This window comes from Candidatus Avelusimicrobium sp. (assembly GCF_050873505.1).
Classification (GTDB): domain Bacteria; phylum Elusimicrobiota; class Elusimicrobia; order Elusimicrobiales; family Elusimicrobiaceae; genus Avelusimicrobium.
The window spans coordinates 113846-170311 of record NZ_JBNMIY010000003.1; the positions used below are offsets into that span (position 1 = coordinate 113846).

Below are 56466 nucleotides of genomic sequence, written 5' to 3' on the forward strand. Positions count from 1 at the left end.
GCCCCGGGTTTTTGCCCGGGGCTTTTTCTGTGTGCTTAAAAACTTATTTGCCCAGCAACGCCAGGAGCACACCTGCCGCCACTGCACTGCCGATTACGCCGGCCACGTTCGGGCCCATTGCGTGCATCAGCAGATAGTTGGTTTTATCGTATTCCAAACCGACTTTGTTGGAAACGCGGGCCGCCATCGGCACGGCAGAAACGCCTGCGGAACCAATAAGCGGGTTGATTTTGGTTTTGCTGAAACAGTTCATCAGTTTCGCCAACAATACGCCCGAAGCCGTGGCTACGGAGAAGGCGATAATACCCAACACCAAAATACCCAAGGTTTCCGTGGTAAGGAATTTATCCGATTGCAGTTTGGAACCTACGGACAAGCCCAGCAAAATGGTAACGATGTTGCAGAATTCGTTTTGCAAGGTTTTGGATAAGCGTTCCGCTACGCCGGATTCCTTTACCAAGTTGCCGAAGGTCAGCGCACCGATAAGCGGAGCGGCCGAGGGCAACAACAGCGCACACATCAAAAGAATTACGATAGGGAACAGGATTTTTTCCCGTTTAGACACCGGGCGCAACTGTTCCATACGGATCGTGCGTTCTTCCTTGGTGGTCAGCAGTTTCATAATGGGCGGTTGGATAATCGGCACTAACGCCATATACGAATACGCCGCCACGGCAATAGCACCCAGCAAATCGGGCGCCAAGCGCGTGGTAAGGTAAATGGACGTCGGGCCGTCCGCCCCACCGATAATACCGATAGAGGCCGCTTCTTTAAGGCCGAAGGCAAACAGTTGGCTGTCGCCGATGTGGATGTAACTTAACGCCACCGCGCCGATAAGCGTGGCGAAGATACCAAACTGCGCCGCGCCACCCAAGAGAGCCATTTTCGGGTTAGCAATTAACGGGCCGAAGTCCGTCATTGCGCCTACCGCCATAAAGATAAACAGCGGGAAGAGCCCGGAATTAATACCGAAGTTGAACACAATACCCAAGAACCCGGCAGGCCCGGCGATGGCTTCGCCGGGGGGCATAGGAATATTGGCCAACAGACCGCCGAAGGCAATCGGGACGAGCAAAAGCGGTTCAAACTGCTTTTTAATCCCCAGCCACAGCAGGAAGCAGCAGACGGCAATCATCGTCAGTTGCTGCCAGGAGATAGCGTAAATCCCCGTGGTTTGCCAAACTTGGTTTAATGCTTGCAAGATATCCATAGGGTAGCCTCTTATTTAATATCGGCCAATTTGTGGCCGGTCTGCACCTGGTCGCCTTGTTTTACAGCCAAGTGGATGACGCCGGCGGCCGGAGCGGAAACCGGGGTTTCCATCTTCATTGCTTCCAGCACCAAGATTTCTTGGCCTTCGCTCACACGGTCGCCGTCTTTTACGGACAAGCGCAACACCGCGCCCGGAAGCGGAGATTTCACTTCCGCGCCCGCACCGGTAGAAGCGGCTTTGGCAGGCGCCTTGGCATCGCTGGCGGCGGTGGAAACCGCATAGCGTTTGCCGTTTACTACGGCGTCGTTACCGTCAAAGACGACTTCATAGGCCTGACCGTTTACGGTTACCTTTACCGCACCGTCTTCTTTGGCGGCGGCAGGCTTTACGTCTTTGGCCCAGCGGATACCGTTCACTTTTGCTTCACCCTTCAAATACATAATACCTTTGTCGGCGCAGGTGGCCACGATAAAGACATTTTCTTCCGTAACGGGCAAGCCCGCTTCTTTCAGTTTGGCTTCCGCCACCTTTAACCCTTTCTTGGGGTCCGCGTCGTTGATTTCAAGCGGCGTTTTGGTGGTGGGTTGCAAGCCCAACTGTTCGCTGGCTTCCTTTACTACGGCCGGATCGGGTTCTACCGGGGTTTTGCCGAAGTAGCCCAAAACCATTTTGCCGTAGCCTGGGGTAATCTTCTTCCAGGGGCCGAACATTACATTGCTGTAAGCCTGTTGGAAATAGAACTGGGAAACGGGGGTAACGGACGTGCCGAAACCGCCCAATTTTACGCATTCGCCCATCGCTTTTACCACTTCGGGGAATTTGTCAAAGGTGCCGTTGTCGCGCATCATTTGGGTATTGGCCGTCAATGCGCCGCCGGGCAGCGGGGAGAACGGAATAATCGGGTTGACCTTGGTGGCTTCGGGCGGCAAGAAGTATTTGCTCATACAATCTTGGAACACATTTTCGGCCTCGCGGATTTTCTGCGGGTCAATGTCCAAGGTGTAATCGGTGCCGCGCAGGGCGTGCCACATCGTTAAAATATCGGGCTGGCAGGTACCGCCGGAAACGGGCTGCATAGAGAGGTCCAACTGGTCCGCGCCCGCGTGGATGGCTTCCAAGCAGCAGGCAATGGCGTTGCCCGCGGTTTCGTGCGTGTGGAACGCAATCTTGGTGCCTTGGGGCAGGAGTTTGCGGGCCATAGCAATCGTTTTGCCGACGGTTGCCGGGGTGGACGTGCCGGAAGCGTCTTTAAAGCAGACGGAGTCAAACGGAACGCCGGAATCCAAAATTTGGCGGAGGATTTTTTCGTAAAATTCTTCGGTGTGGATTTTGCCCGTATGGTCCCAACCCGGAGCCAAGGACATCATCGTTACGGTAACTTCGTGTTTGAGGCCCGCATTGTGGATACATTTACCGGAGTAAATGAGGTTGTTTACATCGTTTAACGCATCAAAGTTGCGGATGGTGGTGGTGCCGTGTTTTTTGAACAATTTGGCGTGGGCGTTAATAACGTCGGAGGATTGGCTTTCCAAGCCTACCACGTTTACGCCGCGGGCCAAGGTTTGCAGGTTAGCATCCGGTCCGGCCACTTTGCGGAAGGAGTCCATCATATCAAAGGCGTTTTCGTTGCAGTAAAAGAACAACGCCTGAAAGCGCGCCCCGCCGCCGAATTCCATATGGTTAATGCCGGCGTGTTTGGCGGCTTCCACCGCGGGCAAGAAGTCCTTGGTCAGTACGCGCGCCCCATAGACGGACTGAAAGCCGTCGCGGAACGCGGTGAGCATAAAGTTTACTTTTTTCATAATAAGTCCCCTAAATTATTTAGTTTGAAATCTCTTTGCGGCGGCAATGGCCACAGCGATTAAAGCATTATCGGCCGCAGCGGCTGCGGTTTGCGGAAAATACTTTTCCATTTGTTGCACCAACCAGCCCAGCATTTTCACAATGCCGACCAGCAGGGTGAGAAACGCCAAAACAATCAACATACCGATAACGGTAATATTGACGGATTGCATTAACAGATTGTCTGCACTCATACAATAAGGTCTCCTATATATATTTCTTCCGGGCCTTGGGCGGTGTTTAAAAGGAGCGTTCCGCGGGGGGACACGCCTTTTACCGTTCCGCTGACGGGCGCTGCGCCGTTTTTAACGGATATTTGTTTACCAATGTACGGAAATCGTTCTTCGTAGGCTTGGCGGATTACAGCGAATCCGCTTTGCGCTACGGCGGGGTAGTCCCGCCAAAAAAGCGTTAATACTTTTTGCAAAAAATCTTGTTTGGTGATGTTTATGCCGAGTTCCTTTAAGGATATGGCGGGCTGGCCGACGTGTGCTAGATTTTCCTGCGCGACGTTGACGCCTACGCCGATAACCACCCCCGCAATGCCGGAAGAGGTTACCACGGCTTCGCTTAAAATGCCGCAGAGTTTTTTCCCTTCGGCAAGCACGTCGTTAGGCCATTTGAGCCAAGCCTTGGCGCCCAGTTGTTCGGCGGCGGTGCAAACGCATACCGCCATCAGTTGCGTGAAATTAGGTAAAAAATCGGTTTGTTGCGGTTTTACCAATACGGAAAAATACAGCCCGCCGTTTTGGGAAATCCATTTGCGGTCAAAGCGGCCGCGTCCGGCGGTTTGTCTGTCGGCGCAAACGACGGTTCCGTCCGCCAGGTGCGGGCAATTATTTTTTAAATAGGTATTGGTGGAATCAATTTCGTCAAAATGGATAATTTGCGCCATACCTAATTGTAACAAATTTACGAGGGGTGAAAGTTTGCAATTTACGGAGCGTTTTCTCCGCGTGCTTGGCCGGGTCGCAGGGGGCGTCATCCCGGAAGGTCTGGCGGCCCGCTAGGGGGCGGCCCGCAGGGTTCCGGGATCTCGTTGTTTGCCTTTGCCGTCATTCCCGAGTGTTGGCCGGCGCGGAGCGTTCGGGAATCTGTTGTTGGGTGTTGCTGTTGCCGTCACCCTGAATTTATTTCAGGGTCCAGCCGAGCCTTGACTCTCTTTCGCTGGATTCTGAAACAAGTTCAGAATGACGGCGAAAAATATTTCTTGGGTCGTTCGTTGTTGCTTTTCCGTCGTTCTCTGTAAAGGGGTTGTTTCGTTTTTTTTTTTTGTTAAAATTTTGATAAATTGCGGTGGACATACCCGGATGTATCCGCCGTATAAAAATGCGTATAAAAGGCCGTTTTGCTCAAATATAAAGGCCTTAACAAGGAGAAAAAAATGAAAGAGTTTATTACTTTTGCCGTGCGGCTACTTGCACTAGTGGCGTCATTCCCGAGAGTTGTAGTCGGGAATCTGTCGTTATTTAAAAAAGGCAACGACAACAACGGATCCCCGACTAAATTCCTCGGGGATGACAACAACAACATTGCTAGGGAAGGCCGTGCGGCAAATACTTTTCACACGGCTACCGCAGGGTTCACGCTTATTGAACTCTTGGTAGTTGTCCTCATCATTGGCATTTTGTCTGCGGTGGCCGTACCGCAATATCAAGTGGCTGTGCTGAAAAGCCGTTATGCACAAAGCCAGATTTTGGCTGATGCTTTTTTCCGAGCAGAAGAACTGTATTTTTTAGCCAACGGAACATATACTCTTGATTTTACGGACTTGGATATTGATTACCCAGTAGGGTGGAGTCTATCCGAGAGTAAAAAAGCAGTACGAGGAAATGAACAAGAGTGTGTGTTAAATGACGGAACAGGACACGGGAAGTCTTTGACTGTATATTGTCATTCTTTGCGAAATACACTCTTATATTATCCTGTTTCTAATGATTTACGTTTATGTGGGGCCGGGGACGCTATATCAACCAAGGTATGCAAAAGTTTAGGAGGCATTTATAGTCATAGTGTCAGTAATGACCGTATAGATTACTATAAACTTCCATAGGTTTATAAATAGGCAACCCCGCGGAAAAACTTATGCCGCGGGGTAAATTTTTCTTTTTAATTAAAATATTTTGGGTGGTTTGGCGCGGGCGGCGGCAAACAAAAGCGCGTCCGTCATACTGGACGGATTGGCAATGTTTTGCCCCGAAATGTCAAAGGCCGTGCCGTGGGTGGGGGAAACCCGCAGGAATTTAAGCCCCGCCGTAATATGTACAATCGGCTTTTTTGCGGCCAGTTTTAGGCCCAGCAGGGCTTGGTCGTGATACATACACAAAAGCCCGTCGTATTTCCCAGCCGCGTGGGCCAACCATAAGGCGTCTGCGGGCAGGGGCCCGTCGGCCTTTATTCTGTGGCGGCGCAGGGCTTTTACTGCGGGCAAAATTATCTCGTTTTCCTCAGTTCCGAATTTGCCGTTGTCGCTTGCGTGCGGGTTTAAGGCGCACACGGCGATATGGGGGCTTTTTATACCCAGTTGCTTTAAGGCGCGGTTAAAGTGTATGGCAGACTCTACAATGCGCTCTTTTGTCAGCAAGCGGGGCAAGTCCGCAATAGCAAAATGCTCCGTTACGAGCCCGCAGCGCAGGTTCCCGCTGACAAACATCATTAGTCCTTCTTTGCCTGCGCGCTCGCGCAGCAGTTCGGTATGCCCCGTGTAGGGCACGCCGTACAGAGCCCAACTTTGTTTGTTGATGGGGGCCGTAACCAGCGGACTTTTGGTTTTAAGGGCCAGTTTAATGCCTAGTTCCACCGCCTTGTAGGAAGTTTCCCCACCCGCAAAGGACGGAACGGGTTTATCCGGCAGGGGGGCGGAAGCGTCAATAGCAATCAAGCGGGCCAATTTATCCGAAAAACCCGCACGCACCAGCGAGGTGGGTTCCCCGATGACTACCGGGAGACACGCGCGCTGTACGAGCGGGTTCTTTAAAGATTTTACTGTTACCTCCGGGCCAATCCCCAACGGGTCCCCGGCGGTAATCAAAACTATGGGCTTCATACCGTATTCCAAAATAAAGTTTCGGGAAAAAGCAGCAAGTTGCCCTTTTATTTTATAACTATCTGTATGGCTTTGCCAAGAATTATTTTTTAACTTCGGCCTTTTTGGCTTCGGCTTGCTTGGCGGCTTCTTCTTTTAAAAGCGCGTCCGATTCAAAGGTTTTCGTAACCTTTACGTCGGCTTTGTCGTACAATTCTTCAATGTATTTGCCCATAGCGGCTTGTACGCGCTGTTGGGCCAAATACTGGGCCAAATCGCGCGAGATATCTTCGTACGAAATGGAGCGTTCGGCCCGTTTTTCTTTAATTTTAATAATGTGGATGCCGACTTCGCTTTTAATCGGGTCGCTTACTTTACCGACGGCCAAGGTAAAGGCTTTGTCGTCAATGGCCTTGGGGGCGATGCCTTTAATCAAAATCATATCGCCGCCGCTGGCGAGGGCGTTTTTGTCCTCGGTGTATTTTTTAACGGCCACGGAAAAGTCCATACCGCCGTCCAATTCTTTTTTAATTTGTTTGGCCAAGGCTTCTTTTTTGGCGATTTCCTCGGGTTTCATATCCTTGGTGGTGGCCAAATAAATGTGCCCGATACGCACTTGTTCGCCGGTGAGTTGTTTTAATTTGGCGGCAATGGCTTGCGCTTCTTTGAGTTTTACGGGGTCTTCTTTTTCAAGCGCTTTGATTTTTTTGGTGTTGTTCTTCATTACCGCTTCCACGTTAGCATAGAGGGCTTTTGCGTCGGCCTCTTCCACGGGGGTAACGGTGGCTTGGAGTTTCTGCTCCATTAATTTGCGCACGGCAATATCTTTGGAAAGTTTATTTTTGTACGCCTTTAAACTCATCCCTTGCTTTTTAAGCGCTTCGGTAAAGCGTTTGTCTGCGCCTTTGGCATCCTGCTTGCCGGTGGTTTCGTCCACCATAAAGCGGGCTTTAATTTCATTTAATCCGGCATCCAGTTCGGAATCCTTTACCTGAATTTTGGCTTCCTCGGCGGCCTGGTACAACAGTTCCTTGGAAATCAGTTCCTTTAACACCTCGCGGCCCAAAATATCTTGGGCGTAGGGCTGTTTTAAAAAGTCCGGCGCGGCGGCCTTGTATTGCTCCACAACGCCTTCCAAGTAATTGTCATACTCCGAAGCCAGCACGGGCCGGCCGTTTACCGTGGCGACGGAAGATTCCATCACCTTGGCTTGTAAATTCATCCCCAACACCGCCAGTAATGCGGCGAGAAATAACTTATTCGCTTTTTTCATAGATTACAACCTCGTATTTATTTTTTAAAGAGTCTAGCACGTCGTCCGTTTTTTTGTTTTTCAGCACTTCCCGTATGCGCGGTTCGGCGTCTTTTTTGGACAGGCGGCGTTCCCCTGTTTTCATTATTATATGAAATCCCTGCGCCGTTTTGAAGAAGCCCTGCGGTTTTCCGGCGGGCGAGTTGGCCGCAATGACGGCGATATTATCCAGGTATTCCCCCGGCATAAAGGAAAACTGCTTTAAGGCGTCGGGCGCAATGCTGTATTGCCGCTCCATTTCCTTCCAGCGCGAGGGGGAAGACTTTAAGGTGCGCAAAACTTGGTCGGCGGTTTGGGCGTTATCCACGATAATTTGCTTAATCGTCATTTCGTAGGGATACTTTTTAAAGTAATCATCCACCTCGCCGTCGCTGACGGAAAGGGCGCCCTCTTCCTCTAATTTGTGGTACCAAAGGCGTTCTAATGTGTCGGCGGCAAATTCATTATAAATTTGGTCCAGTTGCGCGCGTTTGTCAGCCAGCAGGGAGCGGTATTCGTCCGAATCTGCTATCCCCGTGGCGCGGGCATCAGCGGCGATTAGTTTTTCGCGCGTGATGATTTGCACCAAATTTTGGCGGCCCAGCGGAGTTTTGGCAAACTCCCTGTCCTCGGCGGACAGGAGCGGCAGGCGGTCGTTAATGTCCTGCTCGGTAATGGTTTGCTTGCCAATACGGGCGGCGGGCAGGTTTTGCACGGGTGCGGAATCCTTATGGCACCCCGCTAGCACGAGCGGCAGTAAGAGTAAAAACGGATATTTCATATTCATATACTATATCATTTTTCCTGTCGTAAAATGGTTTCAAAAAACGCAAGCGTTTGCTGGGTAAAGAGTAACGAGTCCTTGCCCGCAGGGGCGATAATGCGCACACCGTCGCCGTTTTTGGATTTTACAAATTCTATGTTCCCCGGGCCAAAGCGGTTAAAGAGTTCCCCCGGGAAAGCAGGCGGCATTTTAAAACGGTGTGTGAACAGCATTTCCAAGGCGCCGTCCACCCAGTCTATATGATAGATTTCCAACTTGCCCGCACGGTTGGAGAGCAAAAAGAGTTTGGTTAAGTTTTCCACTTCGGGCGGAACCGGGCCGCACAAGTCCTGCAAGCGGGCCAAAAGCGTTTTAGTTTTGGCTTCGTCCGCGCCCATCAGTTCCTTATAATATTTTAGGCGTTCGGCGTCATCCGGCAGGTAATCGGGCGGAATATAGGCGGGCAGGGGCAAATTAACCTTGGCTTGCAGGTTGCGCTCCACGCGCTCGCCCTTTAATTTTTTGACCTCGGCGGCCACTAAATCGCAATACAAACTAAGGCCTACTTCGTTTACATATCCGTGCTGTTTTACGCCCAATAATTCGCCCGCGCCGCGGATTTCCATATCGCGTAAGGCCAAGCGGAACCCGCTGCCCAGGTCGCTAAATTCCATTAATGCGGCCAAGCGTTGGCGGGCTTCTTCGGTCGGGTCCTTTTCCTCTTTGGGCTTCCAATACACGGCGGCTAAATCGGTAAAGTTGTCCTCTTTTTCGGCGGGTTTTTTAAGCAGCCAATCCGGGTGGAACAAATAGCAGTAGGCTTTTGTACTGCCGCGCCCGATACGCCCGCGCAACTGGTACAACTGCGCCAGGCCAAAGTTTTGGGCGTTTTCCACAATCAGCGTATTGGCGTTGGTAATGTCTATACCCGATTCAATAATGGTAGAGGCCAGCAGAATATCGTATTTACCCTTGTTAAAGTCCCACAAGGTTTGTTCCAGTTCTTTTTCGTTCATTTGGCCGTGCGCCATACAAATACGCGCCTGCGGAACGAGTTTTTTGAGGAACAGATAGCGCGATTCCATACTTTGCACGCTGTTATAAACGTAGTAAATCTGCCCGCCGCGGGCGAGTTCCTGCGTAATGGCCGCCGCGGCCAAATCGTTATTCCAGGCGGTTACTACGGTTTTAATCGGAGTGCGGCCCCGGGGCGGCGTATCAATAAGGGAAATGTCGCGCAGGGAAGCGAGCGATTGGTTTAGGGTGCGCGGAATCGGGGTGGCGCTTAACATCAAGGAGTGAACGCCTGCGCTCATTGCGCGGATTTTTTCCTTTTGTTTTACGCCAAAACGGTGTTCCTCGTCAATAATCACAAGGCCTAATTGCTTAAAGCGGATGTCCTTGCTCATCAGGCGGTGCGTGCCGATGATAATATCGCACACGCCGTTTTTTAATTCTTCTATGACGGCCTTTTGCTCCTTGGCGGTTTGGAAGCGGCAGAGCATCCGCACCACTACCGGGAAGCCTGCCAAGCGTTTGGAAAAAGTTTTATAGTGCTGGTCCGCCAAAATGGTCGTAGGAACCAACACCATTACTTGCTTGCCCGATAAAGCCACCTTTAAGGCGGCGCGCATAGCAACTTCGGTTTTTCCAAAGCCCACATCGCCTACTAATACGCGGTCCATTGGTTTGGAAAGGTCCAAATCGTGCAAGGTTTCGCGAATAGCCTGCTCTTGCCCCGGCGTTAAAACATAGGGAAACGAGTCGGCAAATTCCTGCTCAATGCGTGCGTCGCCCGAAATTTCGGGCGCAGGGGTGGCTTGGCGCAGGGCTTCCAGTTTCAAAATTTCCTTGGCGGCCTTTTGCGCTTCTTCTTTTACGCGGCTTTTTACGTCCTTCCACGTTGCCCCGCCCAATACGGACAGCGTCGGCCGTTTGCCCCCGGCGCCAATATATTTTTGCACCTTTTTAAAGTCGTACATCGGCACATACAGGCGGCTTCCGCGGCGGTATTCAATAATCAGGCAGTCGGTGGGGTTTTCCTCTTTATCCATTACTTCCAACCCCAAGTACCGCCCGATGCCGTGCTCTTGGTGGACGACGTAATCGCCCGCCTGTAACTCTTTAAAGCGCACGCGTTTGGCGCCCTCAATATCAAAATGTTTAATTACGCGCGCGGCGTTATAGCGGCGGTTTAAAATTTCGTTGGAGGTAATCAGCGCAAAACGCTCCTGCGGACTGCAAAAGCCTTGGGTTAAAGGGGAAATTTTAAAGGCGGCCTTTTTTAAGTGTTCGTAATCGGCGGCCAGTTCGCCCATACGGTCTAATTCACCGCGGTTTAAACAGCAAATGGTTACCACAAGGTTATGGGCCTGTAAGTCGGCAACTTCCTTATCCAATAGGTCCATATTGGCGTTAAAGGATACATTGGCTTTTAGGCCAAAATTCACGCCGTCCGCCGACGGAAGCAAAGTAGTAACGGCGCAGTTGGGATAATCCGCCAAGTCAAACTCTTTATCCGGCTCGTCAAAAATAAACGAAAACCCGGGCAAGTAGTCCGCCAAGGTGGCGGGCGTGCTTTCAAATTTTAAAGGGATAATATCGGCCTGGTCGGTGTGTTCCTTGGTGTTTTGCGTGTCCAGGTCATAGGCGCTGATCATTTCCACGCGGTTGCCCGCAAAATACAGGCGCAAGGGCTCGGGGCGGTTTAAACAAAAAATATCTACTACGCTTCCGCGCGCGGCGTATTGGCCGGGGGCTTCGGCGTATTCTTCCCGCCCGTAGCCGGAATTTTCCAAGCGGTCCAATAATTCTTGGCGGCGCAAGGTGTCGCCCCGGCGGACGGTAAATAAGCGGCTTTTAAAGTCCTGCGGGGTTGGAAGCGGGGCGGAAAGAGCCTCGTAATTGGTGCTTAACAGCCGCGGGCCGTTTGTGGGAGTAATCAGCGCAAAAAGCGCGTTCATCCGCCCGGTATCGGTTTCCGGCAGGGATAAAGTTTCGGCACCGCGCGGGGCAAATTCCTTGGCGGCGTTGTCAAAATCGTCCGTATCGTGTGCGGTAATAAATACCGCACTTTTGTTGTGGTTTAGATACGTTTGGCACGCAAAATACGCCTTGGCGGCCCCATTGGGCAGGCCGTAGTAGCGGGTGAAAGACGTTTTAGTTGCGTGGCTCATAAATACTGCCTCAAACCGCTAGAAACTTTGCGGTTCGGTGCCGGATATAAAGGCTTCCAAAAATTTGTTCCGTTCGCTGGGCATAGCCAGTTTGCCGGTAATGGGGTTTACATATGCAAAGGAAATTCCTTCCGGCACGGCGAAATCGTCGTTGGGTTCATCCTTTAAAATTTCCTGCATAATTTCGGTCCACCAGCGGGCCGTGGTGCTGCCTGTAAAGCGTGCCCCGTTTTCGTGCGAAGTATCGTCATCGTACCCCATCCAAGCGGCGGCGGCGGTGTGCGGGGTCATCCCTACGAACCACATATCGCGGTGGCTCTGTGTGGTACCCGTTTTGCCCGCAATGTTGCGGCCCAAGCGCGACGCGTACGCCCCGCTTCCGCGCTGGACGACGCCCTTCATCATATTGATAAGCAGGTAAGAGTTTTGCGGGGAGAAGGCGGCTTCCTCTATCGGAATGTGCTGTTCCAAAACGCGCCCGTTGGCGTCCTCCACGCGTTCAATATAGTAGTTGTCGGTGTGGATACCACCGTTAGCAAAGGTGGTTAAGGCGGCCAAATGTTCATCCATCGCCAGCACGCTTACGCCCAAGGCCAAGGCCGGAACGCGCGGTAAGGGGGCGGTAATGCCCGCCTTTCTCGCCACGCGGACCACTTCGCCCACGCCGATAGCGTCAATCAAATTGACGGCTACGAGGTTTTTGGATTTTTCCAACGCCTTGCGCAAGGTAATCCACCCCTCGTTGCGCTCGCCATAGTTTTTGGGAACCCAGACGTTAAAATCCTTGCTGGCGATAAAGGATTGCTTGGCTAAATCCAAGGAATACAAATCGGAGTTTTCGTTAAAGGTGCGCCAATTGCGCCCGTCGTAATAGAACATTGTGGGCAAGTCCTTTACCAAGGTGGCGGGCGTGTAACCCTTTTGCAGGGCGGCCATCCATACATACGGCTTAAAAGAGGAACCCGGCTGGCGTTTGGCCTGTGTGGCGCGGTTAAATTTGCTTTCGTCAAAACCGCGTCCGCCAATCATTACGCGCACCGCACCGGTTTTAACGTCGCGCACCATAAAGGCCCCTTGCAGACGGGGGTAGTTTTCCTTGGGCGTTTGGGTATCGGTTTCTTCCTCGGTGTTTGCCGTATCGGCTTCGGCATCATTGGGGTCAATTTCAATGCCTAACCCTTTGGCTACCTGCTCGTCGTACTCTTGGAGTTTTTTGTTCATTATTTGCTCGGCCAAGGCCTGCTCTTTAATGTCAATGGTGGTGTAAATGTTTAAACCCGCCTTCCACAGTACATCCATCCCGTATTTGGGTTCCAAAATGCGGCGGATGTGCTCAATAAAATATTGGCCGGGTTGGGCTTCTTCCTGCGTTTGCTTTTCGGGCAGGGGTTCTGTCTTGGCCTTTTCCAACTCTTCCTTGGAAATGTAATTTTGCTGTTGCATTACGTCCAGCACCAAGTTGCGGCGCTGGCGGGCCAGGTCCGGGTTGGCAAAGGGATTATAGCGCCCCGGGGCAGGGATTAAACCCACAATCAGGGCGGCCTCGCCGGTGGTCAGTTCGGAAAGTTCTTTATTAAAATATTTTTTGGCGGCGGCCTTTACCCCGTAGGAACCGCTACCCAAATAAATTTCGTTTAAATATAATTGCAAAATTTCCCGCTTGCTGAACTGGTGCTCAATTTGAATAGCCAAAATAACCTCGCGGATTTTGCGGATGAGTTTCTTTTCCTGCGTTAAAAAGACTCCGCGCGAAAGTTGCTGGGTAAGCGTAGAGGCCCCCTGCTTGGCGCGGCCGGAAACGAGGTCATATAACCCCGCGCGGAAGATACCGCGGATTGAAATGCCGGGGTGAGAAAAGAATTCCCGGTCCTCCATAGCCACGACGGCGTTTTGCAGGTCCACCGGGATATCTTCCAGCGGCACCATACTGCGCTTTTCAATGGAAAATTCGTGAATTAGATTGTTGTTGCGGTCAAAAACCTTGGTGGTAACGGCCGGGGTGTATTCCTCCATTTCATACACAGGCGGCAGACCGGAAAAAATGTAGCGCATCAATACCGCACAAACAATAATAAACACAAATAGCCCCGCTAATGCGGAGAAAAGGAATAATTTAGAAAAAATCAATTTTTTTAAGCGTTTAGACATATACAAAATTATATCAAATCTAAGTGCTTTTCTCCTTATTACGCGCGCAGGAACCCTATTTATAGAAAAATACGCAAAATATAGTAGAATATCATATAGGGTGTATTAGAGGCCGTCTATGACAAAGAAAACGATTTCCAAAGAAACACAAAAGCCGTCGCGCTTTTGTTTCCAATGCAAGCAACTGGCGGGCGCGGTTACCACGCGGGAAACCGCTTATTGCGCCAAAGATTTGGAAACGATAAAAAAACACGGGGTGGAAGGGTACGACGCCGTAGTGCTGATTGATGTAAAAACGCGCCAAATTACGGCTATTAGTAATGTGTTGGACTGTTCTACCGAGGATGTGCGTGGCGTGCCGCTCCATTTGCAGGCTTTGGAGCAGGCCTTAAAGGGGACTGTGTATCACTATGAGTGGGGATTTGAAAAGGACGGAACCCATTTCTTCTACCAAACCACGTTAATCCCCTTGCGCGGGGAAGACGGCTCTGTGGCCACCGTGCTGGCGCTCACGCGGGACATTACCCACTGGGCCAGAAGTTACCACGAACCCGATATGCTTAAAGAAGGGGCCGCCCCGCGGACCTTTGCACAAATTTTACTGGCCGAGCGGGAAGCCGAAAAAAGGGAAATTTCCAAATCCCTGCACGATGAAATCGGCTCTTCGGCGGTTATTTTAACGGCTCTTTTAAGTTTGGTCAAAGCCAGCGTAAAAGAGGGCGATACCAAGCAGGCCTTGGTGGAAATAGCCAAATTGGATAAGCAGATTAAAGACAGTATTGAGCGTGTAAAAAATATTGTGGTGTCGCTCCGTCCGCCCAGTTTGGAAAACGACGGCGCCTTGGGGGGCTCGGTGCGGGAACTATTGGATAACATCAGCCAAATGCTGCATATCCCGTACAAATTTGATTATAAGTCCGAAGGCGACTCTACCGGAGTGGCCGACAACGTAAAGATTTTGCTCTATCGTATCGTGCAAGAAGCCTTAACCAATATCGCCAAATATGCACAGGCCAAAAGTATTTATGTGCTCTTGGAACGGGACGAATTTACGGCCCATTTGATTGTGCAGGACGACGGCGTCGGCTTTAAGCCGATGAAGGGAGGCTCCATCCGCCAAGTGGGTTTGCGCGCAATGAAGGACAGCGTGCGGCTGTTGGGCGGGTCTATTTCTATAAAAAGCGCACCGGGCAAGGGAACGCGTATTGAAGTATCGTGCCCGTGCGTGGTTTACGGGGGGAACAAATGAGTATAAAAATTGTATTGGCGGATGACCACGCCATTGTACGCCAAGGCGTTCGCGCCGTGCTGGAAAAATTAGGCAAAAATATGGAAGTGGTGGCCGAAATTGCCAACGGGAAGGATTTGGTGGAATATGCCGAAAAGACTCCGGCAGATGTGTATGTGGTGGATATTTCTATGCCGCTTTTAAACGGGATAGAGGCCACGGAACGCATCGTAAAGCGCGACCCCGAAGCCAAGGTGGTTATGCTGAGTATGTATGACGACCGGGTGTCGGTGGAAAAATCGCTCAAAGCCGGGGCAAAGGGTTTTATCGTTAAGGTTTCCACCGCCGACGAAATTGTAGATGCGATTGAAGAAGTCGCCGCCGGACGCTTTTATCTGTGCAGTAAAGTGTCCAAATACATTGTGCAAGGGTTCTTGGGCAAAACCTCGGCCCGCAAGCGCGATGCCACGGGGCTGACCCCAAAAGAAAAAGAGGTCCTGCAACTGATTGCCGAAGGTTACAGCAGCAAACAGATTGCCAAAACCTTTAATCTTTCGTTAAATACAATTCACGTGCACCGTAACAATATTATGAAGAAACTCGGCATCCACAAACAGGCCGAACTGGTGCGCTTTGCCTTGAAGGAAGGCATTGCCCAATTATAAAGGATTATTATGCGTATTATTGCCGGAACTGCCCGCGGGCGCAGAATTTTTTCCGTATCTAAAAATTTGCCCGTAAAACCTATTTCGGACCGTATCAAACAGTCCCTTTTTGATATTTTGCGCCCCCGCATTACGGGGGCTATGATGCTGGATTTGTTCGCCGGAACGGGGAACGTGTCTTTGGAAGCGCTTTCCCGCGGGGCGATGCGTACGGTAATGCTGGACAGAGAGCCCGCCTGTATTAAAAACATCCACCGCAACTTGGAGCATTTGGGCTTTTCGGACCGCGCCAAGGTGATCCGCGGGGATGTGTTAAAACCGCTTGATTTTTTGTTGGCGTATAGCGACAATGAGGGCTATGATATTATTTTTATGGGCCCGCCGTACCGCGATATCAATAATAAAATGTTGGCACTGTCTGAGCCTGCGTTAAAAAACGTGGCCGACGCCAAGTTGCTTGCCAAAAACGGTATTATCGTTTTGCAAACGCACAAGACTGAAGAGTTTGCCGTGCCGGATACGCTGGAAATTTACCGCGTGGAAAAATACGGCGATACCTTGGTGCATTTCTTGCGTGCCAAGACGCAAAAGGACGAACCCGCCAATGTATAGCGACGTATATGAATTAAACTATTCCAAAATCAAAACGTATTTGGAATGTCCCGTTTTGTATAAGTACAAATACATTGAGGGCAAGCGCGAAGGGCTAGTGCCCGCTTCTTCGTTGGGCGTGTCTATCCACCGCGCGCTGGAAGCGTACCACAAGGAAAGCAACGACCCCTCGGAACTGTTGTCTTATTACGACGATTGCTGGCTGGGCGCCGGATATTCCAGCGCGGGCGAGCAAATGGAGTGGTATTTAAAGGGCAAAAAGATGTTGGAAACCTACGCCCAGGCGGAATACGAGCGCAAAACCACCGTGGACAGCACCGAGCGGGAATTTATCTTTCAGGAAGGGCAATGGACCCTGCGCGGCAAGATTGACCGCATAGACAAACTGCCAGACGGCTCTTGGGAAGTAATTGACTACAAAACCGGCACGGATGTGGACCTTTCTCTGCCGGTAACCGATTCCCTGCAAATGGGCATTTACGCCGTAGGCGCCCAGCGTGCCTGGAATATGAAGAAGGGTAAATGCACTTTTTATTTTGTGGCGTTTAACAAACAGATGAGCGCGCCGTTTGAAGCGTTTGACGAAAAGAAAATTTTGGAGACCTTTATTAACATCGGCAAAAAAATTGAAGTGGCGGATTTTGAGCCTAATTTGGAGCATTGCGCCGCGTGTCCGTTTAACAACCGTTGTGAATTTTCCACGGTTAAACCCGCCGGACAACAATAATTTATGAAAGACCTGATTAAAAAAGCAAAACGTATTGTATTTAAATTCGGTACCAACGCATTAAGCACCGACAACGGCGATTTGGCGTTGTCCCGCCTGTATTCTTTTATGGAAGATATTGCCGCCTTGCGCGCCCAAGGCAAAGAGGTTATGATTGTTACCTCCGGGGCCGTGGGGATGGGCAAACGCCGTTTGGGGCTGACGAGTGCGCCGGATGTGGTGTCCTTAAAGCAGGCCTGCGCGGCGGTGGGGCAGATTAGCCTAATGAAATTTTACGAGGACGGTTTTAAACAGTTGGGCGTGGTGGCCGCACAAGTATTGCTTACCGAGGACGATTTTTCCCACAGAAGCCGCTATTTAAGTTTGCGCGATACCTTAAATCGTTTGCTGGAACTGGGCTGTATCCCGGTCATTAACCAGAACGATACCGTTTCCACCAATGAATTGCGCGGCTATAAGGAAAAGGGCGTTAATGTGTGTTTTAGTGATAACGATAAACTTTCCGCCCTTGTCGCCAGCGGGATGGATGCAGATTTGCTGTGCGTAATGAGCGATGTGGAAGGTTTATACAACGGCGACCCGCGCAAGGATAAAAACGCCAAATTAATTGATGTTGTAAAAGGTGTTACGCCAGAGATAGAAGCCTTGGGCTTTTGCGCCTCTTCGCGTGGCCGCGGCGGGATGAAAACCAAACTGGAAGCCGCCAAGGTGGTTACGCGCTCGGGCGCGGCAATGGTTATTGCCTACGGTAAAAAGCCGGGGGCGGTATCCTCGTTGTTTGGACCTAATTTTAAGGGCACGCTCTTTTTGCCCGTAGAAAATTTACCTGGTAAAAAATTGTGGTTGGCCTACGCTACCAATGTGGCGGGCGGGCTTACCGTAAATGCCGGGGCCAAAAAGGCAATGTGCGAAAAGGGTTCTTCCTTGCTCCCTGCCGGGATTACGGCTGTGGCGGGCGAGTTTGAAGCCGGGGACGCTATTTCCATTTTGGACGAAGCCGGGCAGGAATTTGCACGCGGGCTTGTGAATTATTCGTCCAAAGAGTGCCAAAAAATAGCGGGTTGCCGTTCGGAAGAAATCGCCAAGAAAATCGGCTATAAAAACTATGACGAAGCCGTCCACCGCGACAACATTGTTTTACTGTGAGGATTTGTATGAACGTATCTGAAATTGCCGCTAAGGCCAAAGAAGCCTCGTATGTATTGGCCGCTTTGCCGCCCGAAGCCAAGGACCGCGCCTTAAACGCTATGGCGTGCGCCTTGCGCGTACACGCGGACGAAATTTTGCAGGCCAACCAATTAGATTTGCAGGCCACCAAAGAAGCCGTAGAAGCCGGGAAAATGAAGCCGGCTCTCTACGAACGCTTAAAACTGACGCGCGACAAACTGGAAACGGTTATCCGCGGGGTGGAAGAAATGGTGGAACTGCCGGACCCGGTCGGGCAAGTATTGTCTGCCACGGAACTGGACGAGGGGTTAAACCTGTATAAAATTTCTTGCCCGATTGGCTTAATCGGGGTGATTTTTGAAGCGCGCCCCGACGTGGTGCCGCAAATTGCGGCGCTTACCGCCAAGTCGGGTAATGCCGTTGTATTAAAAGGCGGAAAAGAAGCCCAGCACACCAACGACGCGCTTGCCAAAGTGCTTCAAAACGCCTTATCCACCGTGCCCGGTTATCCGCCTTATGCGCTTAATTTAATTCACTCCCGCGAAGAATCGGCGCAAATGCTGGCGCTGGATAAATATTTTGACTTAATTATTCCCCGCGGGGGCAATTCGTTACTTGCCTATGTAAAGGCCAACACCAAAATTCCGGTATTGGGGCACGCGGACGGCGTATGCCATATTTATGTGGCGCGCTCGGCGGACCTGCAAATGACCAAGCAAATTTGCACCGACGCCAAAACGCAGTATCCTTCGGCCTGCAATTCGGTGGAAACCCTGTTGCTTGACGAAGCGTGGCCCGAACCCTTTAAAAAGGATTTGCTGGAACATTTGGTAAAACACGGAGTGGAACTGTTCGGCGGGGAAGATATCGCCAAACTGGCCCCGGTGTCCGGCCCGGTAGCGGACTGGCATACCGAATACGGGGAGAAAAAACTGTCTGTGAAACAGGTTAAAAATATTTTAGAGGCTGTGGAACACATCAACCGCTATGGCTCGCACCATACCGATTGTATTTTAACCGCCAATCACGACGAAGTCCAAGTGTTTATGGATTTAGTAGATTCGGCGGGTGTGTATCACAATGCTTCTACCCGCTTTGCGGACGGCTACCGCTACGGCTTTGGTGCCGAGGTAGGCATTAGCACGGGCAAAACGCACGCGCGCGGCCCGGTGGGGCTTGTAGGCCTGACGATTTACAAATATAAGTTATACGGAAACGGGCAGATTGTGGCTGATTATGTCGGTCCCAACGCAAAACCGTTTACGCATAGAAAATTAGGGAGCAAATAATGAAATTAGGTTTTATCGGTGCCGGAGAAATGGGCGGAGCCATTATTAAAGGACTTTTAAAGCACGGGTGGCCCAAAGAGGATATTATCGCTTCTGTGCATACGGAAACCTCGGCCGCTAAACTGCGCGGCGAACTGGGGATTGAAGCGGGCACGGACAATTTGCGCGTAATCCACGATGCAAACTGGCTGTTTATTGCCGTTAAACCCGCGCAAGTACCGTCTGTATTGGAGCAAATTGTGGCAAGTGGCGTAAACGCCAAGCCGCTTATTTGTATGGCCTTGGGGTGGAGCGTGGAAAAAATCCAGCAGGTATTGCCCAACTGGCCCGTTATCCGCATTATGCCTAATACGCCCTTGTCGTTAGGCGAGGGGGTAACGCTCTTTCACTTTGCGGCGGAAACCCCTAAACGCACCCGCCGCGAGGTAATGGGACTTTTTGACGGGCTTGGAAAAACCTTTGAGGTGTCTTTGCCTGTGTTTGACGCGGCGACGGCGGTGTCCGGCTCGGGCCCGGCGTTTGTGTATTATTTTATTGACGCCTTGGCACAGGCGGGCGCGGCCTACGGGTTGCCTAAGGATCAGGCGGCGGCGCTATCGTTGCAGACAGTTATCGGCGCGGCCAAAATGTTGGAGAGCACGGGGCTTTCTGCGGCGGAACTCGCCCAAAAGGTGGCTACCCCCGGCGGTTGCACAGCGGCGGGTATGGACGTTATGGCCGCTTCGGACTTAAAGAAAATTTTGGCTGATACCATTGGCGCAACGGTGGATAAAGCCAAAGCCTTTGCCAAATAAGTTTATTTTCGCAGAGAAAAGCGGAGCAAAACTATTAAAGTTTTGCTCCGCTTTTTTGATGTTTTTTTAAAGGGGTTGTTTCGTTTTTTTTTTTTGTTAAAATTTTGATAAATCGCGGTGGTCGTACCCGGATGTATCCGCTGTATAAAAACGCGTATAAAAGGCTGTTTCGCTCAAATATAAAGGCCTTGAAGGGAGAAAAAATGAAAGAATTTACTTCTGTTTTGTTATTGTTGTTTCCGTCATCCCCGAGGAATTTAGTCGGGGATCCGTTGTTATCAAAAAAGAAACACGACAGATTTCCGACTACAACACTCGGGAATGACATCATTAGTGCAAGTGGTCGCACGGCAACAAGTGGTTTTACCTTGATTGAACTCCTAGTTGTCGTGCTCATTATTGGCATTTTGGCGGCGGTGGCACTTCCGCAGTACGAAACGTCGGTGGCAAAAAGTCGTTTGGTGCAATTAAAAATATTGGTAAAATCGCTTAAAGATGCGGAAGAACTTTATTATATGGCTAATGGATCTTATACGCAGAATTTTGAAGATTTGGATATTTCCCTGCCAGGTAATCAGGTTTCTAATAGTAAGGAACTTTGGTCTATTACCAATAAAGTAACTTGTAGTTTGGGGTCAGTACCTCGCAGTTTGCATTGCATAGGTGGGCACAGTGCTTGGGAAATGTGGTTAGATCAAACCGAAAATGCACCCCAAACCTTATGCTATGCTTATGACGACGATAAAGCCGCCCAAAAAGCGTGTGTAAGTGAGGGCGGAACACATAAAACATCTATTGGCGGAGAAAATTTCTTTTATATAATTGAGCCTTAAACTGCGCTATTTCCAAAAGTAAAACGCTATAATTACCAAGCCTAAAATCAGCCTGTAATAAACAAACACATTAAAACTGTGCGTTTTGATATATTTCATCAACCAGCCGATAACGAGTAAGGCCCCTAAAAATGCGCTGACAAAGCCCCATAAAAGCGGCATATTAAAATCTGCCGGGGTCAAATGGCGCAATTCTAGTAAAGTTGCCCCTCCAATAATCGGGGTGGATAACAAAAAGGAAATCCGGGCGCTGGTGCTTCGGGATAAGCCCAGCAGGAGTGCCGCCGTAATGGTAATGCCACTGCGTGATACGCCGGGCATAAGTGCCAGGGCTTGTGCACAACCGATAATCATTAGCGTACTAAATAAAATGGGCGTGTCGGGGTTTTTGCGTCCCTTTTTGTCCGCCCAGCCGAGTAGGCACGCAAATACCATTAAGCAAACGGCTATCATTAGCGGGTTTCTAAATGTATTTTCCGCCAAATCGTTAAGGAAATATCCGGCAACGGCGGCAGGCACCGTGGCGGCCGCCAAATACCACAGTTTGCGCCCCTCTGGCGTGGTGGGATGAGTTAGTCCGTCTTTAATCAGTACAAACCAATCCTTGGCAAAGTACAAAAGTACGGCGAGCAGCGTGGCCGCGTGGAGCATTACGTCAAACGCGAGCCCCTGATATTCCATCCCGCGAAAATACGGCAACAGGGCCAAATGGGCCGAACTGGAAATGGGCAAAAATTCCCCTAACGCTTGTAACACGCCGAGTAAAACCGCATCAAAAATCGTCATCGGTTACTCTCCAAAGTAGGTTAATTGGGGGCGGTGCGGATTAGCAAAATCCAGCACGGCAAAGGAACCCGGCGCAAAGTGGTGAACCTCTTTGCAAAATAGGTGCAGTACATACGCCACATTGGGGTTGTGGCCGACGGCAATCACCGTATCGTACTCCTGCATTTGTTCGGCTAAAAATTCGCATACTTCGCGGTCGGCGTGCAAGCCGTTTAAAAGCGTTTCCTTGGAAAGTTGCCCTCCCAAGGTCTGCTTTAAAATTTCAGCCGTTTGCTTCGCGCGCAAAAGTGGGCTTGTCAAAATAATTTGCGGTACAATTCCGCGCTCTTTTAGGGCCTGTGCGGTTTTAGCGGCCTTTTGTTTGCCCTCGTTAGAAAGAGGGCGTTCTGCGTCCGTATTTACACGGGCTTCCAAGCCGGATAAGGCGTTGGCGTGGCGTACAAGAATAAGTGTTTTCATATTTGCTTCCAAAAATGTAAGATAAAATAATATCTCTATTTTACAATTTTATGAAACTCTTTTACGCCCATTACCCTTCGTTAGAAAATGCCTTCGTCCGTTACGTCCGCAGTGAACGCACGGACGCGTTGGCTCCGTGGCTGGTGATTTGTTCATCTGGCTTGGTAGTCAACCAATTAAAAAACCGCTTGGCGCGGGAATTTGGCGCGGCGGCCAATATCCATTTTATAACGGGTGGCGCGCTGGTATCGGTGCTGGATAGTGAAGCCCCTGGTGCAACCTTGCCACTTTTGCCACAAGACAATTTGCGTGATTTTTTAATTAAAAATCTATTGCAAGAGCCCGACCTAAACCGCTATCCCGCTTCGCGCGGGTTTGTGCAGGCGGTTAAAAGTTCTTTGCGCGACTTGGAGGACTCCTTGGTCGGGCCGGACGTAATAGATAAATATGTGCGCACCGCTTCGGACACCGCCTTGGAAGCGGACAAAGAGCGGCTTATTTGGTTAAACCGCCTTTACCGCCGGTATTTACAGGCCCAGCAAAATGTGCCGGGTTACCGCCCTTATCAGGCGGCCTTTGAGCGGGCGCTTGCACAGGTGGAAAAATCAGCCTTTTTAAAGGGATTTAAACAAATTGTGTTTTATGGGTTTTACGATATGCCCGGCCGCCAGTTGGAACTGGTGAACCGTTTACGCGGGCATTATCCGGTGGCGGTTTTTGCACCGTATATGATTCACCCGGCATACCATTTCGCACAGAAATTCTTTGAGGCTAACTGGTTTTCTGCGGGGGGAGAAAATGCGGAAACGGACGATTTTGGCGCGTTGGGCTCGGCCGCAAAAAGTGTTTTTTCTGCGGGAGAGGGAGTAAATGCACCGGGCGTGCAAATTATAAGCGCGGGGGATGCTTCCGGCGAGTTGTTTTTTACCGCCAAGGAAATTTTGCGTTTGGTGGAAAAAGAGGGCTACTCCTTTGCCGATATTGCGGTGATTGCCCGCACGGTTACCCCATACCAAGATGAACTGCGCCGCGTATTTAAGCAAAACTGTATTCCGCTTAACGCGTCTTTTTCGTACCCGGTTACGCATTATCCGCTGGGTGTGTTTTGTTTGAATTTATTTGCGTTGGCGCAAAACGGTTTTGATCGAAACCTCGTGCTGTCGGTGGTGTCGTCGCCGTATTTTAAACACGCTTCCAAAAATAAATGGCGTGCTCTTATTTCGCGCTCGCTCGTAAACCGCGATTTTAGCCAATGGCAGGATTTATTGCCACAAACCAAAAATTATGACCCGGAATTTTTGTCGTGGCTGACACATATCAAAAACCGTTTGGAGCAATTAGGCCGCGCGGCGGAGTGGGGCGTATTGTCGCAGGAAGCCTTGGCTTTACTGCGCGAATTGACGGACGAGGAAACCTTTGAGGGCAAAGAAGCGGAAATTTACCGGGCGGTGTGCGAGCGCATACAAAGTTTGGCTTCGTACAGCGTTTTGCGTTCGCAGGCGCAGGAGGGCGAGTTTTTGGAAGAACTGGCCGATGCCGTGCGCGGCCTTACGTTTAACGAGGCCGAAACCGTTCGCGGCGGGGTGGTGTTTACCGACGCCGTGCGTGCGCGCGGACTCTCGTTTAAGGCGGTGTTTTTACTGGGGCTAAACGATAAAGTTTTCCCGCTTTTAATGCCCGAGGACCCCGTTTTGCGCGACTATTACCGCTATGTGTTGCGCGATGTGCTGGGCTATTGGATTAACCAAAGTTTGGATAGGGGCGACGAAGAAAAACTCTTCTTTTTTGCCGCAGCCACTTCGGCGCGGGAAAAATTGTACGCTCTGTATGCTCGCCGCGGTTCGGACGGAAAAGAGGTTTCTCCGTCAGTTTATTTGGCGGAACTCGCGCGGGCTACGCTTATCAACTGGCAGGCTGACGGTGCTCTGCGGGTTAGCGGGCGGCTTAGTGAAAAGTTATCGGGCGTTACCGAAGATTTTTTAACGCCGAAGGAACTTTCCTACACTTTTATTTTAAATCCGGAAAGCCCCGCTAAAAAATATGCGGTGGCGCAACTGCTGACCCCGGGGATTGAAGACGCTCTTGCCGCCGCGGGCGAACTGGCCAAAAACGGCCCGTTAAACGCGTATGACGGCGTGATTAGCAGTGGTGCGGAAATTTTTGCGCAGGAAGATAAATTGGGTTTTTCGCCCTCTACCTTGCAAAAGTTGGGCCAATGCCCGATGCGTATTTTTTTTGAAAAGGGGCTTAAACTGCGCCAAGATGACGACCCGTTAAGCCGCCAGGAACTGCCGCCCAATTTGCGCGGAACCGTTTATCACGAAATTTTAAAGGATTTCTACGAAGATTTATTTAAACGCGGGCTTACGCATGATTTGTTTGACGAGGCCGCCTTGGAATATTTAAACCAAGCGGTTGAAAAGCATTACCGCACGGACAGTTACCGCCAGTTTGGCATTTATCCCGTGGTGTGGGAACTTTTACTGCAAGATATTAAGGACTTGCTGGGAAAATTTGTACTGGATGATTTGCACGACCAAGGCGATTTTGTGCCCGCTCGGTTTGAAATTCCCGTCTCGTTGGAGCCGTCCGAAAAACTGCCCCTGCGTTTGCGCGGGATTATTGACCGGGTGGATATTGATGAAAAGCACAAACTCTTCCGCATTGATGATTATAAATCTTCCCGTAAGGGCACCAAAGACTTGGCGTCGGACATCTTTAAACATCTTATTTTTCAGCCCTTTGTGTATGTGCTGATTGCGCGGCAACTGCCGGAACTAAAAGGTTACGAGTCGGCGGGTTCTTGCCTGTTGGCTATTTCGCCCAAATACCACCGTAGCGACTTGCCGCCCACCGCGTTTGAAGATGTTTTGCCGCGTGCGTGCCAATTTTTGGTATTGCTGACGGATTATATAAAAAACGGAGTTTTCTTTGTTAACCCCGAAGACAAAAAGTGCCAATATTGCCCGTATGCGGCGGCTTGCCGCCGGGATAGTTTTAAGTCGCTTTTGCGCGCGCGCAAGAGTGCGGCCTACAAATCGTTACAGGAGGCAGTTAAATGAGTTTTACCGAAGACCGCTTGCAAGCGCGAACACATACAGGCGTGAATATTGTGGTAGAGGCTGGGGCCGGTACGGGCAAAACCACCCTATTAATTGACCGCCTGTGTTTGGCGGTGCTGGCGCAAAATACGCCGGTTGAAAAGTTGGTCGCGCTGACGTTTACCGAAAAAGCCGCCGCCGAAATCAAAACGCGCTTTGTTGCCAAATTGCAAAATTTAGTGGCCGCCGTTAAAAAGGGAACCCAGGATAGCACTTTGTCGCTCTTGCGGGAGTATTTCCCGTCGGTAAAGTCCGATGAGTTGGTAAAACGGGCCGAGACGGCGCTCTCGCGTTTGGACCGCGCTTCTATCGGTACGATTCACGGCTTTTGCGCCGATATTTTAAAATCCTTCCCGCTGGAAGCCGGGCTTTCACCCAATGCGCAAATTGATGCGGGGCAAAAGGCCGCGCAACTGTTTAACGCGCGTTGGAACGCTTTTTTAGATAGCGAACTGGGCGTAAATGCGCCCCGCGCCGCCCAATGGAAACAGGTGTTGGCGGAAATTTCCCTGCCGGACTTAAAAGACTTCGCGGCGGAACTGTGCAGCGGCAAAATAGAATCTTACGATTATTACGCCCACCAAAATTTGCTGGCTTCCTCGTGCTTGGAAAAAGCCGCGCGTGCCCAGGAAATGGCGGCGTCTTTTTCGGCGGAAGTGAAGAAGCCCCGCAAGGTGGAAAAAATGCTATTGTGGGCGGCGGAATCTTTAAAGCGGACGGCTGCTTTTTTAAAGGGGGAAACCCCGGCCGAACCCGAAGGGGAATACGTTAAACTTTCTTCCAATGACCAAGCCAAGGGCTGGGATGACGAAGCGTTTGACGAGGCTTGCTCGCTCGTGGATTTTGCGGGCAAAACCACGCCCGAAAAACAACGCCTGTTTTTGGCCGCATATGATTTGGTAAAGGATGTAACTGCTCTTATTAGGCAGGACTACGCGCGGGAAGGACTATTGAGTTTTGACGATTTGATTGTTAAAACCCGTAACTTATTGTTGCAAAATCCGTCCGTGCGGGAACAGTTAAAAGCCAAATTTGACGTGTTGTTCATTGATGAGTTCCAAGATACGGACCCTGTACAGGGGGAACTGCTGCTGTTTTTAGCCGAGGCCAAAAACACGCGCGCTTCCCGTTGGCAGGAGGTGCGTTTGGAGCCGGGAAAATTGTATGTAGTGGGCGATCCCAAACAGTCCATTTACCGCTTCCGCGGGGCGGATATTACGGCGTATGAATTGTTTACCGATTTAATTTTGCGCCAAGGCGGCGAAAAGTGCTTCTTGCAGGAAAACTTCCGCAGTACGCCTGAAATTGTGGAAACGGCCAACTCCGTTTGTTCCCGCGCAATGATTCAGCAAACGGCTTTTCAGCCCGCCTATGTGCCCATTTACACCAGTAAAACGGTGCGCAACGGGGCCGTACAATGGCTTTTTGTGCCCGCGCCCGAAGGCAAACTGCCGTCTGCGGACGATTTTCGCGATAATCAGGCCGAGCGCATTGCGGACTGGATTAGCCAAAATGTAGGTGCTTTAACCTTGGCGGACGGACATAAATTGCAATACAAGGATATTGCCCTGCTCACGCGTGCCGCCACCACCGCCACCCCCTATACCGAGGCCCTGCGCCGCCGCGGCATAGCCTTTAACGTGGAAACGGATAAAAAGTTTTACCGCAAACAGGAAGTAAGCGACTTTTTAAACTTTTTGCGCGCCGTATCGGACCCGGACGACAAAATTTCACTCGCCGGCGTATTGCGTAGCCCGCTATTTGGATTTACGGATGAGGAATTGTATCAGGTTGCCAAGCGGGGGGAACTTTCCCTTTATGTCCGGCCCACGGACGAAAAACTAGCCCGCGCGTTTGCCGTATTAAATAAATATGCCCGTTTGGCCGGGCGCAGAGGGCTGAAAGATTTATTAACCGACATTTTAGAGGATACCTTTTTGCCCGAAGCGTGTGCGGCCTCGTACGAGGGGGAGCGGACGCTGGGCAACTTAAAGCGCTTGGTGGGGTTGGCTGACGGCTATGCGGCGGACGGCCCGGCCTCGCTGTCGCAATTTTTGGCGGACGTGCAAACCTTGCTGGAAGAGCACCCGGACCGTTTGGGTGCTTCCAACGCCGATGATGCGCTGGATGCCGTGTCTGTGCTAACGGTACACAAGTCCAAGGGGTTACAATTCCCGGTGGTCATTTTAGCGGATATGACGAAGCAGGATTCTTCTTCGTCCTCCGACCCGGTATTGCATATTTTTTCTTGGCAGTACAATATGCACGGATTACGGGTAGGGAAAATTTGCGATGTAAATTTGGCCTTTTTGGAAGATGAGCAAAAAAAGCACGGCAAGTGCGAAGAAGTCCGCGTGCTGTATGTGGCCTTAACGCGCGCGAAGGAAAAACTGCTTTTGGTGGCTGATGCACGCAAGGGGGCTGTAAAGGCCGCCGCGCCGTTTGCGTCCGCCGGGCTGTTCCCGGACGGGGAAACCTTGCCCAAAGCGATATCGGACGGGGATTTAATCGTACCCGTGCAATACGCCACATATGAGCCGCCGGAAAATTTCCGCTACCGCCATAACGAGTACGCCGCTAACCCGGAAACGGCCCAAGATATTGAGCATTGGCGCGCGGCGTATGATACGCGTTTGGCCCGCTACCAAAAGTGGATAAGCGAGGACCAGTTGCGCTCTCCCAGCGAAATGGCTGACCCGAATTTGCTGACGGAGGAACAGCGCGCCGGGGCGGAGTTGGGCACGGTATGCCACCGGGCGTTGGAATTAATGCTTTCGCAAAAACAGTCCCCCGAACAGGCCACTATTTCCGCCGCCACCCAATGTGCCGTACCCCACCGGGCCGAAGATGCGCGCAAGGTATTATTGCCGTTTGCGGCGAGTCCGTTATTTGCGGAACTGGCCGCTTGCCGGGTGTTGGCGTGCGAAATGCCCTTTTCGTATTTGGAGGAAAACGGCGAAGTGGAATCCGGCGTAATGGACGCGGTATTAACAGCGGCGGATAACCGCGTGTGGATTGTGGATTACAAAACGGATAAAGTAAAACCGGGGCAGGAAAAGCAATTATTAGATAAAAAATACCGCTTGCAGTTGGACGCTTACCGCCGGGCGGCCGAAAAGATTTTCCCCGGGCGTCCGGTGCGGTGCAGTGCCGTTTTTGTGCGCACGTTTGCGGCGGTGGACTTATAAAAGTTACAATATAAAAAATCAGAAGGAGGGGTAGTATGTTTGATAAATTAGGACAATTAAAAGATTTGTGGAAACTTAAAAGCCAAATGGAAGAAATTAAAAAACGCTTGGACAATATGGTAATCAAGCTGGACAGCCCGCGCCATTTGTTTGAAGTAACCATTTCCGGCTCGCAGGAAGTGAAGGAAGTGCGCGTGGATGCGCTGATTAAAAACTTTGGCGAGGCGGAAATTGCCGAGGATTTGAAGGCCGTTATCAACAAGGCCGTGCGCGATAGCCAAGGTATGGCCGCGCAGGCAATGGGCAGTTTCGGTATGCCGAAGGCATAACCGATTGGAACCAGTTATCCTATGAAATACAACCGCTTGGGACGAACGGAGTTATCTCTTTCCGCTATGGGCCTGGGCGGTTGGTCTTTTGGTGGCGGGTTAGATTGGGGGGCGACGAACGAAACCGCCGTGTTAAACACCGTGTCCGCCGCATTGGACGTTGGCATAAATTGGGTGGATACTGCGCCGATTTACGGGGAGAGCGAAGCCCTTATCGGCCGCGCCGTAAAAGGCCGTCGCCAGCAAGTATTGCTTGCAAGCAAATGCGGGCTTGTCAAAAACGGCTCGTGGACGGACCACGATCTGTCCCCGCAAACCATTATCCGCCAATTGGAAACCTCGCTTTCCCGCTTGCAAACCGATTATTTGGACCTGTATCAAATCCATTATTTAGACCCAAAAACGCCCCTGGAAACTGCCTCGGAAACGCTAATTAAGTTGCGGGCGCAAGGCAAAATCCGCTATATAGGCGTGTGCAATTTTACGGCGGAGGACCTGCGTCAAGCCTGCGCCTTGGCCCCCGTAGTTAGCGTGCAAAACGAGTATTCGCTCTTGCATCCGCAAAAAGGCGAAGCGGTATTTTCCGCTTGCCGCGAATTGGGCGTTGGGTTTATTGGCTACGGCACCTTGTGCGGGGGAATATTAAGCGGCAAATATAAAAAAGAGCCCAATTTCCGCCGCGCCGATGCCCGCAATTATTTTTATAAATGCTACCGCGGCCCGGCCTTTGATGAGGCTTGCAAAACTGTTTTGCGCATTAAAAATGTAGCACAGGAATTGGGCGTTCCGCCCGGAGCGGTGGCGGCCGCGTGGGCACTTGCCACCGGGGCTACAAGCGTGCTGGCGGGGGCGCGTACGCCCGAACAAGTGCGTCAAAACGCGTTGGGGGCGGCCCTGGCTTTATCCGCGCAACAATTATTATATTTGGAGGGAAAACCGTGTACCTGCCTGATGAAATAGAAAAATATTTACTGGCTCTTTTGCCCGCCTTGGGCGTAAACAAACTGCGCGAACTGACGCGCCTTGTATATGAAATTTGCAAACGGGAAAAGGTGGCTATGCAAGCGGTTTTGCCCGTTCAAAAAAACCTTACCTTTGAAGGTGCCAAAAAGCAACTCTTGGCGCGCCGCTATCCCGTCAATTTTAAAACCGCGCCCAAGAACCGTTTTTATTTGCCCAAGTTGGAATTAAATCCCGCCTTGCAGGCAGACCTGACAGAGCGACCCTTTTACCCCAAAACCGTGTATATTGAAACCTCGGTGGCGGATAGTGAACTGACCGCACGGGTGAGGCGGGTTTTCCCCAAGGCCGAATTTAAGGAAACCGACGGCAAAACACAGGTGGGCAGCCCTAACTTTTCAAAACGCTTGGAAACCTTGCTCATCCACCGCGAAAAATACGACTTTTTAAAGCCCTGCCCGTGCTCGTGCGCGGCGGCGGGGTGCGGGTATAATTTAGTCAATTTGGGCTTTGGGTGCCGCTTTGAGTGCGAATATTGCTTTTTACAGCAATACCAAAACCTGCACGCGGTCCTGCTCCCGGCCAATGTGGAGGAATTTTTGGCCAAAATTGACGGCGCCACTTTTAATAAGGGACCGTTTGACCGCCCGCGTATCGGCAGTGGGGAATTTACCGATTCCTTGGTGTTTGACGATTTGACCCAATATTCCCAAAAGATTGTGCCGTTCTTCCGCGCGCGCCCGCATTTGCAATTTGAATTTAAAACCAAAAGCGTAAACATCGGCGGGCTTTTGCAGGTGGGCGGGTGTGAAAATGTGGTCGTTTCGTGGTCGGTCAACTCCGCTAAAATTACGGACTTTGCCGAGCATTTTACCCCCAAACTCTCCGCCCGTTTGGCGGCGGCCAAAGAAGTGGCCAAGGCCGGGTACCGCTTGGGCTTTCACTTTGACCCCGTGGTCATTTACGACGGTTATCAGGCGGACTATGCCCGTACCGTGCAGGAAATGGCCGACACTTTGCCTAATGACAAGGTGGCCTGGATTAGCGTGGGGACGTTGCGGTTTAGCCGGGAACTTAAAAAAATGGTGGAAAACCGCTTTCCCGATAACACTATTTTGGACGGGGAATTTTTGCTGGATTTTGACGGCAAAATGCGCTATGGCGATAGTCAGCGTGTGGAAGCGTACCGCTTTTTGGTGCCGCTTTTGCGCAAGGCGTTTCCCAAGGCGCACGTCTATTTGTGTATGGAAGACCCGCAAATTACCCGCGGCTTTTTGTTATAATTAAACTGTTGTACAAAGTCTAAAAGACTGAAAAATTTAATCTGTTTTTGGAACCGTATGCAGAATACGGTGAGCATTGCAAAATGCACATTCCGAGTCCAAAAACAGCCGATTTAGGCGCAAGACTGCCGGACTAATTACCCGGCGGTTTTGTGCCGAGCGTTTATTGCCGCCTTCGGGTGGCAATAAACCGCGGCTGTTTGTATTTGGGTTACTCGGAATGGCTCAAATATAACAGCCGTTTTTGTTGTATTTTCTCCAAAAACAAAAAGGAGAAAATATGAAGCAAGGTTTTACGCTTATTGAACTCTTGGTAGTGGTTCTTATTATCGGCATTTTGGCGGCGGTGGCCCTGCCGCAGTACGAAAAAGCCGTAGAAAAAAGCCGCTGGACCGAAGCCCTGACGGTAATGAAAGGTGTGTACCAAGCGCAAGAGGTTTATAAAATGGCAAACGGCAGTTATGCCACCACCTTTGACGATTTGGATATTACCGTGCCGGGTACGCACAGTTCCGCCACGCAATATGCGACCAAGAATTTTACATATTATTTTGGCGTGGGTGGCGTGCCGCACGCACGGAGAAGCCAATACACAAGCCGTTATTTAATTGCTATTCCCGAGCAAGGCCTTTATTGCCACACGCCCAAAGGCGACAACGCGGGCAACACCTTTTGTAAGAATTTGACAAACAGCGAAGCCGAAACCTGTTCCACCGAGGGCGGGTATAATTGTTATTTGGTGAAGTAATAAAAAGGCCCGGGGCGTTTGCTCCGGGCCGGTTTGTTAATCGGAATTTTTTTGCATTATTTTTAGCCGTACTTGCTGGTAGAGGAAAGACATCGCTAACAGCACGAGTGCCACGCCGATAAGCGTGATAATCCGCGCGCCTAACGACAGTTTCCATACGTCGCACAAGAAGAGTTTGGCTAAGGCTAGGCCGATAAGCACGAGGCCGGATTTGGTCAGCCAAGTGCCCTTTTGTTTCAGTGCAAGGCACAGGCACAGAGCGCCGCTTAACGCCCAAGCAATGGTATAGGCCGCGGCGGCGGAAACCTCGCCAAAGAAATTAAAATGCAGTTTTCCGCCATTGGAGTACGCAACCGCAATTTCTATATTAAGCAGGACAAATAAAACAAGTCCGCCAAGCCCCTGTAAAGGCGCGCGGGTGCGCCCGGTGTCGCTTATTGGCCAGCCCTTGGCGGCTACAAATAAGGCCGCCGCACATACGGTATAGACGCCTAGAAACCAGTTCCAAATACTGCTGGTGGGGGTGTAATAATCCAGCACCGCCGGATTAATCACCAGCCGCACCGTGGCGGCAATTAACAGCCATTTACCAAAACCCAACAGGGCCTTTACGGCCAACGGGCGGTAGAGCCAAATGAGCCCGCACCCTTCCAAGGCCAGTACCAGTGTAAGCCAGCCCTTTTCAAATTGCTCGGCGATGCCAAACGTCAAAAACAAAACCACCGTTCCAAGCAACCACGATAAACGCTTGTTTTGGGCTTCGTCGCCCAGCGTGCCCCAATGCCACACATAGGCCGTTACACCGCTGTATAACAGCGCAAAAATAAACGGAATAAGTCCGTTGGAAAGGTCCAAACGGCGGTCCCAAAGCAAGCATAAAAAGACGCCTGCCACCAAAGAGGTACCCCATACCTGCTTGTCTTCGGCAAAGTGCTTTTTAAACACAAAGGGCACGGCGGCAAACAGGATATTTGTGCAAGAAGCCCACAATAAAAGGGGAGAAATATCTGTGCCGGGTTTGTCTTGGCACATTAGCAGGCAAATACCCAGCGAGATAAACCCCGCGGTTAAAATCCGCCCGTCCTTTAACACGACGGCCCCGGCTGTGTAGAAGAGTGCAAAAAGCGCAATAAAGCCCGCGATTAATGTTGTTTGCGCGCCGGGTCCATTTAGTTGGGCGAGAACCGTCAGCAGGCAGCAAGCCGTAAAAACTGCGGAAATAATAAATTGCTTATTCCATTTTTTTAAGTAGGCCGTCCCCAAGGCTACAAGGTTCACGCAGACAAAATACACCAGCAGTAAAAGCAAATTAGGCTCTTGCGCGGAAAACAAAAACGGCGTTAAAAACGCGCCGATTTGGGCCAGTACGCCCAGGTATGCCGTTTGCTTATATATGGCCGTAGCAAAAGCCGCCAGCGAAATAAACGCCAGCAGGCCAAACGTGAGCGGCAGACCAAATAAACCATACAGCGCGTGCCCCGCAAAACTGACGAGGTAGCAAATAGCCAGCCCACACGCACAAAGTGTGTTAGAGGTGGTTTTGTAGCCCGGGTTTTTAAGGTACAATCCGCTTACCCCCAAGGCAAGCCCGATAAGGAGCCCCGCCCCGATACGCATTTGGGGCGAAATCAAATTGTTTTCCAGCGCGTATTTTACCCAAAAGGCCGCCGCCAACAATAAGGCAAAGCCGCCAATCCACGAGAAGAGTTTGATAACTGTAAATTCGGAAGCGGCCTTCGGCTCGGTCAGCTGGGGATTTGCGACCTTTTCCTGCACGGGGGTAGGAATAAGAGCGGGGGATTTTACAGGCTCGGGCTGGGGGGCTTCTTGCGGAGCGGTACCGCCTTGCAAATCGGCTAATTTCTTTTCCAATTTACCGATTTTCCAGGCAAGGTCGCTTACGTTGCCCTGTACAATCGCCAGCCAAATAAACATCCCCAAGCAGGCCAACACTAAAATAAGGCATAAAATTTCCATATTGGCTCCTATAAAATACCCGCCGGAGTGCGGCGGGTGAAGGTTATTTGCTTACTTTCTTTAAATAGTCGTGGATTTCTTGGCCCAACTCAGGGGAGAAACCTTCCCACATTTTTACGGCGTTGTGTTTTTTGTCAAACACTACCACGTGGGGCAGGCCGCTTACTTCCATACTTTCGGCAATGTTGCCCGCGTTGTAGAGCGCCTTGGTTTTAAAGTTATGCTCCTTTACCACTTTGGCTACATCTGCCGGGTCGTCATCCAAGAACGCGGCCACAATTTCCACTTGCCTGCCAAAGTTTTCGTTGGCGGCATCAATAAACGGCATAGACATTTTGCAATACGGGCACCAAGAACCCATAAATACGATTAGGACGGGTTTCCCTTCGTAATCGGTGGAGGTCCACTCGGCCTTTTCCCCGGCTACGGGCAAACTGAACTCGCCCAGCGTAGGAACCTGCGGCAGGCGCATACAAGCCGCGGCCAAAACGGCCAAGGCCATTACCAGAAATATCTTTTTCATCTTTTTCTCCTTAAAGCATTGAAATCTGCCCGTGGGGGCTTCGTATATGATAGAATACAAAAGATGGGTAAATTAATCAATCATTTGGTGCGTGCGCTGGGGGAACGGGTGGACATTTTGATAATGCCGCGCCTGGGGGCCTCTAAAAAATTTAAGGTGCGCGTGCTTACGCTTGTGCTGGTATTTGTGCTGTGGCTGGTGGTTACGCTGTGTGGCTTTGTCTTTTTTATCCGCACCTATGACTATAACATTACCAAGGCCGAGAACAATTTAATGCGCGTAAAAATGAAACTCATCGCTGACGAGTTGGAGCGTGGCCGCAAATATTTGGACCTGACCCGCACCACCGATACGCAAATGCGGCAAATGCTGGGGATGCCCGGCGGTAAATTTATCAATTTGCCCAAAGGTTGGGAAGCCGCCAAAGAAAAGGAAGACGCCCGCTTTAAAGAAATGCTGGACAAAGATTTGACTGAGTTGGACGCGGATGAATTTGAAGAATATATTGATGTAATTGAAGACGCGGCAAAAACGCGTTTGGCTTCGTTCCAAGAAATCGCTTGGTACTTTGCCAACCGCCGCGAGGGGTTAAACTCTACGCCCTCTATCCGTCCGTCTTCGGCGCGTATCAGTTCCGGCTTTGGCTACCGGTTGGACCCGTTCGGGCGCCGCAGTACCAAGCGCCACAATGGTATAGATTTTGCGGGCAAGCCAGACAGCCCGATTGTGGTTACTGCCGACGGTGTGGTGCGCCACGCAGGTTGGGTTCCCAGTTTCGGCCAGGCTATTTTAGTGGACCACGGCTTGGGTTACTCCACGCTCTACGCCCATACCACGGGTATCCGCGTGAAGGCGGGCGATGTGGTCAAGCGCGGCGATAAAATCGCTACAATGGGTTCCAGCGGGCGTTCCACGGGTACGCATTTGCATTACGAGGTGTGGAAGGACGGGCAGGCCGTCAATCCGCGCAACTATTTTAAATAATTCTAGGAGGAGTTTATGGGGTTTTTGAAGAAGGATTCGGATTTTTCGTCCGGTGAACATTTTTCCGTCGTAAGCGCGGAGTGCTATTTTCAGGGTACGTTAAGCGTGCAGGGTTCCCTGCGCGTGGACGGCACCTTGGAGGGCTCCGTGGATAACGCCCGTCACGTCATTGTAGGAACGGACGGCAAAATCGTGGGCGACGTAACGGCGGAAATTATCGTCTGCGGCGGCGTGATTGAAGGGAACGTCTGCGCCGATATGTTGGAAATCTCTTCTGCGGCTTCTATCAAGGGCGACATCCGCGCCAAAAAGATGATTGTGGAAGAGGGCGGACGCATTGACGGACAATGCACCATCGGCGGCGCCGAGGACGACGAGGCCGAAACGGACGAAGAAAACGAGGAAGAATCTAAATAACAACAGGAGTTTAGCGTATGATTTCGTTTCTGATTAAACACAAAAAAATTATTCTTATTATTACGTTGGCTTTCTTTTTGGGAAGCATCGTGTATTTAGGGGCGGATGCGTACCGCCGCGGTAATTTCAGCAGCACCGCCGCCAAGGTGGGCTCTGAGGACATTACTTACCGCCAACTTTACCGCGTGTCCGAGGACCGCGCCCGCGCCTTGCGCAACCAAGGGATTGACGTGGACGAGGATATGATGAAATACTTGCGTCAGCAGATGTTGGCCGCGCTTATCAGCGAAGAGGTATTAAACCAAGCCGCCAACAAAGCGGGCCTTGCCGTGTCCGACTACGAAGTCGCCTACGACATTAAAACGTCTCCTTTCTTTACGCAGAACGGCTATTTCAGCAAAACCGCTTACGAATACGCCCTCAAACGCACCTTGGGCTTAACCCCGGCCGAGTTTGAAACGCAACTGCGCAAGGGCAAAATGGCGGACCGCTTCCGCGGCGTACTCTATTCCTTTTATAAATTAACGCCCGAAGAAATTAAATATGCGTACAAAACGCAGCACGGCTCTATGAAGAATTTTGACAAGAACCGCGCCGACTTTGCCGCACAATTAATGGAAACCAAAATGGAAACGGCCCAACGGGCGTTTTTTGACCAGTTCAATAACGAAGTGGAAATTAAGACTTTCTTACAGGATTAGCCCGTGAAAAACGAAGTATTAGTAGTAGGTTCAGTTGCTTTTGATACGATTGAAAACGCCAACGGAAGCGTTAAGCGCGTGTTGGGCGGCGCGGCGAGTTACGCCTCCGTCTGCGCGAGTTATTTTTCCAGCCCGTCCGTAGTGGCTGTGGTAGGCACGGACTTTACCGATAAAGACCGCGAACCGTTTGTAAAACGCGGGGTGGACCTTTCCGGGCTGGAAGTGAAGGAAGGGAAAACCTTTCATTGGGGCGGTAGTTACGATAAGGATTTTAACACCGCGGTAACCAAGTTTACCGATTTAAATGTATTCCAAAACTTTAACCCGGTATTAACCGACGAGCAGAAGAACGCCAAGGCCGTGTTTTTGGCCAATATTGACCCGGAACTCCAACTTTCCGTATTAAACCAGGTAAAGCACCCGCGTTTGGTGGCGTGCGATACGATGAACTATTGGATTTCGTCCAAAAAGGCGCAACTGCTGGAAGTGGTAAAAAAGATTGATATCTTCTTTTTAAACGAAACCGAAGCGCGCCAATTAACGGGCGAATACAACCTGATTAAAGCCGGCAAAATTTTACTCTCGCAAGGGGTAAAATATGTGGTGATTAAACTGGGGTCCAACGGGGCAATGCTGGTAAGCAAAAAGGGCATTGCGCAGTTGCCGCCGTTTATCTTGGAGCACGTCCACGATACCACCGGGGCGGGCGACACCTTTGGCGGTGGTTTTACGGGTTATTTGGCGAGCCTGAAAAACTGGAATTCCTTGCAGGCCATTAAGCGCGCAATGATGATTGGCAACGTAATGGCCTCGTTTACAATAGAATCTTTCAGCGTGGACCGCTTGGCCAATTTAACCAAGCGCGACATTAACAAACGCTTAAAAGACTATGTAAAAATGTTGCAGTTTTAGTGTTTTAAATTAGAAAACGAAATCAAAATTCCCGGCCCGAGGCTTTCCGCCCCGGGCCGGGAGTTTTTAAGAATATGTCTTTTATTTAAGATAGATGTGGAAACCCATATGTGGAATAAAGTTGTCTATGTCTGAAAGTTTTGCTTCATCAACAAATACGTGATACCACGAAACGCCAAAATCTACTGATATGTTTTTGCTCATTTCTCCGATAAGTCCTGCGTGCAAGGCCCCTGTAAATTCACGCCCATTTTCGTTTACTTCATAACTTAGCAGAGTTGTTGAACTCTTCCATTTAGTAAGACCTACCCCGGCTCCTAGATAAAGAATAGTTCCTCCCTCCTTTAAAAAGTCGCGATATGCATTTAGCATAAACATATCGGCTTTATAGGTCAGTTTAACCACTCCAAGAGTGGTCGGTAATTCATCGTGCATAGGGTCGCGCCCTAACCAGTTGATTTCTAGACGATATTTGCCATCTAGTTTTCCTCCAACGCCTATTCCATAAATGGCTCCGCTATCGCGTAGGAGGGTTTCTTCTTCTGCTTTAATATGTGTGGCGTGATATCCACCTTGTAAATGCAAATAAGGGGTTACTTCTGCACAGGCTAAGTTACTTATTAACCCAAAGACAAGAATTGCAGCTAATTTTTTCATAATTTTCTCCTGTTAAATTCTATTTTTAGAGAAAACAGTACATAAAAAAACGGCTGTACACTTTGAGCCATTTTCCCTAACCCAAATGATGACAGCCGTGGCCTTCTGCCATATAAAAATATGGCAGAAAGCACTCAGCACGGAACAACCGGGTAATTAGGCCGTTTATTCCGTGCTTAGAACGACTGCTTTTGGAGGGAAAATGAGCCATTGAATTTCTTCAATAGCGCACCGCATTCTACATACGGTTCCAAAAACAGAATAAATTGTATTTAAGTTGGATAACTTACTGTCCAACAAATTTATTATAACAATTTTTTACTATTAGGCTATATTTTAAATTGTAAAATGCAAATTTCTGCTTTTTCAGCATAGAATTTAAACAAAACTGCTTAACAATGGTACTTTATAATTTTTGTCTATTTTCTATGCTTGGGGCTTATATCAAAATTATTTGCCAGATTTGGCGGATTTTAAAATCACTTTGCGGGTCGGCTTTTTAAACGAGTTCCGGCGCGTGGGCTTCTTTTTTGCAGGGGTTTTTACACCGTAAAAGTTCAAAATGCCCTCATACAAGGCTTGTACCAAGGGCGCACGCCCGGCGGCGGTTTTAGCCATTTGTTCCTGCTCGGGTAGGATTATATAAGCGCTTTCCACCAAAATACTTGGCAGTTGCGGAATCCGCGGAATAAACAGTACATCGTTGGCAATCATCCCGTTGTCCGGCAGGGGCACATTGCGTGTATAGGAATCGTACACGGCTTGGGCCAGTTGGAAACTGTGCGGATAGTTGTAATAAACCGAATACCCGCGCGCCCGCGCCAGGGGGTTAATGGTTTCCGGCAGGGCGTTATAGTGCAGGCTGACAAAGATATGTGCCTGCTCGGATAGTGCCAGTTCGTAGCGTGCCTGCAAGCCCATACGGTTGTTGTCGTGTCGGGTCATAATCACGGTGGCGCCAGCCTTTTCTAATAGCGGTTTTAATTCGTTTGCCAGGGCCAAATTGGCCTCGTATTCCAAATAGCCCGTCGGGCCGACGGCTCCGTCATATGGTACGGTGCGGCGCGGGCTGTGCCCCGCATCTATCAAAATACGCGCGCCCTTTAACGGCTGTTCTGTGGTGGGGGCTAAAACGGGCTTGTGGATAAGGTCCAACAGCAGGTTGCCGTCCTCAAAATTGTACGAGTGGCCCCACAGCGCAGTGTCCTTTTTGAAATAAATTTTAAAGAGCACCGTGTCCTGCGCGGGCTGGGACCAGGTGATGCTGTCCACAATGGGGCTTAATGTATCAAAACTGAAATTTTCGTCAAACCCGTTTACATAGTAAAAGGTCAGTTCCAAGCGGTCGTTAAACTCGTGTACGCTAATGGGTCCTTGGCGGGAACCCGCAAAAATCAGGCGTGTTTTTTCGTCTGTGGATACCGTGCGCAAAGAGGTAATCCGCCCGGGCGTGTAGTCGGCGGACGAGAGCAGTTTTAATTTGCCTTCTTCCAACCACGCGGATTCGCTTTCGTTCAGGGCAATGCGGTATTGCTTGTTTAAACGGCCGTTTATCAGCACCTCGCCATAGGCGCGGTAAAAGGGGTATAAGTTTTCCCGCGGGGTGGGGATTTTGCGCAGTTTTACGCCTGGGGATAAAATTTTTGCGCGGGTGAACGGGTCCTTTTGGTTCAACACTTTAATTTTGGCGGGCGCCGTAATTTTGGCCTCGGTGCCGTCCGGGCCGTTTTGCATTTTGTAGGTTACTTTGGCGGTTTTAGCCTTTTGGGCCTCGTCAATTAAATATTTGGCGCGGTACATCCCGGGGGATGAAACATCCTCCTTCATTGGGATATTTTTCGCATCCTTTAAGCCGGATAAGGTATAAGTTACTTCCGCGCCCGGCGTGCCGCGCACGGATAAACCTACCACATCGCCCGGCAGTAATTCCACGGGCGTCTGCGGAAATACCTCTTCCGGGTCAAACTCGGCCTTGGCGGAAAAATCCTTTATGTTGGCGCCGGGTACGATAATGCGGCGCACGGCTTGGACGGTTTCCTTGCCGTTTCCGGCTGTCAGTACAAATTCAAATTCCCCGTTTTGCACAGGCAAATACGCCAGAAACGCCCCATTATCGTGCAGAGGGATATCCTCGCCGTTGATATCAAGCGTTAAGGCTCCGGGCAAAGTAACTTGCCCGAAGATAAAAATCTTTTTGGCTCCCCGCGAGACCGTCATTTTCTCGTGTGGATATTGCACCGTTATCGGGGCATTTTGCGTTAGCGGCCCGGCCTGTGCGGGCAGGTAGGGGGCGGTGGCAATAGGGCTGCCGTAGATAATGGAGGAAAAAAAGATTAGAAAAAAAGCGAAAAAAACTATTTTTTTCATCTTCTAAAATGATAACATAATTCTATGGTGAATTGTGAAGACGTTTTACATTTCTTGGATACTTACTTAAACAGCGCCCAAATCCCCGACGCCAGCCATAACGGTTTGCAGGTGGAAGGGACGCCGCGCGTAGGCAAAATTGTCTTCGGCGTATCGGCTTCACTCGCCCTCTTCCGCCAAGCCAAAGCGGCCGGGGCGGATATGATTATTGTCCACCACGGGCTTTTGTGGGGGCAGGAACAGGCCTTAACGGGGCTCTTTAAAGAGCGCGTAGCCTTTTTGCTCAAAAACGATATCAATTTGGCGGCGTATCATTTGCCGCTTGATAAACACCCCGTAGTGGGGCACAACGCCTGTTTAATCCGCGCGCTGGGCGCCCAACGGGAACAGCCCTTTGGCGTGTACCACGGGCAAACGATTGGCTTTTGCGGCGTGTTGCCGCAGCCCCAAACCTTGGACCAAGTGGCCCAAACCTTAGAGGCTTATTGCCAAACCAAGGCGGTGCGTCTGCCGTTTGGCACCAACCGCATTGAATCGGTGGGCATTGTCAGCGGCGGGGCGTACAGTATGCTCCCGCAGGCGATTGAAAAGCACTTGGACTTGTACATTACGGGCACGCTGGACGAGCCCGCGCAAGAGTGGTGCCGCGAGGGGAATATTAATTGTTTGGCCTTGGGCCATTACAATTCCGAAAAACCCGGCGTATTGGCCTTAATGGAATTAATCGCCAAACGCTTTGACGTACAAACAGAATTTATTGATGTACCCAATCCGCTATAAGAACGGACCGGAGGAAAAAATGGAAAAAGAATTATTCAAAAAAATTGATTCTTACAAACAAACTGTCATTGATTTGCAAACGCATATGATTGCCTGCCCGGCGGTATCTCCGCACGCGGGCGGCCCCGGCGAAAATGCCAAAGCCGAGTATCTGTTTTCCGTTTTGAAAGAAATGAACTTTGACGAACTCTATTATATTAACGTCAAAGACCCCAAAGCCAAAGACGGCGTGCGCCCCAACATTGTAGCCAAATATTACGGCGAAAACAAAAAGAAAACCTTGTGGGTAATGGCGCATATGGACATTGTTCCGCCCGGCGATTTGAACCTGTGGAAGACCGACCCGTACAAAGCCGTGGTAAAGGGTGATAAAATTTACGGACGCGGCTCCGAAGATAACCAGCAGGGGCTTGTGTCTGCGCTGCTCACGGTAAAAGCGATGATGGAAAGCAATGTCCGCCCGCCGTGCACCTATGCCTTGCTCCTCAATGCGGACGAGGAAATCGGCAGCGAATTTGGTATCCGCGCTATTTTAAAGAAATACGGCAAAACCTTTGGCAAGGACGATGCGTTCTTGGTGCCGGACGGTGGCAACCCGGAAGGTACGATGGTGGAAATTGCCGAAAAGAATATGCTGTGGGTAAAATTTACCGTACAGGGCAAACAGACCCACGCTTCTACGCCGCACTCGGGCAATAACGCCGTGCGCGCTTCCGCGCACTTGGTGGTAAAACTGGGCGATTTGTATAAGATTTTCAACAAAAAGGACAAGGTGTTTGCGCCCGAAAGCACCAGCACCTTTGAGCCGACCAAACGCTTGGCTAACGTGCCCAACGTAAACACGATTCCGGGTACGGACGTGTTCTACTTGGATTGCCGCGTATTGCCCTGCTACAAAAACGCCGACGTATTGGCCGAAATTGCCAAAATGGTGAAAGCCATTGAAAAGCAATTTAAAGTAACGGTAAAGGTAGAAACGGAAATTAACGAATCTTCCTTGCCGACGGACAAAAACGCCTCTATCGTCAAATTGACCCAAGCGGCGGCCAAGGCGGTTTATAAAAATTCCCCGCGCGCTATGGGCGTAGGCGGCGGAACGGTGGGCTCGTACTTGCGCAACGCGGGCTACCCGGTGGTGGTATTTTCCAAACTGGACGATATGGCCCACCAGCCCAATGAATATTCCAGCATTAAAAACACGCTGGGCGATGCCAAAGTGTTTACCTTGGTAGCGTTGAATTTTAAATAGGGGCGCGTATGAAGAAAGGTTTTACGGTAACGGAAATCTTGATTACGGTGGTGGTGTTTGCCCTGTTGTTGGGGTTCACGGTGCCGAAGTTTTTCACACTCGTGCATAAAGCCCAAGAGGGTAGCACCAAGCACAAATTGGTCAAAGTGCGCAGCGCCATTGCCGCCTATTACGGCGAGCACCAAGGCACGTATCCGACGGACAATTTGGCCAGCCTGGTGCCGGCGTATATTGAGCGTATTCCGCAGGCCACCGTGCCGGGCTATCCGCCCTCTTCGCACGTTTCCACCGGGAACTTTGAAGAGTGCTTTACCAAAACAGGCGGTTGGGCCTACGTCAGCGACCCGGCCGACCCGCGCTACGGCGATTTCTTTGTAAATACCGACAAAGAAGACAGTTACGGTAAACCTTGGAATATGCATTAAGTTTTGTCCTCCGCCTGTAACAGGGCGGGGGATTTTTTTGTATAAGGAGTATTATGGAAACCTTGATTTTAGTTTTTGCCGCCATTTTCGGCTTGATTTTCGGCAGTTTTTTAAATGTGTGTATTTACCGCATCCCGCGGGATAAATCTATTGCGTGGCCGCCCTCTGCGTGCCCCAAATGCAACGCGCATATTAAATGGTACGACAATATCCCCGTGTTTAGTTTTTTGTGGTTGCGCGGCAAGTGCCGTAATTGCAAACAGCCGATTTCGGTGCAATATCCGCTGGTGGAACTTTTAACGGGCGTGCTGACGTTTTTATTTGTGTGGCGATACGGTCTAACCCCGTGGACGTTTGTGTGCGTGGCAGCGGTGTATGCCCTGATTATTTTGTCCGTCATTGATTTGGAACTGATGATTATCCCGGACCGCTTTTCCTTGGGTCTTATTGGCCTTGGATTGGCGTTTGCGTGGCTTAATCCCAATTTTGAGGGTGTCTGGTGGCAGAAGGAACTTTTGTCGCTCCTGGGGGCAGGCGTGGGCCTTTTTGGGGTCCTTGCGATTGCGCTTATCGGCACGTGGTGGTTCAAAAAAGAAGCAATGGGCGGCGGAGACGTAAAATTAATGGGCGGCATTGGCGCGCTGATTGGTTGGGAAGGGGTCATTACAACGCTTATTTTTGCCTCTTTCCTGGGTCTGATTTACGCTATCTTCCTAATGATTTTTAAGGGCAAAAAGGGTGCGGATGCAATTCCCTTTGGGCCGTTTTTAAGTATGGGCGCGCTGATTAACCTGTTTTATTTGGTGTTGCCCTCAATGCTGGTAATAGAGTTATAATTTTAGGATTTGGTAAGGTAAAGCCGGAGCGCATTTTTTTGCGTTCCGGCTTTTTCTATTTTATGGGCCGGAAACTCGCAAGGTGCGGCCTGCAAGGTGCCGTCATCCCGGAAGGTTTTTATCCGGGATCTGTCGTTATTCAAATAAGAGGTCATCCTGAATTTATTTCAGGATCTACATCTTGGGTCGTTAGTCGTTGTCGTCATCCTGGAAAGTCGTAGTCCAGGATCTGTCGTTACTCAAAAAGAGGAAAACAACAGATACTGGACAGAAACCTTCCAGTATGACCTTTATTTCTATAAACATCCAACAGCACAATCGGTAGATCCTGAAATAAATTCAGGATGACTTTTATTTTATAACCGCCTTTGTTTTATTTATTGTTGCCGTTTCGTTGCTTGCGACATTGCAAAAAGAGTGTGGCTTCATTAGTCAAACGAGCGCGGAAAATCTGCCGCCCGCAGGGTGTCGTCATCCCGGAAGGTTTTTATCCGGGATCTCGTTGTTCGTGTTGTTGCCTTTTGCCTGTTTATTATAAAGGGGTTGTTTCGTTTTTTTTTTTTGTTAAAATTTTGATAAATTGTGGTATGTGTACCCGGATGTATCCGCCGTATAAAAACGCGTATAAAAGGCCGTTTTGCTCAAATATAAAGGCCTTAAAAGGAGAAAAAATGAAAGGATTTACTTCTATTAGCCGTGCGGCCACTTGTGCTAGTGGCGTCATTCCCGAGTGTGTGCCGGCGCGGAGCGTTCCAGAATCTGTTGTTGCGAAACGACGAGATTCCGTAACCCTGCGGGCCGCCAAACCTTACGGAAGGACGTCTGTTTGGGGTGTCCGCACGGTAAATACCTCTATTTTGTCATCCCCGAAGGTTTTTGTCGGGGATCTGTTTTTATCAAAAAAGAATAACGACAGATCCCGTATAAGGACACTACGGGATGACGGCTTAACAGCACACAGCCATATGGCCACAACCGCAGGTTTTACCCTTATTGAACTGTTAGTAGTCGTCCTCATTATCGGTATTTTGGCGGCGGTGGCAATGCCGCAGTACGAAAAAGCCGTCAAAAAGGCACGCCTAACCAAGGTAATTCCGCTTGTCAAAACATTGGCCAATGCGGAAGAGGTGTTTTATATGTCTAACGGATATTACACGGGCAACGTGAGCGAACTGGACGTAGATATGCCCGCAGGCGGTACCTTTGCTGGACAAAACACGGACGACGGCTATTTGCGCTTTCCGGACGGAACGGTGGTAGATTTATTATCCGGTACAGGGCATCAAGGAATATCCAATCCAGGAAATCTTATGGTCGTGGCTTATTTTCAAGACGGGCTCCGTTATATCCAATATTTGGAACACTCTTCCCGCCCCAATATGCGGGTTTGCCAAGGCAACGAAGCCGTTTGCAAAAGTATGGGCGGCACGCAGATTGCAGGTAGTTCCCAATACCAACTCCCTTAACCATAAAAAACCCCGCGAATTTCGCGGGGTTCCTTATAAAATTCAACTTATTTTTGCGGTTTTAACAGTACCAACCGTTCGGCTAATTTTTCAAACGCCCGGGCCCGGTGGCTGATTTTATTCTTTTCGCCTTCGGTCAGTTCCGCAAGCGTCTTTTTGGTTTCGCCCACTAAAAACAGCGGGTCATAGCCAAAGCCGTTTTCGCCACGGTAGCCAAAACCGATGTAGCCGTCTAACGAGCCCTCAAAGGTTTGCACGCACCCTTGCGGGGTGGCCAGGCAGGCCACGGTACGGAAACTGGCTCCGCGCTGGGGCAGTAACTGCCCTTCCAAGGCGGATAACAACTTGCGGTTGTTATCGTCTGCGTCGGCGTGTTCGCCCGCATAACGGGCGGTATATACGCCGGGGGCTCCGTTTAAAAATTTTACTTCCAGCCCCGTATCGTCCGAAATGGCGGGTAACCCCGTTTGGCGGGAAGCATAGACGGCTTTTATTTCCGCGTTGTCTTCCAGCGTAAGCCCCGTTTCGGGCGGGAGCGTTAAGCCTTTAAAATCCGCCAAACTGACGTATTCTATCGGCGTGCCGTTTTTGGTTTTTACGGGCAAGATGTCTATTAACTCTTTAAACTTGTGCGGGTTGCCCGTAGCAATTAAAATCTTCATTAACTTGTTGCGCCTTCTTATTTCATCATTACGACTTCGTCGGTCATATTCAGCGCGACCAAGTACGCCTTGTACATATCTTCTTCGCTGAGCCACTCGGTGAAGGCGTGGGGGTTGTTCTGCCCCGTAAATACGGTGTAGGCCCCTTTGCCCAGTTTAAGCATTAACATAGAGGCCGTCGTGCCGGCGCGTTCTTCTTTAAAGTTCGGCGTTACGCCCGCGTTTTTGAGCGCGCTGGCAACCACTTGGTGCGCTTGCGGGTGGATGTTTTCGGCTACGTTGCCGTATTGCTTGGCAATCGCGCGTTCAATTTTCACGCCGTATTTGGCGCTGATGTTTTTGGCTACGCTGTCGGCGTAGTTCTTCCAGTCGTCAATGTTCTGCTGGCGGAAATCGCGCAGGCGGAAATCCAATTCGGCCACATTTACTTTGCCGTCGCCCATATCCATATGGTGCAGTTCCACATAGCCCTGCTGGCCGCGGCTGTTGTTGGGCAGCCACTCGTCCTTGGCGCAGGCCGCACCCAGTTCGCAGGCGGGCTTCCAGGCGTTTCTGTAACCGTTTTCAGCGGCCATAGATTGGTGCCCGTTTACACCGAACACGCGGTAAATCACTTTTTCGGCGTTAAAGTTGCTTACCACTACTTCGCCGTTTACACCGCCGTCAAAGTCAAAGGCGAGGTCCGGGTTGTAGGGGGTTTCTTCAATGTAATCAGCCGAGCGGCCCACGTCTTCGTTGGGCGTAATGACGATTTGGATTTTACCGTGTTTTTTAGCCGGGTTTTCGGCCAAGGTTTGAATTAAAGTTACAATGACGGACACGCCGGCCTTGTCGTCGGCGGATAACATTGTGGTCCCGTCGGAGGTAACAATGGTTTTGCCAATCATTTGTTTCAAATACGGGTCGGATTCCAAGGTCATCGTGTGGCCGTTTTTCAGTTGGATCGGTTTGCCGTCGTATTTAGCGATTTTTTGCGCTTTAATGTTCTTGCCGATAATATCGGGCGTGGAATCGTAGTGGCAACTAAAACCCAAGGTAGGGGTCTTCCAATTTACATTGGACGGAATTTCCACATAAATATAATAATGTTCGGATAAGGTGGTCTTAAAGCCGAATTTTTGGATTTCGGCATATAGTTTTTTAGCGGTTTCAATTTGTTCCGGCGTCATATCGGCGGCGTCGCTGCTTTGGCTGTCGTAGGTGGTGTACTTCATAAAGCGGTCCAGCATCGTGCTGCGGTATTTAGCGGCCAAAGAGGCATTTTTCTGCCCCAAATTCTTACGGACGGAATCTTTTACATAGGTGCGTTCACGCGGAGTGTTATTAGCGGGCCAGGCGGCAGCGGCATAGGCTTGGCTGGCAAAAGAAGCGCCGAAAACAAATACGGACAAAACGGCGAACAACTGTTTGATTTGCATAAAATCTCCTTTGATTAATATTACTATTATTTTATGAATCTGCCCCCTTTGCCGCAAGGGCCAAAAGACCTAAATAAAACTTGGGTCCTAAATGTAGGGGGAAATAAAAACCCCCGCGCAGGGCGGGGGAGTGAAAGATTTTATTTTTCTGTTTGCGGAACGGGTTGCAGGTTCCACAGGGTAATTAGCCTTATCACCGTGCGCAGGGAGGCTTCCATTACGTCCACATCCGCATATTCGCGCTCGCTGTGCAGGTTGTACTGCCCGGCGAAGATATCCGGCGTGGGCAGGCCCATAAACGAAAGTGTAGAGCCGTCCGTACCGCCGCGCGCCGCCATACGGTTGGGCGTAATGTCCTCTTGGCGCATTGCCATTTCGGCCAAATTTACCACTTGGGCGGGCAGGACCGTCTTCATATTCTTATACTGGTCTTCGAATGTCAGTTCAAAGCCCGTACCTTTATAGTTCATTGCTTTAACGGTGTTAAAGGCGCGGGTAACCTCGTTTACAAAACCTTGCATTTCCTCGTCCGTAAACGCCCGGATAATGCCCTTTACGGTACTTTCGTCGCCATTAGTAACAATGGAGTCCACCAAAATAAACCCGCGGCGGCCGGCCGTGTTTTCCGGGCGGCTTTGGCGCGGCAGGAGCGTATGGAAATCAGACGCCATTAACAGGTTATCTGCAAAGGCGGAGTTCATTGCTTCGCCGGGGTGGACGGCGCGCAAGCCCTTAAATACGGCGGTAAAGGCCTTGGCGTTAAAGGTTTCGTCCGTCAGTTGCCCTAAATCACTGCCGTCTAAGGTATAGGCGTAATCCGCGCCAAACGCGGCTACGTCCATTTTTTCGGCGCCTGTGCCCACTTCTTCATCCGGCGTAAAGGCTACTTTAATAAGCCCGTGTTCCAGTTCCGGGTGGTCATAGAGGTATTGTACCATTGTCATTATTACGGCTACACCCGTTTTGTCGTCCGCACCCAATAACGTGCCGCCGGAAGCGGTAATAATATCGTGTCCGCGCGCGCGGGCGAGTTGGGCCGAGTTGGCGGGATTAATGACCAATTTTTTCTCAGCGTTGATGACGATGTCGCCCCCTTGGTAGTTTTTATGCACTTGGGGTTTAACGTCTTTGCCGGAGGCTTCCAACGCCGTATCCATATGCGCGAGGAAGGCCACTACGGGAGAAGCGTTCGCCGCCGTAGCCGGAATTTCCCCGGTAACAATGGCGTGCGCGTCTATCTTGACGTTTTTAGTGCCGTATTTTTTAAGTTCCTTGGCCAGCGCCTTAGCCATTTTTAACTGGCCGGGCGTGCTGGGGACCTTATCCGTTTGGTCGTTGGATTGGGTGTCAAACGTAACGTATTTGGTAAAGCGTTCCGTCAGTTGTTTTTTGGCTTCGGCTTTACTATATTTGGTTACGGTTTTCCACTCCAAATCCTGCGCTTGCGCCGCAAGGGGCAAGCACAGGGTGGCCACGCAAGCGGCCGCGGTGTAAAGTTTGTTCATTAGGCCAAATCCTCCAACGAAGCCGTAACCTGCGCCAAGGTAAGGCGGGCGGCGGCCAGTTCGTTTTTGGTCTTTTCTACCTGCTCTTTGGGAGCGTTTTTAATGAAACTTTCCTGAGAAAGTCTGGCTTCGCGCGAAGCGATATTCGCTTTGGCAATAGCAAGGTCCTTTTCCAGGCGTTTCTTTTCTTTCTCAAAGTCAATTAAGCCCGTAAGCGGTACATAAATGGCGATGTTGTCCGCCACCGCAGTAGCCGTTTGCTTGGGTTTAGGCAAATTGACGCCGATATCCAATTTTTCAATTTTCGCCATTAATTTAATGTAGCCTTCGTAGGCCTTTACAACCGCTAAATCGGCCTCGTCCTTGGCAGACAAAACGGCCGCAATTTTGAGGCCCGGCGGCACATTGAACTGCGCGCGGATGGTGCGGATTTCGCGCGTAACGTTTTGCACAGCCTGCATTTTGGCTACGGCTTCGGTATTTACCCAAGAGGGGTTAAATTCCGGATAAGATTGGTTGAGCAAGAACTCTTCCGTCTCGCCGACGTACGGGCGCAGAGAGGCGGCAATTTCTTCCGTGATGTACGGGATTAACGGGTGCAGGGCCTTTAAGGTGCCGTACAAAATGTGTACGCAAAGCGCCATAACCTGTTCTTTTTCCGCCGTTTGGAAGCGTTGCTTGGCCAGTTCTACATACCAGTCGCAGAAATCGCCCCACAAAAAGTGGTAGAGCGTATTGGCCGTCAGCGCGAGGTTGTATTTTTCAATACCTTCGCGCGCGGTTTTGATAGCGTTGGTATAGCGGTCTAAAATCCATTGGTCGGCCAGTTCCGTAACGTGCGCCGGCATTTTGAGCGGGCCCGTTAAGCCTTCCATATTCATCAAGATAAAGCGGGAAGCGTTGTAAAGCTTGTTGCAGAAGTTGCGAGCACCCGTAATGCTTTCCTCGGAATACGGAATATCCTTGCTGGGCACGGCCTGCATTAAGAGCGAGAAGCGCACCGCATCGGTACCGTATTTGGCGGTCATATCCAGGGGGTCAATTACGTTGCCCAAAGATTTGGACATCTTCTTGCCGCGTTTATCGCGGATAATCCCGTTCAAATACACGTCTTTAAAGGGGAGTTTGCCCGTGAAATCCAGCCCCGTCATTACCATACGGGCTACCCATAGGTACAAAATTTCATACCCGGTTACCATTACGCTAGTGGGATAAAAGTGTTCCATTTCGGGCGTTTTTTCCGGCCAGCCAAAGACGGACATCGGCCACAGCGCGGAGGAGAACCAAGTGTCTAACACGTCGGGGTCCTGCACCAAATCGTGCCCGCCACAAATGGGGCATTTTTCGGGCTTTTTAAAGGATACAATCGGCTTTGCACCGTCTTCAAACGATACCTTGGTTAATTGTTCGTGGCCTTGTTGGTCGGTGGCAAAGGTAAGGCCTTTTTCGCTGCAATGGCGGCAGTACCACACCGGGATACGGTGGCCCCACCAAATTTGGCGGGAAATGCACCAATCCTGGATATTTTTAAGCCAGCCCAAGAACGGATTTTTCCAACTGGCCGGGTGGAATTGCAATTCGCCCGATTCCGCGGCTTTGATAGCCGGAGCAGCCAGTTTATCCATTTTGACGAACCATTGTTCGCTCATAAAGGGTTCAATGGGGCTGTGGCAGCGGTAGCAGGTGGAAACGGCGTTGTTGTATTTTTCTTCTTTTACCAAGAGACCTGCTTCGTCCAAATCTTTTACAGTTTCTTTGCGGCAAAGTTCGCGGTCCATCCCCAAATATTTTTCGGGGCAGTTAATCATCTTGCCCTTGTCGTTGATGACCGTCATAATGGGCAGGTTGTGGCGTTGGCCGACCTCGTAGTCGGTAGCGTCGTGCGCCGGGGTGATTTTTAAGGCACCCGTACCAAAGCCGAGTTCTACGGCTTCGTCGGCGATAATCGGAATAGCGCGGTTGGCGAGCGGGATAATTACTTTCTTGCCCACCATATCTTTATAGCGTTCGTCCTTGGGGTTTACGGCAATGGCGGCATCGGCGTAAATGGTTTCCGGGCGGGTAGTGGCAATAACGATACCGTCAGAGCCGTCCTCGCCTTTATAGCGCAAATACCACAATTTGCCCGCGTGCTGTTCGTGTTCTACTTCAATATCGGATAAGGCGGTGGAACAGCGTACGCACCAGTTGATTAAGCGTTTGCCGCGGTAAATGTATTTCTTTTCCCACCATTGGCGGAAGCACTCGTAAACGGCTTGCGCGCGTTTTTCGTCCATAGTAAAGCGGATGTCGGACAAGTCCAACGCCCAGCCCATTTTGCGGAACTGGTTGAAAATGGCATTGCCGCACTCCTTGTACCAATCCCAAACGGTTTGTACAAAGGCTTCGCGGCCTAAGTCGTGGCGGGATTTGTGTTGTTCTTTGGCGAGTTTCTTTTCAATAACGTTCTGCGTGGCAATACCGCCGTGGTCCGTACCCGGTACCCAATAGGCGTCTTCGCCAAACATACGGTGGGCGCGGATTAAAACGTCCTGCAAAGTGTTGGTGGACGCGTGCCCCATATGGAGCGCACCCGTAATGTTGGGCGGCGGGATAACAATAACAAAAGGTTTTTTGGTTTTATCGTTTTTGGCGGCGAACAATTTGGCGTTTTGCCATTTGTCGGCCAATTTCTGTTCTACTTCTTGCGGTTCATACGCTTTGGGTAACATAGTTTCTTCCTCGGTTTTTTGAATTTGCGTGATGTGCCTTCACGCGTAACCTATATATATTTTACCAATTATACCGCCCTACGGCACGGCATAAAAAACCCCGGGAATTGTATCCCCGGGGTGTAAATTATTTTTGCTCTTGCGGAAGCGGTAAGGTGCGGCACGAATCAAAAAGGTCTAGTTTCGGGTCGTACACCTTGCTTTGGGATTCCATTAAGGATAAAAGCGAGTGGGAAATATTATCGTGCGAGAATTTCCCTTCCGCGGCCTTCTTTTTAAGGCAAGCATAATCAATATGGTCGGATTTTTTCATTACATCGCTCATCCATATTACCATCGGCACGCGGGTTTGCGTTTCGGGCGCAATCGCATACGGCAGACCGTGCAGATACACACCGTTTTCGCCCAGGGATTCCCCATGGTCGGATACATACATCATCCCCGATTCCCATTTGGGGTGTTTCTTTAACATATCAATCACGCTGGCGGAAATATAGTCCGCGTACAAAATGGTATTGTCATAGGTGTTGACGATTTGCTCGCGCGTACAAGTTTGGATTTCCTCCGTATCGCAGGTGGGCGTGAATTTTTTGAACTCCTGGGGATAACGGCGGAAATAGGTCGGGCCGTGGCTACCAATGGTGTGCAGAACGATAAACAAATGGTCGTCCTTGGAGTTTTTTAAATAATCGCGCAGTTCCTCCAACATAATTTCATCGTGGCAGTAGAGTCCGTCGCAATATTTTTTATTTTTCACATCCATTTCTTTGTTAGGAACGCGTGCGCAAACGCCTTTACAGCCGTTGTCATTTTCCAGCCAAAGCACCTTGTAGCCCGTTTGCTGTAATAAATCCAACAGGTTTTCGGTATAGCGGGCATCGGTGGGGTTAAAGCCGTCACGCGTGGCGAACGAGAAAATCGCCGGTACGGAAACCGCCGTGGCCGTGCCTGCGGACGTAACGTGCGGGAAATTGACGATATCCTCTTTGGCCAGTTGCGGGTTGGTTTCCCGTTCGTAACCGTTTAACGAGAAGTTTTGCGCGCGGGCCGTTTCGCCCAGAACGAGCACGAAAACCGTTTTCTTTTCGCCGTGGTACGGCACGTGTTTGGCGTTTTCGTCCAGTTTGGTAAACGGGCGGCGGTGCTGGGCTTCTATCTGAAAATAGCGCACGATGGCGTAAATATAGTTGTGCGGAATAACCAAGCGGCGCACTTGGCGGTTGTTGCGCCCGAAGGAGGCATACTCCTTATACACAAACGGCGTTAATACCAAGAGGCACAAAAGCAAAATGCCCACGCGGGCCAAGCGCCCGGTTAATTCTTTGAAGAAAGGTTTAAAGATAATTTTTACGCGGCACAAAATAAGCGCAGGCAAAATACCCAATAAAACCAGCCACGAAACGGAACGCAGGGTGATTAAATCCTTTACTTCGCCGGGGTTGGTTTCAAATGTGTTGCGAATCATATCGGCATCAATAAACACGCCGAACTGGTAGGTTAAATAATTGACGGCCGCCGATACAATAAGAAGCAGTACCATAAGTGGCTTGCCTACATACGGCAATAACAATACGCAAAAGGCCGCATAAATAACGGTAAAAATCAGCACCGGTAAGGACAGAAAAAATACGCCGTCCGCAAAGCCGGAAATACTGACGTGTGTGAAAACGAAACGCCAAAAACTGATGTTCATTAACACCAAGAAATAGGCGGACAATATAGCCACCAAGCGGGTGGCGGGGACTTCGGGTCTGCGAGCAAGCAGGGATAGTAGTTTTTTCATTTTAATATTCCTGTTTTTAGTATATGTATATTTTACCAATTTGGCAAATTGCTTGCCTAGGCCTAGGCAGGCTGTGCAAATGGCCCCGATTATGCCATAATATAAGTATGGAAAACAAAAACTTGGTCCGCACGGAAGAAATAATAGAGCCCGAAATTTTGGACGAAAACGGCAACCCCATTGGGGGGGAGCATACGCCCAAGGATTCCGCACGCCCAAAAGGCGACAACGGGGGAATCTTCGGCGGAATTTTGGTGCTGGCCTTTGGGTTTATTATGACGCTCCTCGTGGTGGCGTTCAGCATTTTTATATTGGTGCCGCTAATGCTTATCGGGCGGGTGTTGGGCTTCCAAGTGCGCACATTTAAACGCTGATTTTAACGAAAACTTTTCCACCTGCACATTTTTTTGCTATAATAAACAGGTAGTCATTAGACCGCACACCGATTTTGGAGAGGTGGCCGAGCGGTTTAAGGCACAGTCCTGGAAAGACTGCATACGGGAAACCGTATCGAGAGTTCGAATCTCTCCCTCTCCGTTTGAATTTAAAAAGCACCCGAAAGGGTGCTTTTTTTACAAAGAAAGAGTCAATACCAACTGAGCAGAAATTTAAAACCCCGCCAAATGCGGGGTTTTTTAAGGCTTAAAAGTGAAGACCGGCTCGCACGGCGAAAGAGGCGTCCCACGGGGATTTTAACTGAAAGAAATGGCCGACTTCGTTCTTGAAAAAGTAAGATAAGCGCCCTTCCAACCCCAAGAAAAAACCGCAGCAAATATCTACCTCGGTTCCCAGCCCGGCCGTTAAATAGGGAGAGGTGGCTTTGTCCTCCACCGACCGCAAATAAGAGATTTTCCGCTCCATTGCGCCTGCTTCCAGCAATGCATACGAACGCGGGGTGGTGTCGGGCGATAAATTAAATTTTCCTACAACGCCCAAACGGCGGGTTTTGTACGAGGAAATAAGCGGTTGGTTGTCTTGCTCCTTGCTAAAATAAACCGTCGGGCCGAGTGAAAACCAAGAGTTAAGCGAATATAACAAACGTAAATCCGCAACACTTTTATCGTGGAGAACCGTATCGCCGGACGGGTCTTGCAAGGAAGCGGAGGTTAAGCCCGAGCCAACGGAAATTTCAAAACGGGGGAAATTGACGGGTTCCTGGGAAGCGCCTTGTCCGACGCGGTATATTTGTGCGTACGACGAAACATATGATAAAAGCAAAGCGAGAAGCAAAAAATGTTTCATAATAAATATATTTTAACAACTTCATATGCTCGATGAAAATACTCCAAAGCGGCTAGTACGGAGAACAGGATAAGACTTATTACTTATAAATGTGCCCCAAAAGCAAAAAAGTTTATTTTTGTTGCGTGTGGTGCGGCAAAAATGATAGAAATAGAGAGGGTAATTTTGCCTTAATTTTAAAGGAATTTTGGAAAACCAAAAAGAAATATTTTCTTTTTGAAATAAATTTGCTAGAATAAATATACAAGATTTATGCCGGGGTGCTGGAATTGGTATACAGGATAGTCTCAAAAACTATTGCCCGCACGGGCTTAAGGGTTCAAGTCCCTTCCCCGGTAAAAAATTTAAAAGCCACCGTTTAGGTGGCATTTTCATTTTATACGGGGAAGCGCACCAACTGCTTGGTGCGCGTAGGGACTTGAAGGCCGGAGCGATGTTTGAGTTTGCGCACATAAAGCACTGCGGTGCGCAAGGCGAAAACCGCGCGGCCCGGCCCGGAGGCTTTTCCCGTCAGGGAAAAGACCGCAGGGAAGTTTCCTTCCCCGGTAAAAAATTTAAAAGCCACCATTTAGGTGGTTTTTTAATTTTATACGGGTAAGCGCACCAATTGCTTGGTGCGCGTAGGACTTCACTTTTAAGCCTTAAAAAACCCCGCGTTTAGCGGGGTTAATTTTTAAAAGAGTAACGGGGCTATCAAAAAGGATATCATCAGCCCCAGCGAATAACTGGTTACGTTTGTGGTTAAACTTAACATAAACGCATCGTGCAGGGATATTTTTTTGCGGTTCATCAGCCGGATGATAAGCGCTTCCGCCAGCAGGCAGAAAATCCACAAAAGGGCCGTTTCCTTTACGTACCGCACAAGCACAATCCACGAGGCCGCCGTCGTAAACAGGTTGGCTAAGGCCACGCTGTACAAAATGGTAAAACTTTTTTTGGTGTAGTTTAAAAAGGCCGCCGCCGCAAACAGTTCCAATATCAAAATAACGGCGAGCGAGGTCCACGCATCCCGGCGGGCCCAAGGGCCGACATTTTCCGCCGTGCCCGCAGGGGTAACGTCCAGCGAATCCGCGTCCACTTTTACGTTAAAATGCGCCCGCAAGGTATCAGGTGAGGCAAACACTTGGCTTTCTCGCTTGGTGCCGTCCGCAAACGCAATAATCAATTTTTGAAAGGGCTCATAGTCGTACGCAATGGAAAAGCAACTGCTTTCCGTACAGCGCAATTTTTGTAAGCCGTAGGAGCCCAACGGTTTGGCAGAAATACATTGGTTGTCCTCGCATTGGAGTTGCTCGCTGTGCAAGGGGTCAATGGCCGGTTTGTTTTCCGTTTCGTACACGAACGAAAATTCCATTTCCGGCTTGGGGGATACATCCGCCCAGGCGGGGCAGATACAAAAAAAGGCAAAAATAATAAGTAATAATTTTTTCATTTTTTTCACACGGAATATTATATTTTGTATTATAACATTAATATAAGATAGGGGGGAACACAAAATGTTTTTTACTAAGAAGCAAAACGAAAAATACGCCGATGTAATGATTTGGGCAATGGAATCCGCCCGCAAAAACGGAAAATTTAAACCGTATGATACCGTTCTGTTGCGTAGCGACTTTTCCGCGCGTCCGCTGGCGGAACAAATTTATTCCAAATTGTTGGAAAAACGCTATCAAGTGGTATTGCGCTGGAACGCACCGGAAAATTTTTCCAAAACTTTTTACACAGTAGCCGACGATAAACAACTGGCCTTTTTGGCCCCCGGCGAAAAAGAATTCCAGGGCGGCATTAACGGCCTGATTTCCCTGCGCGCGCCAGAAGATTTAACGCATTTAAAAAATGTGGACCCGGCGCGCATTGCCAAAAGTGCGGTGGCGCATAAACCCTTGCGCGAAATTTTGGACGTTCGCGAGCAAAAGGGCCTCTTTGCGTGGACGTTGTGCAATTATCCGACGGAGGAACTCGCCAAGCGGGCGGGGCTTTCCGGCAAGGAATACGCCGCGCAAATCGCCCGCGCCTGCTTTTTAAACGAAAAGGACCCCGTCAAAAAATGGCAGGAGGTAACCCAAGCCGTTACCGAAATCGGCGAGTGGCTTTCCGACTTGCCTATTCACACGCTGCACATTGAATCCAAATCAATGGATTTTGAGGTCCTTTTGGGCGAAAAACGCCGCTTTGTGGCGGGCGGAGGGTGCAATATCCCGTCGTTTGAAATTTTTACGTCGCC

The 56466-nt window shown here is 50.2% G+C and carries 51 protein-coding genes and 2 tRNA genes (1 of these 53 running past the window's edge); 28 read left to right on the forward strand and 25 right to left on the reverse strand.

Annotation, left to right across the window (positions count from 1 at the left end):
- Nucleotides 1-43 precede the first annotated feature (43 nt).
- The 5 genes from ACR0QV_RS02520 to ACR0QV_RS02540 form a co-directional block, all read right to left on the reverse strand.
- Nucleotides 44-1210 (reverse strand): sodium ion-translocating decarboxylase subunit beta, encoded by a 1167-nt coding sequence (locus ACR0QV_RS02520; protein WP_432634407.1) that lies wholly within the window; start codon nucleotides 1208-1210, stop codon nucleotides 44-46.
- A gap of 11 nt (nucleotides 1211-1221) precedes the next feature.
- A complete protein-coding gene (locus ACR0QV_RS02525) occupies nucleotides 1222-3015 on the reverse strand; it encodes a biotin/lipoyl-containing protein (RefSeq protein WP_432634408.1) in 1794 nt (597 codons plus the stop codon).
- Nucleotides 3016-3030: 15 nt separating this feature from the next.
- The gene (locus ACR0QV_RS02530) at nucleotides 3031-3249 is read right to left on the reverse strand and encodes an OadG family protein (RefSeq protein ID WP_432634409.1); all 219 of its coding nucleotides are present in this window, start codon (nucleotides 3247-3249) and stop codon (nucleotides 3031-3033) included.
- Nucleotides 3246-3950, reverse strand: a complete 705-nt coding sequence (locus tag ACR0QV_RS02535) for a biotin--[acetyl-CoA-carboxylase] ligase (protein ID WP_432634410.1) — start codon at nucleotides 3948-3950, stop codon at nucleotides 3246-3248. Before ACR0QV_RS02535 ends, ACR0QV_RS02530 begins: the two co-directional genes overlap by 4 nt.
- A 235-nt stretch (nucleotides 3951-4185) precedes the next feature.
- The gene (locus ACR0QV_RS02540; protein WP_432634411.1) at nucleotides 4186-4359 is read right to left on the reverse strand and encodes a hypothetical protein; all 174 of its coding nucleotides are present in this window, start codon (nucleotides 4357-4359) and stop codon (nucleotides 4186-4188) included.
- Nucleotides 4360-4439: 80 nt separating this feature from the next.
- Between ACR0QV_RS02540 and ACR0QV_RS02545 the strand changes: the two genes are divergently transcribed.
- Nucleotides 4440-5108, forward strand: coding sequence for a type IV pilin protein (locus tag ACR0QV_RS02545; RefSeq protein ID WP_432634412.1), 669 nt, complete (start codon nucleotides 4440-4442; stop codon nucleotides 5106-5108).
- 60 nt (nucleotides 5109-5168) lie between these two features.
- Here the strand turns inward: ACR0QV_RS02545 and ACR0QV_RS02550 are convergent, their stop codons facing one another.
- The 5 genes from ACR0QV_RS02550 to ACR0QV_RS02570 form a co-directional block, all read right to left on the reverse strand.
- Nucleotides 5169-6101, reverse strand: a complete 933-nt coding sequence (locus ACR0QV_RS02550) for a PdxA family dehydrogenase (RefSeq protein ID WP_432634413.1) — start codon at nucleotides 6099-6101, stop codon at nucleotides 5169-5171.
- 82 nt (nucleotides 6102-6183) lie between these two features.
- Nucleotides 6184-7353, reverse strand: a complete 1170-nt coding sequence (locus ACR0QV_RS02555) for a peptidylprolyl isomerase (RefSeq protein WP_432634414.1) — start codon at nucleotides 7351-7353, stop codon at nucleotides 6184-6186.
- Nucleotides 7337-8152, reverse strand: coding sequence for a peptidylprolyl isomerase (locus ACR0QV_RS02560; protein WP_432634415.1), 816 nt, complete (start codon nucleotides 8150-8152; stop codon nucleotides 7337-7339). Before ACR0QV_RS02560 ends, ACR0QV_RS02555 begins: the two co-directional genes overlap by 17 nt.
- Before the next feature lie 14 nt (nucleotides 8153-8166).
- Nucleotides 8167-11310: a transcription-repair coupling factor gene (locus ACR0QV_RS02565; RefSeq protein ID WP_432634416.1), complete on the reverse strand. Its 3144-nt coding sequence runs from the start codon at nucleotides 11308-11310 to the stop codon at nucleotides 8167-8169.
- Between the two features lie 18 nt (nucleotides 11311-11328).
- Nucleotides 11329-13458 carry a penicillin-binding protein 1A gene (locus ACR0QV_RS02570; RefSeq protein WP_432634417.1) on the reverse strand — a complete coding sequence of 710 codons (2130 nt, stop codon included), beginning with the start codon at nucleotides 13456-13458 and terminating at the stop codon, nucleotides 11329-11331.
- Nucleotides 13459-13576: 118 nt separating this feature from the next.
- Between ACR0QV_RS02570 and ACR0QV_RS02575 the strand changes: the two genes are divergently transcribed.
- From ACR0QV_RS02575 to ACR0QV_RS02610, 8 genes are all read left to right on the forward strand, one after another.
- On the forward strand, nucleotides 13577-14707 hold the full coding sequence (locus ACR0QV_RS02575; protein ID WP_432634418.1) for an ATP-binding protein: 1131 nt from the start codon (nucleotides 13577-13579) through the stop codon (nucleotides 14705-14707).
- Nucleotides 14704-15351: a response regulator gene (locus ACR0QV_RS02580; RefSeq protein ID WP_428054183.1), complete on the forward strand. Its 648-nt coding sequence runs from the start codon at nucleotides 14704-14706 to the stop codon at nucleotides 15349-15351. The genes ACR0QV_RS02575 and ACR0QV_RS02580 overlap by 4 nt, the downstream gene beginning before the upstream one ends.
- 9 nt (nucleotides 15352-15360) lie before the next feature.
- The gene (gene rsmD / locus ACR0QV_RS02585) at nucleotides 15361-15963 is read left to right on the forward strand and encodes a 16S rRNA (guanine(966)-N(2))-methyltransferase RsmD (RefSeq protein ID WP_432634419.1); all 603 of its coding nucleotides are present in this window, start codon (nucleotides 15361-15363) and stop codon (nucleotides 15961-15963) included.
- A complete protein-coding gene (locus ACR0QV_RS02590) occupies nucleotides 15956-16690 on the forward strand; it encodes a RecB family exonuclease (protein WP_428054179.1) in 735 nt (244 codons plus the stop codon). Before rsmD ends, ACR0QV_RS02590 begins: the two co-directional genes overlap by 8 nt.
- Nucleotides 16691-16693: 3 nt before the next feature.
- A complete protein-coding gene (gene proB / locus ACR0QV_RS02595; protein WP_432634420.1) occupies nucleotides 16694-17836 on the forward strand; it encodes a glutamate 5-kinase in 1143 nt (380 codons plus the stop codon).
- Between the two features lie 8 nt (nucleotides 17837-17844).
- On the forward strand, nucleotides 17845-19146 hold the full coding sequence (locus ACR0QV_RS02600) for a glutamate-5-semialdehyde dehydrogenase (protein ID WP_432634421.1): 1302 nt from the start codon (nucleotides 17845-17847) through the stop codon (nucleotides 19144-19146).
- A complete protein-coding gene (gene proC / locus ACR0QV_RS02605; RefSeq protein WP_432634422.1) occupies nucleotides 19146-19940 on the forward strand; it encodes a pyrroline-5-carboxylate reductase in 795 nt (264 codons plus the stop codon). The genes ACR0QV_RS02600 and proC overlap by 1 nt, the downstream gene beginning before the upstream one ends.
- A gap of 203 nt (nucleotides 19941-20143) precedes the next feature.
- Nucleotides 20144-20773 carry a type IV pilin protein gene (locus ACR0QV_RS02610; RefSeq protein ID WP_432634423.1) on the forward strand — a complete coding sequence of 210 codons (630 nt, stop codon included), beginning with the start codon at nucleotides 20144-20146 and terminating at the stop codon, nucleotides 20771-20773.
- 6 nt (nucleotides 20774-20779) lie between these two features.
- Here the strand turns inward: ACR0QV_RS02610 and ACR0QV_RS02615 are convergent, their stop codons facing one another.
- Both ACR0QV_RS02615 and ACR0QV_RS02620 read right to left on the reverse strand, forming a co-directional pair.
- On the reverse strand, nucleotides 20780-21559 hold the full coding sequence (locus ACR0QV_RS02615) for an undecaprenyl-diphosphate phosphatase (protein ID WP_432634424.1): 780 nt from the start codon (nucleotides 21557-21559) through the stop codon (nucleotides 20780-20782).
- 3 nt (nucleotides 21560-21562) lie between these two features.
- On the reverse strand, nucleotides 21563-22018 hold the full coding sequence (locus ACR0QV_RS02620) for a SixA phosphatase family protein (RefSeq protein WP_432634425.1): 456 nt from the start codon (nucleotides 22016-22018) through the stop codon (nucleotides 21563-21565).
- A gap of 50 nt (nucleotides 22019-22068) precedes the next feature.
- Between ACR0QV_RS02620 and ACR0QV_RS02625 the strand changes: the two genes are divergently transcribed.
- From ACR0QV_RS02625 to ACR0QV_RS02650, 6 genes are all read left to right on the forward strand, one after another.
- The gene (locus tag ACR0QV_RS02625) at nucleotides 22069-25080 is read left to right on the forward strand and encodes a PD-(D/E)XK nuclease family protein (RefSeq protein ID WP_432634426.1); all 3012 of its coding nucleotides are present in this window, start codon (nucleotides 22069-22071) and stop codon (nucleotides 25078-25080) included.
- Nucleotides 25077-28307 carry a UvrD-helicase domain-containing protein gene (locus tag ACR0QV_RS02630; protein ID WP_432634427.1) on the forward strand — a complete coding sequence of 1077 codons (3231 nt, stop codon included), beginning with the start codon at nucleotides 25077-25079 and terminating at the stop codon, nucleotides 28305-28307. The genes ACR0QV_RS02625 and ACR0QV_RS02630 overlap by 4 nt, the downstream gene beginning before the upstream one ends.
- Before the next feature lie 35 nt (nucleotides 28308-28342).
- Nucleotides 28343-28636: a YbaB/EbfC family nucleoid-associated protein gene (locus ACR0QV_RS02635; RefSeq protein WP_432634428.1), complete on the forward strand. Its 294-nt coding sequence runs from the start codon at nucleotides 28343-28345 to the stop codon at nucleotides 28634-28636.
- 21 nt (nucleotides 28637-28657) lie between these two features.
- Nucleotides 28658-29596 carry an aldo/keto reductase gene (locus ACR0QV_RS02640; RefSeq protein WP_432634429.1) on the forward strand — a complete coding sequence of 313 codons (939 nt, stop codon included), beginning with the start codon at nucleotides 28658-28660 and terminating at the stop codon, nucleotides 29594-29596.
- Nucleotides 29575-30879: an SPL family radical SAM protein gene (locus tag ACR0QV_RS02645; protein WP_432634430.1), complete on the forward strand. Its 1305-nt coding sequence runs from the start codon at nucleotides 29575-29577 to the stop codon at nucleotides 30877-30879. The genes ACR0QV_RS02640 and ACR0QV_RS02645 overlap by 22 nt, the downstream gene beginning before the upstream one ends.
- Nucleotides 30880-31159: 280 nt before the next feature.
- Nucleotides 31160-31627 (forward strand): type IV pilin protein, encoded by a 468-nt coding sequence (locus ACR0QV_RS02650; protein ID WP_432634431.1) that lies wholly within the window; start codon nucleotides 31160-31162, stop codon nucleotides 31625-31627.
- A gap of 36 nt (nucleotides 31628-31663) precedes the next feature.
- On the opposite strand, the gene ACR0QV_RS02655 is transcribed toward ACR0QV_RS02650, so the two are convergent.
- Nucleotides 31664-33604, reverse strand: a complete 1941-nt coding sequence (locus tag ACR0QV_RS02655; protein ID WP_432634432.1) for a DUF2339 domain-containing protein — start codon at nucleotides 33602-33604, stop codon at nucleotides 31664-31666.
- Between the two features lie 43 nt (nucleotides 33605-33647).
- Nucleotides 33648-34127, reverse strand: a complete 480-nt coding sequence (locus tag ACR0QV_RS02660; protein ID WP_432634433.1) for a TlpA family protein disulfide reductase — start codon at nucleotides 34125-34127, stop codon at nucleotides 33648-33650.
- A gap of 63 nt (nucleotides 34128-34190) precedes the next feature.
- Here ACR0QV_RS02660 and ACR0QV_RS02665 point away from each other — a divergent pair, with 63 nt between their 5' ends.
- Genes ACR0QV_RS02665 through ACR0QV_RS02680 form a run of 4 tightly spaced genes read left to right on the forward strand, consistent with a single transcriptional unit; the run spans nucleotide 34191 to nucleotide 37141 of the window.
- On the forward strand, nucleotides 34191-35111 hold the full coding sequence (locus ACR0QV_RS02665) for a M23 family metallopeptidase (protein ID WP_428054151.1): 921 nt from the start codon (nucleotides 34191-34193) through the stop codon (nucleotides 35109-35111).
- Between the two features lie 24 nt (nucleotides 35112-35135).
- On the forward strand, nucleotides 35136-35528 hold the full coding sequence (locus ACR0QV_RS02670) for a bactofilin family protein (RefSeq protein WP_432634434.1): 393 nt from the start codon (nucleotides 35136-35138) through the stop codon (nucleotides 35526-35528).
- A gap of 17 nt (nucleotides 35529-35545) precedes the next feature.
- Nucleotides 35546-36229 (forward strand): SurA N-terminal domain-containing protein, encoded by a 684-nt coding sequence (locus ACR0QV_RS02675; protein ID WP_432634435.1) that lies wholly within the window; start codon nucleotides 35546-35548, stop codon nucleotides 36227-36229.
- Between the two features lie 3 nt (nucleotides 36230-36232).
- On the forward strand, nucleotides 36233-37141 hold the full coding sequence (locus tag ACR0QV_RS02680; protein WP_432634436.1) for a PfkB family carbohydrate kinase: 909 nt from the start codon (nucleotides 36233-36235) through the stop codon (nucleotides 37139-37141).
- 81 nt (nucleotides 37142-37222) lie between these two features.
- Here the strand turns inward: ACR0QV_RS02680 and ACR0QV_RS02685 are convergent, their stop codons facing one another.
- Both ACR0QV_RS02685 and ACR0QV_RS02690 read right to left on the reverse strand, forming a co-directional pair.
- A complete protein-coding gene (locus ACR0QV_RS02685) occupies nucleotides 37223-37798 on the reverse strand; it encodes an outer membrane protein (protein ID WP_432634437.1) in 576 nt (191 codons plus the stop codon).
- 450 nt (nucleotides 37799-38248) lie between these two features.
- Nucleotides 38249-40165, reverse strand: coding sequence for an N-acetylmuramoyl-L-alanine amidase (locus ACR0QV_RS02690; protein ID WP_432634438.1), 1917 nt, complete (start codon nucleotides 40163-40165; stop codon nucleotides 38249-38251).
- 24 nt (nucleotides 40166-40189) lie between these two features.
- Between ACR0QV_RS02690 and ACR0QV_RS02695 the strand changes: the two genes are divergently transcribed.
- From ACR0QV_RS02695 to ACR0QV_RS02710, 4 genes are read left to right on the forward strand one after another with little or no spacing between them, the layout of a single operon-like run.
- Nucleotides 40190-40945 carry a Nif3-like dinuclear metal center hexameric protein gene (locus tag ACR0QV_RS02695; RefSeq protein WP_432634439.1) on the forward strand — a complete coding sequence of 252 codons (756 nt, stop codon included), beginning with the start codon at nucleotides 40190-40192 and terminating at the stop codon, nucleotides 40943-40945.
- Nucleotides 40946-40964: 19 nt separating this feature from the next.
- A complete protein-coding gene (locus tag ACR0QV_RS02700) occupies nucleotides 40965-42194 on the forward strand; it encodes a M20 family metallo-hydrolase (protein WP_432634440.1) in 1230 nt (409 codons plus the stop codon).
- 8 nt (nucleotides 42195-42202) lie between these two features.
- Complete coding sequence (locus tag ACR0QV_RS02705; RefSeq protein ID WP_432634441.1) at nucleotides 42203-42619, forward strand: type II secretion system protein; 417 nt, start codon at nucleotides 42203-42205, stop codon at nucleotides 42617-42619.
- Between the two features lie 53 nt (nucleotides 42620-42672).
- Nucleotides 42673-43455, forward strand: a complete 783-nt coding sequence (locus ACR0QV_RS02710) for a prepilin peptidase (protein ID WP_432634442.1) — start codon at nucleotides 42673-42675, stop codon at nucleotides 43453-43455.
- Between the two features lie 2 nt (nucleotides 43456-43457).
- On the opposite strand, the gene ACR0QV_RS02715 is transcribed toward ACR0QV_RS02710, so the two are convergent.
- Nucleotides 43458-43610 (reverse strand): hypothetical protein, encoded by a 153-nt coding sequence (locus tag ACR0QV_RS02715; RefSeq protein WP_432634443.1) that lies wholly within the window; start codon nucleotides 43608-43610, stop codon nucleotides 43458-43460.
- A gap of 516 nt (nucleotides 43611-44126) precedes the next feature.
- On the opposite strand from ACR0QV_RS02715, the gene ACR0QV_RS02720 reads away from it, so the two are divergent.
- The gene (locus ACR0QV_RS02720) at nucleotides 44127-44921 is read left to right on the forward strand and encodes a type IV pilin protein (RefSeq protein WP_432634444.1); all 795 of its coding nucleotides are present in this window, start codon (nucleotides 44127-44129) and stop codon (nucleotides 44919-44921) included.
- 47 nt (nucleotides 44922-44968) lie between these two features.
- On the opposite strand, the gene rdgB is transcribed toward ACR0QV_RS02720, so the two are convergent.
- From rdgB to ACR0QV_RS02745, 5 genes are all read right to left on the reverse strand, one after another.
- Complete coding sequence (gene rdgB, locus ACR0QV_RS02725) at nucleotides 44969-45583, reverse strand: RdgB/HAM1 family non-canonical purine NTP pyrophosphatase (RefSeq protein WP_432634445.1); 615 nt, start codon at nucleotides 45581-45583, stop codon at nucleotides 44969-44971.
- 17 nt (nucleotides 45584-45600) lie between these two features.
- Nucleotides 45601-47001, reverse strand: coding sequence for a tripeptide aminopeptidase PepT (pepT, locus tag ACR0QV_RS02730; RefSeq protein WP_432634446.1), 1401 nt, complete (start codon nucleotides 46999-47001; stop codon nucleotides 45601-45603).
- A gap of 140 nt (nucleotides 47002-47141) precedes the next feature.
- Nucleotides 47142-48506 (reverse strand): peptidase T, encoded by a 1365-nt coding sequence (gene pepT / locus ACR0QV_RS02735; protein WP_432634447.1) that lies wholly within the window; start codon nucleotides 48504-48506, stop codon nucleotides 47142-47144.
- A complete protein-coding gene (locus ACR0QV_RS02740; protein WP_432634448.1) occupies nucleotides 48506-51217 on the reverse strand; it encodes a valine--tRNA ligase in 2712 nt (903 codons plus the stop codon). Before ACR0QV_RS02740 ends, pepT (ACR0QV_RS02735) begins: the two co-directional genes overlap by 1 nt.
- Before the next feature lie 127 nt (nucleotides 51218-51344).
- Nucleotides 51345-53000, reverse strand: a complete 1656-nt coding sequence (locus ACR0QV_RS02745; RefSeq protein WP_432634449.1) for a phosphoethanolamine transferase — start codon at nucleotides 52998-53000, stop codon at nucleotides 51345-51347.
- A 107-nt stretch (nucleotides 53001-53107) separates the two neighbouring features.
- Between ACR0QV_RS02745 and ACR0QV_RS02750 the strand changes: the two genes are divergently transcribed.
- Both ACR0QV_RS02750 and ACR0QV_RS02755 read left to right on the forward strand, forming a co-directional pair.
- A complete protein-coding gene (locus ACR0QV_RS02750; RefSeq protein ID WP_432634450.1) occupies nucleotides 53108-53374 on the forward strand; it encodes a hypothetical protein in 267 nt (88 codons plus the stop codon).
- Between the two features lie 76 nt (nucleotides 53375-53450).
- Nucleotides 53451-53537: transfer RNA gene (locus ACR0QV_RS02755), tRNA-Ser, on the forward strand.
- 105 nt (nucleotides 53538-53642) lie between these two features.
- Here ACR0QV_RS02755 and ACR0QV_RS02760 read toward each other — a convergent pair.
- A complete protein-coding gene (locus tag ACR0QV_RS02760; RefSeq protein WP_432634451.1) occupies nucleotides 53643-54242 on the reverse strand; it encodes an outer membrane beta-barrel protein in 600 nt (199 codons plus the stop codon).
- 254 nt (nucleotides 54243-54496) lie between these two features.
- On the opposite strand from ACR0QV_RS02760, the gene ACR0QV_RS02765 reads away from it, so the two are divergent.
- Nucleotides 54497-54580 (forward strand) — tRNA-Leu (locus ACR0QV_RS02765).
- Nucleotides 54581-54618: 38 nt separating this feature from the next.
- On the opposite strand, the gene ACR0QV_RS02770 is transcribed toward ACR0QV_RS02765, so the two are convergent.
- Both ACR0QV_RS02770 and ACR0QV_RS02775 read right to left on the reverse strand, forming a co-directional pair.
- Complete coding sequence (locus tag ACR0QV_RS02770) at nucleotides 54619-54810, reverse strand: hypothetical protein (protein ID WP_432634452.1); 192 nt, start codon at nucleotides 54808-54810, stop codon at nucleotides 54619-54621.
- A 105-nt stretch (nucleotides 54811-54915) separates the two neighbouring features.
- Nucleotides 54916-55674 carry a hypothetical protein gene (locus tag ACR0QV_RS02775; RefSeq protein ID WP_432634453.1) on the reverse strand — a complete coding sequence of 253 codons (759 nt, stop codon included), beginning with the start codon at nucleotides 55672-55674 and terminating at the stop codon, nucleotides 54916-54918.
- A 64-nt stretch (nucleotides 55675-55738) separates the two neighbouring features.
- Here ACR0QV_RS02775 and ACR0QV_RS02780 point away from each other — a divergent pair, with 64 nt between their 5' ends.
- On the forward strand, nucleotides 55739-56466 hold the 5' portion of the coding sequence (locus ACR0QV_RS02780) for an aminopeptidase (RefSeq protein ID WP_432634454.1). The gene runs 478 nt beyond the window's last position; the window shows 728 of its 1206 coding nt (coding positions 1-728); it begins with the start codon at nucleotides 55739-55741; the stop codon falls past the right edge of the window.

What these genes read in the sequence shown, in the direction of transcription:
- ACR0QV_RS02520 (WP_432634407.1), bottom strand. Translation starts at nt 1,210, where the DNA reads ATGGATATCTTGCAAGCATTAAACCAAGTTTGGCAAACCACGGGGATT.
- ACR0QV_RS02525 (WP_432634408.1), bottom strand. Translation starts at nt 3,015, where the DNA reads ATGAAAAAAGTAAACTTTATGCTCACCGCGTTCCGCGACGGCTTTCAG.
- ACR0QV_RS02530 (WP_432634409.1), bottom strand. Translation starts at nt 3,249, where the DNA reads ATGAGTGCAGACAATCTGTTAATGCAATCCGTCAATATTACCGTTATC.
- ACR0QV_RS02535 (WP_432634410.1), bottom strand. Translation starts at nt 3,950, where the DNA reads ATGGCGCAAATTATCCATTTTGACGAAATTGATTCCACCAATACCTAT.
- ACR0QV_RS02540 (WP_432634411.1), bottom strand. Translation starts at nt 4,359, where the DNA reads ATGTCCACCGCAATTTATCAAAATTTTAACAAAAAAAAAAAACGAAAC.
- ACR0QV_RS02545 (WP_432634412.1), top strand. Translation starts at nt 4,440, where the DNA reads ATGAAAGAGTTTATTACTTTTGCCGTGCGGCTACTTGCACTAGTGGCG.
- ACR0QV_RS02550 (WP_432634413.1), bottom strand. Translation starts at nt 6,101, where the DNA reads ATGAAGCCCATAGTTTTGATTACCGCCGGGGACCCGTTGGGGATTGGC.
- ACR0QV_RS02555 (WP_432634414.1), bottom strand. Translation starts at nt 7,353, where the DNA reads ATGAAAAAAGCGAATAAGTTATTTCTCGCCGCATTACTGGCGGTGTTG.
- ACR0QV_RS02560 (WP_432634415.1), bottom strand. Translation starts at nt 8,152, where the DNA reads ATGAAATATCCGTTTTTACTCTTACTGCCGCTCGTGCTAGCGGGGTGC.
- ACR0QV_RS02565 (WP_432634416.1), bottom strand. Translation starts at nt 11,310, where the DNA reads ATGAGCCACGCAACTAAAACGTCTTTCACCCGCTACTACGGCCTGCCC.
- ACR0QV_RS02570 (WP_432634417.1), bottom strand. Translation starts at nt 13,458, where the DNA reads ATGTCTAAACGCTTAAAAAAATTGATTTTTTCTAAATTATTCCTTTTC.
- ACR0QV_RS02575 (WP_432634418.1), top strand. Translation starts at nt 13,577, where the DNA reads ATGACAAAGAAAACGATTTCCAAAGAAACACAAAAGCCGTCGCGCTTT.
- ACR0QV_RS02580 (WP_428054183.1), top strand. Translation starts at nt 14,704, where the DNA reads ATGAGTATAAAAATTGTATTGGCGGATGACCACGCCATTGTACGCCAA.
- rsmD (WP_432634419.1), top strand. Translation starts at nt 15,361, where the DNA reads ATGCGTATTATTGCCGGAACTGCCCGCGGGCGCAGAATTTTTTCCGTA.
- ACR0QV_RS02590 (WP_428054179.1), top strand. Translation starts at nt 15,956, where the DNA reads ATGTATAGCGACGTATATGAATTAAACTATTCCAAAATCAAAACGTAT.
- proB (WP_432634420.1), top strand. Translation starts at nt 16,694, where the DNA reads ATGAAAGACCTGATTAAAAAAGCAAAACGTATTGTATTTAAATTCGGT.
- ACR0QV_RS02600 (WP_432634421.1), top strand. Translation starts at nt 17,845, where the DNA reads ATGAACGTATCTGAAATTGCCGCTAAGGCCAAAGAAGCCTCGTATGTA.
- proC (WP_432634422.1), top strand. Translation starts at nt 19,146, where the DNA reads ATGAAATTAGGTTTTATCGGTGCCGGAGAAATGGGCGGAGCCATTATT.
- ACR0QV_RS02610 (WP_432634423.1), top strand. Translation starts at nt 20,144, where the DNA reads ATGAAAGAATTTACTTCTGTTTTGTTATTGTTGTTTCCGTCATCCCCG.
- ACR0QV_RS02615 (WP_432634424.1), bottom strand. Translation starts at nt 21,559, where the DNA reads ATGACGATTTTTGATGCGGTTTTACTCGGCGTGTTACAAGCGTTAGGG.
- ACR0QV_RS02620 (WP_432634425.1), bottom strand. Translation starts at nt 22,018, where the DNA reads ATGAAAACACTTATTCTTGTACGCCACGCCAACGCCTTATCCGGCTTG.
- ACR0QV_RS02625 (WP_432634426.1), top strand. Translation starts at nt 22,069, where the DNA reads ATGAAACTCTTTTACGCCCATTACCCTTCGTTAGAAAATGCCTTCGTC.
- ACR0QV_RS02630 (WP_432634427.1), top strand. Translation starts at nt 25,077, where the DNA reads ATGAGTTTTACCGAAGACCGCTTGCAAGCGCGAACACATACAGGCGTG.
- ACR0QV_RS02635 (WP_432634428.1), top strand. Translation starts at nt 28,343, where the DNA reads ATGTTTGATAAATTAGGACAATTAAAAGATTTGTGGAAACTTAAAAGC.
- ACR0QV_RS02640 (WP_432634429.1), top strand. Translation starts at nt 28,658, where the DNA reads ATGAAATACAACCGCTTGGGACGAACGGAGTTATCTCTTTCCGCTATG.
- ACR0QV_RS02650 (WP_432634431.1), top strand. Translation starts at nt 31,160, where the DNA reads ATGAAGCAAGGTTTTACGCTTATTGAACTCTTGGTAGTGGTTCTTATT.
- ACR0QV_RS02655 (WP_432634432.1), bottom strand. Translation starts at nt 33,604, where the DNA reads ATGGAAATTTTATGCCTTATTTTAGTGTTGGCCTGCTTGGGGATGTTT.
- ACR0QV_RS02660 (WP_432634433.1), bottom strand. Translation starts at nt 34,127, where the DNA reads ATGAAAAAGATATTTCTGGTAATGGCCTTGGCCGTTTTGGCCGCGGCT.
- ACR0QV_RS02665 (WP_428054151.1), top strand. Translation starts at nt 34,191, where the DNA reads ATGGGTAAATTAATCAATCATTTGGTGCGTGCGCTGGGGGAACGGGTG.
- ACR0QV_RS02675 (WP_432634435.1), top strand. Translation starts at nt 35,546, where the DNA reads ATGATTTCGTTTCTGATTAAACACAAAAAAATTATTCTTATTATTACG.
- ACR0QV_RS02685 (WP_432634437.1), bottom strand. Translation starts at nt 37,798, where the DNA reads ATGAAAAAATTAGCTGCAATTCTTGTCTTTGGGTTAATAAGTAACTTA.
- ACR0QV_RS02690 (WP_432634438.1), bottom strand. Translation starts at nt 40,165, where the DNA reads ATGAAAAAAATAGTTTTTTTCGCTTTTTTTCTAATCTTTTTTTCCTCC.
- ACR0QV_RS02695 (WP_432634439.1), top strand. Translation starts at nt 40,190, where the DNA reads ATGGTGAATTGTGAAGACGTTTTACATTTCTTGGATACTTACTTAAAC.
- ACR0QV_RS02700 (WP_432634440.1), top strand. Translation starts at nt 40,965, where the DNA reads ATGGAAAAAGAATTATTCAAAAAAATTGATTCTTACAAACAAACTGTC.
- ACR0QV_RS02705 (WP_432634441.1), top strand. Translation starts at nt 42,203, where the DNA reads ATGAAGAAAGGTTTTACGGTAACGGAAATCTTGATTACGGTGGTGGTG.
- ACR0QV_RS02710 (WP_432634442.1), top strand. Translation starts at nt 42,673, where the DNA reads ATGGAAACCTTGATTTTAGTTTTTGCCGCCATTTTCGGCTTGATTTTC.
- ACR0QV_RS02715 (WP_432634443.1), bottom strand. Translation starts at nt 43,610, where the DNA reads ATGACCTCTTATTTGAATAACGACAGATCCCGGATAAAAACCTTCCGG.
- ACR0QV_RS02720 (WP_432634444.1), top strand. Translation starts at nt 44,127, where the DNA reads ATGAAAGGATTTACTTCTATTAGCCGTGCGGCCACTTGTGCTAGTGGC.
- rdgB (WP_432634445.1), bottom strand. Translation starts at nt 45,583, where the DNA reads ATGAAGATTTTAATTGCTACGGGCAACCCGCACAAGTTTAAAGAGTTA.
- pepT (WP_432634446.1), bottom strand. Translation starts at nt 47,001, where the DNA reads ATGCAAATCAAACAGTTGTTCGCCGTTTTGTCCGTATTTGTTTTCGGC.
- pepT (WP_432634447.1), bottom strand. Translation starts at nt 48,506, where the DNA reads ATGAACAAACTTTACACCGCGGCCGCTTGCGTGGCCACCCTGTGCTTG.
- ACR0QV_RS02740 (WP_432634448.1), bottom strand. Translation starts at nt 51,217, where the DNA reads ATGTTACCCAAAGCGTATGAACCGCAAGAAGTAGAACAGAAATTGGCC.
- ACR0QV_RS02745 (WP_432634449.1), bottom strand. Translation starts at nt 53,000, where the DNA reads ATGAAAAAACTACTATCCCTGCTTGCTCGCAGACCCGAAGTCCCCGCC.
- ACR0QV_RS02750 (WP_432634450.1), top strand. Translation starts at nt 53,108, where the DNA reads ATGGAAAACAAAAACTTGGTCCGCACGGAAGAAATAATAGAGCCCGAA.
- ACR0QV_RS02760 (WP_432634451.1), bottom strand. Translation starts at nt 54,242, where the DNA reads ATGAAACATTTTTTGCTTCTCGCTTTGCTTTTATCATATGTTTCGTCG.
- ACR0QV_RS02770 (WP_432634452.1), bottom strand. Translation starts at nt 54,810, where the DNA reads ATGGTGGCTTTTAAATTTTTTACCGGGGAAGGAAACTTCCCTGCGGTC.
- ACR0QV_RS02775 (WP_432634453.1), bottom strand. Translation starts at nt 55,674, where the DNA reads ATGAAAAAATTATTACTTATTATTTTTGCCTTTTTTTGTATCTGCCCC.